At 70.3% G+C, this 56,300-nt stretch carries 52 protein-coding genes and 3 pseudogenes (2 of these 55 cut by a window edge); 21 read left to right on the top strand and 34 right to left on the bottom strand.

Features of this window, described 5'->3' with window-relative positions:
• Positions 1-209, bottom strand: the 5' portion of a protein-coding gene (locus tag ACRWNP_RS16595; protein WP_431962003.1) for an alpha/beta fold hydrolase. It extends 589 nt beyond the left edge of the window; the window shows 209 of its 798 coding nt (coding positions 1-209); its start codon is at positions 207-209; the stop codon falls past the left edge of the window.
• Positions 210-301: 92 nt separating this feature from the next.
• Positions 302-871 (bottom strand): CGNR zinc finger domain-containing protein, encoded by a 570-nt coding sequence (locus ACRWNP_RS16590; RefSeq protein ID WP_431962002.1) that lies wholly within the window; start codon positions 869-871, stop codon positions 302-304.
• 146 nt (positions 872-1,017) lie between these two features.
• Between ACRWNP_RS16590 and ACRWNP_RS16585 the strand changes: the two genes are divergently transcribed.
• From ACRWNP_RS16585 to ACRWNP_RS16570, 4 genes are all read left to right on the top strand, one after another.
• Positions 1,018-1,482 (top strand): VOC family protein, encoded by a 465-nt coding sequence (locus tag ACRWNP_RS16585; protein ID WP_431962001.1) that lies wholly within the window; start codon positions 1,018-1,020, stop codon positions 1,480-1,482.
• A gap of 362 nt (positions 1,483-1,844) precedes the next feature.
• Positions 1,845-2,765: a pyridoxamine 5'-phosphate oxidase family protein gene (locus ACRWNP_RS16580; RefSeq protein ID WP_431962000.1), complete on the top strand. Its 921-nt coding sequence runs from the start codon at positions 1,845-1,847 to the stop codon at positions 2,763-2,765.
• The gene (locus ACRWNP_RS16575) at positions 2,762-2,968 is read left to right on the top strand and encodes a ferredoxin (RefSeq protein WP_431961999.1); all 207 of its coding nucleotides are present in this window, start codon (positions 2,762-2,764) and stop codon (positions 2,966-2,968) included. The genes ACRWNP_RS16580 and ACRWNP_RS16575 overlap by 4 nt, the downstream gene beginning before the upstream one ends.
• Positions 2,965-4,185: an NAD(P)/FAD-dependent oxidoreductase gene (locus ACRWNP_RS16570; protein WP_431961998.1), complete on the top strand. Its 1,221-nt coding sequence runs from the start codon at positions 2,965-2,967 to the stop codon at positions 4,183-4,185. Before ACRWNP_RS16575 ends, ACRWNP_RS16570 begins: the two co-directional genes overlap by 4 nt.
• 209 nt (positions 4,186-4,394) lie before the next feature.
• Here ACRWNP_RS16570 and ACRWNP_RS16565 read toward each other — a convergent pair whose 3' ends face one another.
• From ACRWNP_RS16565 to ACRWNP_RS16555, 3 genes and pseudogenes are all read right to left on the bottom strand, one after another.
• On the bottom strand, positions 4,395-4,967 hold the full coding sequence (locus tag ACRWNP_RS16565; protein ID WP_431961997.1) for an ISAs1 family transposase: 573 nt from the start codon (positions 4,965-4,967) through the stop codon (positions 4,395-4,397).
• 256 nt (positions 4,968-5,223) lie between these two features.
• Positions 5,224-5,547, bottom strand: a pseudogene (locus ACRWNP_RS16560) (transposase family protein); the annotation flags it as partial.
• A 135-nt stretch (positions 5,548-5,682) separates the two neighbouring features.
• Complete coding sequence (locus ACRWNP_RS16555; RefSeq protein WP_431961996.1) at positions 5,683-8,334, bottom strand: hypothetical protein; 2,652 nt, start codon at positions 8,332-8,334, stop codon at positions 5,683-5,685.
• A gap of 399 nt (positions 8,335-8,733) precedes the next feature.
• On the opposite strand from ACRWNP_RS16555, the gene ACRWNP_RS16550 reads away from it, so the two are divergent.
• Positions 8,734-9,168 (top strand): transposase family protein, encoded by a 435-nt coding sequence (locus tag ACRWNP_RS16550; protein WP_431961995.1) that lies wholly within the window; start codon positions 8,734-8,736, stop codon positions 9,166-9,168.
• A 382-nt stretch (positions 9,169-9,550) separates the two neighbouring features.
• On the opposite strand, the gene ACRWNP_RS16545 is transcribed toward ACRWNP_RS16550, so the two are convergent.
• Positions 9,551-10,162, bottom strand: a complete 612-nt coding sequence (locus ACRWNP_RS16545) for a TetR/AcrR family transcriptional regulator (protein ID WP_431961994.1) — start codon at positions 10,160-10,162, stop codon at positions 9,551-9,553.
• 143 nt (positions 10,163-10,305) lie between these two features.
• Between ACRWNP_RS16545 and ACRWNP_RS16540 the strand changes: the two genes are divergently transcribed.
• Together ACRWNP_RS16540 and ACRWNP_RS16535 are read left to right on the top strand one after the other, a co-directional pair.
• Positions 10,306-11,040 carry an SDR family NAD(P)-dependent oxidoreductase gene (locus ACRWNP_RS16540; RefSeq protein ID WP_431961993.1) on the top strand — a complete coding sequence of 245 codons (735 nt, stop codon included), beginning with the start codon at positions 10,306-10,308 and terminating at the stop codon, positions 11,038-11,040.
• A gap of 33 nt (positions 11,041-11,073) precedes the next feature.
• Positions 11,074-11,697: an NADPH-dependent F420 reductase gene (locus ACRWNP_RS16535; protein ID WP_431961992.1), complete on the top strand. Its 624-nt coding sequence runs from the start codon at positions 11,074-11,076 to the stop codon at positions 11,695-11,697.
• Positions 11,698-11,744: 47 nt separating this feature from the next.
• Here the strand turns inward: ACRWNP_RS16535 and ACRWNP_RS16530 are convergent.
• The 6 genes and pseudogenes from ACRWNP_RS16530 to ACRWNP_RS16505 all read right to left on the bottom strand — a co-directional run.
• Positions 11,745-12,002: pseudogene (locus ACRWNP_RS16530) on the bottom strand (Tn3 family transposase); the annotation flags it as partial.
• 200 nt (positions 12,003-12,202) lie between these two features.
• Entirely contained in the window at positions 12,203-13,078 is an 876-nt protein-coding gene (locus ACRWNP_RS16525) for an ABC transporter permease (RefSeq protein ID WP_431961991.1), read from the bottom strand.
• Positions 13,075-14,007 (bottom strand): ABC transporter ATP-binding protein, encoded by a 933-nt coding sequence (locus ACRWNP_RS16520; RefSeq protein WP_431961990.1) that lies wholly within the window; start codon positions 14,005-14,007, stop codon positions 13,075-13,077. Before ACRWNP_RS16520 ends, ACRWNP_RS16525 begins: the two co-directional genes overlap by 4 nt.
• Complete coding sequence (locus ACRWNP_RS16515) at positions 14,004-14,348, bottom strand: transcriptional regulator (protein ID WP_431961989.1); 345 nt, start codon at positions 14,346-14,348, stop codon at positions 14,004-14,006. The genes ACRWNP_RS16520 and ACRWNP_RS16515 overlap by 4 nt, the downstream gene beginning before the upstream one ends.
• Positions 14,345-14,845: a hypothetical protein gene (locus tag ACRWNP_RS16510; protein ID WP_431962016.1), complete on the bottom strand. Its 501-nt coding sequence runs from the start codon at positions 14,843-14,845 to the stop codon at positions 14,345-14,347. Before ACRWNP_RS16510 ends, ACRWNP_RS16515 begins: the two co-directional genes overlap by 4 nt.
• 509 nt (positions 14,846-15,354) lie before the next feature.
• Positions 15,355-15,621, bottom strand: coding sequence for a hypothetical protein (locus tag ACRWNP_RS16505; RefSeq protein ID WP_431961988.1), 267 nt, complete (start codon positions 15,619-15,621; stop codon positions 15,355-15,357).
• 207 nt (positions 15,622-15,828) lie between these two features.
• Here ACRWNP_RS16505 and ACRWNP_RS16500 point away from each other — a divergent pair, with 207 nt between their 5' ends.
• From ACRWNP_RS16500 to thpD, 12 genes are all read left to right on the top strand, one after another.
• Positions 15,829-16,278 carry an LppU/SCO3897 family protein gene (locus ACRWNP_RS16500; protein WP_431961987.1) on the top strand — a complete coding sequence of 150 codons (450 nt, stop codon included), beginning with the start codon at positions 15,829-15,831 and terminating at the stop codon, positions 16,276-16,278.
• 653 nt (positions 16,279-16,931) lie between these two features.
• Entirely contained in the window at positions 16,932-17,573 is a 642-nt protein-coding gene (locus ACRWNP_RS16495; RefSeq protein ID WP_431961986.1) for a hypothetical protein, read from the top strand.
• Positions 17,574-18,029: 456 nt separating this feature from the next.
• The gene (gene gnd / locus ACRWNP_RS16490) at positions 18,030-19,061 is read left to right on the top strand and encodes a phosphogluconate dehydrogenase (NAD(+)-dependent, decarboxylating) (RefSeq protein WP_431961985.1); all 1,032 of its coding nucleotides are present in this window, start codon (positions 18,030-18,032) and stop codon (positions 19,059-19,061) included.
• 7 nt (positions 19,062-19,068) lie between these two features.
• Positions 19,069-20,526: a glucose-6-phosphate dehydrogenase gene (gene zwf / locus ACRWNP_RS16485; RefSeq protein ID WP_431961984.1), complete on the top strand. Its 1,458-nt coding sequence runs from the start codon at positions 19,069-19,071 to the stop codon at positions 20,524-20,526.
• Positions 20,527-20,994: 468 nt separating this feature from the next.
• Positions 20,995-21,891: an ectoine/hydroxyectoine ABC transporter substrate-binding protein EhuB gene (ehuB, locus tag ACRWNP_RS16480; protein ID WP_431961983.1), complete on the top strand. Its 897-nt coding sequence runs from the start codon at positions 20,995-20,997 to the stop codon at positions 21,889-21,891.
• Between the two features lie 12 nt (positions 21,892-21,903).
• Positions 21,904-22,638 carry an ectoine/hydroxyectoine ABC transporter permease subunit EhuC gene (gene ehuC / locus ACRWNP_RS16475; protein WP_431961982.1) on the top strand — a complete coding sequence of 245 codons (735 nt, stop codon included), beginning with the start codon at positions 21,904-21,906 and terminating at the stop codon, positions 22,636-22,638.
• On the top strand, positions 22,638-23,276 hold the full coding sequence (gene ehuD, locus ACRWNP_RS16470) for an ectoine/hydroxyectoine ABC transporter permease subunit EhuD (RefSeq protein ID WP_431961981.1): 639 nt from the start codon (positions 22,638-22,640) through the stop codon (positions 23,274-23,276). The genes ehuC and ehuD overlap by 1 nt, the downstream gene beginning before the upstream one ends.
• A 10-nt stretch (positions 23,277-23,286) precedes the next feature.
• Positions 23,287-24,084, top strand: coding sequence for an ectoine/hydroxyectoine ABC transporter ATP-binding protein EhuA (ehuA, locus tag ACRWNP_RS16465; protein WP_431962015.1), 798 nt, complete (start codon positions 23,287-23,289; stop codon positions 24,082-24,084).
• Between the two features lie 17 nt (positions 24,085-24,101).
• On the top strand, positions 24,102-24,620 hold the full coding sequence (gene ectA, locus ACRWNP_RS16460; protein ID WP_431961980.1) for a diaminobutyrate acetyltransferase: 519 nt from the start codon (positions 24,102-24,104) through the stop codon (positions 24,618-24,620).
• Positions 24,621-24,623: 3 nt separating this feature from the next.
• Positions 24,624-25,889 carry a diaminobutyrate--2-oxoglutarate transaminase gene (gene ectB / locus ACRWNP_RS16455; protein WP_431961979.1) on the top strand — a complete coding sequence of 422 codons (1,266 nt, stop codon included), beginning with the start codon at positions 24,624-24,626 and terminating at the stop codon, positions 25,887-25,889.
• Positions 25,890-25,912: 23 nt separating this feature from the next.
• Positions 25,913-26,317 (top strand): ectoine synthase, encoded by a 405-nt coding sequence (locus ACRWNP_RS16450; protein WP_431961978.1) that lies wholly within the window; start codon positions 25,913-25,915, stop codon positions 26,315-26,317.
• Positions 26,318-26,336: 19 nt separating this feature from the next.
• A complete protein-coding gene (thpD, locus tag ACRWNP_RS16445) occupies positions 26,337-27,215 on the top strand; it encodes an ectoine hydroxylase (RefSeq protein ID WP_431961977.1) in 879 nt (292 codons plus the stop codon).
• A 126-nt stretch (positions 27,216-27,341) separates the two neighbouring features.
• On the opposite strand, the gene ACRWNP_RS16440 is transcribed toward thpD, so the two are convergent.
• Both ACRWNP_RS16440 and ACRWNP_RS16435 read right to left on the bottom strand, forming a co-directional pair.
• Positions 27,342-28,715, bottom strand: a complete 1,374-nt coding sequence (locus tag ACRWNP_RS16440; RefSeq protein WP_431961976.1) for a DUF1996 domain-containing protein — start codon at positions 28,713-28,715, stop codon at positions 27,342-27,344.
• A 28-nt stretch (positions 28,716-28,743) separates the two neighbouring features.
• Complete coding sequence (locus ACRWNP_RS16435) at positions 28,744-29,397, bottom strand: DUF4142 domain-containing protein (RefSeq protein ID WP_431961975.1); 654 nt, start codon at positions 29,395-29,397, stop codon at positions 28,744-28,746.
• Positions 29,398-29,699: 302 nt separating this feature from the next.
• Here ACRWNP_RS16435 and ACRWNP_RS16430 point away from each other — a divergent pair, with 302 nt between their 5' ends.
• The gene (locus ACRWNP_RS16430) at positions 29,700-30,194 is read left to right on the top strand and encodes a nitroreductase family deazaflavin-dependent oxidoreductase (RefSeq protein ID WP_431961974.1); all 495 of its coding nucleotides are present in this window, start codon (positions 29,700-29,702) and stop codon (positions 30,192-30,194) included.
• A gap of 366 nt (positions 30,195-30,560) precedes the next feature.
• Here ACRWNP_RS16430 and ACRWNP_RS16425 read toward each other — a convergent pair whose 3' ends face one another.
• The 19 genes and pseudogenes from ACRWNP_RS16425 to ACRWNP_RS16335 form a co-directional block, all read right to left on the bottom strand.
• Positions 30,561-31,052 carry a MarR family winged helix-turn-helix transcriptional regulator gene (locus ACRWNP_RS16425; RefSeq protein WP_431961973.1) on the bottom strand — a complete coding sequence of 164 codons (492 nt, stop codon included), beginning with the start codon at positions 31,050-31,052 and terminating at the stop codon, positions 30,561-30,563.
• A 251-nt stretch (positions 31,053-31,303) separates the two neighbouring features.
• Positions 31,304-32,563, bottom strand: coding sequence for a TIGR02679 family protein (locus tag ACRWNP_RS16420; protein WP_431961972.1), 1,260 nt, complete (start codon positions 32,561-32,563; stop codon positions 31,304-31,306).
• Positions 32,553-36,641: a TIGR02680 family protein gene (locus tag ACRWNP_RS16415; protein ID WP_431961971.1), complete on the bottom strand. Its 4,089-nt coding sequence runs from the start codon at positions 36,639-36,641 to the stop codon at positions 32,553-32,555. The genes ACRWNP_RS16420 and ACRWNP_RS16415 overlap by 11 nt, the downstream gene beginning before the upstream one ends.
• Positions 36,638-38,101 carry a TIGR02678 family protein gene (locus ACRWNP_RS16410; RefSeq protein ID WP_431961970.1) on the bottom strand — a complete coding sequence of 488 codons (1,464 nt, stop codon included), beginning with the start codon at positions 38,099-38,101 and terminating at the stop codon, positions 36,638-36,640. Before ACRWNP_RS16410 ends, ACRWNP_RS16415 begins: the two co-directional genes overlap by 4 nt.
• A gap of 82 nt (positions 38,102-38,183) precedes the next feature.
• Complete coding sequence (locus ACRWNP_RS16405; protein WP_431961969.1) at positions 38,184-39,713, bottom strand: TIGR02677 family protein; 1,530 nt, start codon at positions 39,711-39,713, stop codon at positions 38,184-38,186.
• A gap of 213 nt (positions 39,714-39,926) precedes the next feature.
• Complete coding sequence (locus ACRWNP_RS16400) at positions 39,927-40,331, bottom strand: type II toxin-antitoxin system VapC family toxin (RefSeq protein ID WP_431961968.1); 405 nt, start codon at positions 40,329-40,331, stop codon at positions 39,927-39,929.
• Positions 40,324-40,602 carry a type II toxin-antitoxin system Phd/YefM family antitoxin gene (locus tag ACRWNP_RS16395; protein WP_431961967.1) on the bottom strand — a complete coding sequence of 93 codons (279 nt, stop codon included), beginning with the start codon at positions 40,600-40,602 and terminating at the stop codon, positions 40,324-40,326. Before ACRWNP_RS16395 ends, ACRWNP_RS16400 begins: the two co-directional genes overlap by 8 nt.
• A 271-nt stretch (positions 40,603-40,873) precedes the next feature.
• A pseudogene (locus tag ACRWNP_RS16390) lies at positions 40,874-41,103 on the bottom strand (phosphorothioated DNA-binding restriction endonuclease); the annotation flags it as partial.
• A gap of 961 nt (positions 41,104-42,064) precedes the next feature.
• Positions 42,065-42,664, bottom strand: a complete 600-nt coding sequence (locus tag ACRWNP_RS16385) for a molybdopterin-dependent oxidoreductase (protein ID WP_431961966.1) — start codon at positions 42,662-42,664, stop codon at positions 42,065-42,067.
• A gap of 252 nt (positions 42,665-42,916) precedes the next feature.
• Positions 42,917-43,336 (bottom strand): hypothetical protein, encoded by a 420-nt coding sequence (locus ACRWNP_RS16380; protein WP_431961965.1) that lies wholly within the window; start codon positions 43,334-43,336, stop codon positions 42,917-42,919.
• A 126-nt stretch (positions 43,337-43,462) separates the two neighbouring features.
• Positions 43,463-44,380 (bottom strand): NADP-dependent oxidoreductase, encoded by a 918-nt coding sequence (locus ACRWNP_RS16375; protein WP_431962014.1) that lies wholly within the window; start codon positions 44,378-44,380, stop codon positions 43,463-43,465.
• A 454-nt stretch (positions 44,381-44,834) separates the two neighbouring features.
• Positions 44,835-45,419 (bottom strand): sigma-70 family RNA polymerase sigma factor, encoded by a 585-nt coding sequence (locus tag ACRWNP_RS16370; protein ID WP_431961964.1) that lies wholly within the window; start codon positions 45,417-45,419, stop codon positions 44,835-44,837.
• A 508-nt stretch (positions 45,420-45,927) separates the two neighbouring features.
• Entirely contained in the window at positions 45,928-46,389 is a 462-nt protein-coding gene (locus ACRWNP_RS16365; protein WP_431961963.1) for a DUF5709 domain-containing protein, read from the bottom strand.
• A 284-nt stretch (positions 46,390-46,673) separates the two neighbouring features.
• Positions 46,674-47,447, bottom strand: a complete 774-nt coding sequence (locus tag ACRWNP_RS16360) for an SDR family NAD(P)-dependent oxidoreductase (RefSeq protein WP_431961962.1) — start codon at positions 47,445-47,447, stop codon at positions 46,674-46,676.
• A gap of 534 nt (positions 47,448-47,981) precedes the next feature.
• Positions 47,982-49,946, bottom strand: a complete 1,965-nt coding sequence (locus tag ACRWNP_RS16355) for a SpoIIE family protein phosphatase (protein ID WP_431961961.1) — start codon at positions 49,944-49,946, stop codon at positions 47,982-47,984.
• Positions 49,947-50,089: 143 nt separating this feature from the next.
• The gene (locus ACRWNP_RS16350) at positions 50,090-50,686 is read right to left on the bottom strand and encodes an MFS transporter (RefSeq protein ID WP_431961960.1); all 597 of its coding nucleotides are present in this window, start codon (positions 50,684-50,686) and stop codon (positions 50,090-50,092) included.
• 684 nt (positions 50,687-51,370) lie between these two features.
• Positions 51,371-51,844: a GNAT family N-acetyltransferase gene (locus ACRWNP_RS16345; RefSeq protein ID WP_431961959.1), complete on the bottom strand. Its 474-nt coding sequence runs from the start codon at positions 51,842-51,844 to the stop codon at positions 51,371-51,373.
• A gap of 364 nt (positions 51,845-52,208) precedes the next feature.
• The gene (locus tag ACRWNP_RS16340) at positions 52,209-52,514 is read right to left on the bottom strand and encodes a DUF427 domain-containing protein (protein ID WP_431961958.1); all 306 of its coding nucleotides are present in this window, start codon (positions 52,512-52,514) and stop codon (positions 52,209-52,211) included.
• A 390-nt stretch (positions 52,515-52,904) separates the two neighbouring features.
• A complete protein-coding gene (locus ACRWNP_RS16335) occupies positions 52,905-53,273 on the bottom strand; it encodes a GNAT family N-acetyltransferase (protein ID WP_431961957.1) in 369 nt (122 codons plus the stop codon).
• A 188-nt stretch (positions 53,274-53,461) separates the two neighbouring features.
• On the opposite strand from ACRWNP_RS16335, the gene ACRWNP_RS16330 reads away from it, so the two are divergent.
• On the top strand, positions 53,462-53,812 hold the full coding sequence (locus ACRWNP_RS16330) for a GNAT family N-acetyltransferase (protein WP_431961956.1): 351 nt from the start codon (positions 53,462-53,464) through the stop codon (positions 53,810-53,812).
• A gap of 110 nt (positions 53,813-53,922) precedes the next feature.
• Here the strand turns inward: ACRWNP_RS16330 and ACRWNP_RS16325 are convergent, their stop codons facing one another.
• Positions 53,923-56,300, bottom strand: the 3' portion of a protein-coding gene (locus ACRWNP_RS16325; protein ID WP_431961955.1) for a trypsin-like peptidase domain-containing protein. The gene runs 1,909 nt beyond the window's last position; the window shows 2,378 of its 4,287 coding nt (coding positions 1,910-4,287); the start codon falls outside the window, past its right edge; it ends in the stop codon at positions 53,923-53,925.

Here is a 56,300-nt window from a genome sequence, read left to right as displayed (position 1 = left end):
TCCCGGTATTCCCGGAAAGACACGTCGACGCCCGTGGAGCGACCGTGTCCGGGCAGGTCCAGCGCGATCACGCGGTGGGTTCTCGAGAAGTGACGGCGCTGGTGAAGCCAATTACTGGCGTTCCCTCCCAGACCGTGCAGGAAAAGGATGGGCGGACCTGTCCCCTCATCGGTGCAGTGCAGCCTTTGCTTTCCCCAGTCGAACATCATCGCGGTGTCCTCCCTTGCCGCTCATCGCATCGCCGGCGGTCGAGTGCCTCGCGGGCCGCACTGCACCCATGCCCGGCCATGAGGCGCGGAGCTCAGGCGTTCTTCTTGTGTCGCGTGTAGTGGCGGCGGGCCTTGGTGCGGTTGCCGCAGACGGCCATGGAGCACCAGCGGCGGCCGCCGCTCTTGGAGATGTCGTAGAAATGCAGCACGCACTCGGGGTTGGCGCACTTGCGGATGCGGCCGGGGTTCTCCTCCAGTAGTCGCAGGTAGGCATCGGCCGCCTTCCAGGCCGGGAGCCAGCTGGGGGAGTCGGTGTCGACGACGGTCTCGGGACCTTCGGGGCCCAGCCGGCGCTGGAGCCTGCCGTGCCGGAGGGTCTCGTTCAGCCCATTGACGGCCTGCCGGCGATCGGCCTTCTCGTCGAGGAGTGCGGCAAGTGCCGTGCGGGTGGTCAGGAGCGCGTCGAGGGTCTCCTGGGTGTGCGGTGCGGTGTCGGCGAGACCCGCGGAGGAGAGCCAGATCCCCACTCCATCGGGGTATTCCAGCAGGTCGTGCGCACCACTCTCGTCGATCCAGCGGCTGTTGAGCAGGTCCAGCGGCAGTGGCTCACCGATGAGGGGGCGGGGGTCCGCGCCGATGGCGCGGGCGGGGTCACGGTTCATCAAGATGCCCTTTCGCGTCGTGTGGCCAGGATAACCGTTGATCCACATTTTACCGGTTGACCCCGACCAAGGTAACCGCTAACGTTCGTTTCAACGGTTAGATCGGACTGGTCTTGTCCGACTCCGTACAACGGAAGGCGTCCCTCATGCCCCTGTCCCTCGCCGGCGCACCCCTGCAGACCGGCCACGTCGGCCTGAACGTGAACAACCTCGACACGTCGCTGCCGTTCTACAACCGCGTCTTCGGCTTCGAAGTCATCGCCGAAGGCAAGGACGAGGCCCAGCGCTGGGCTTTCCTCGGCCGCGACGGCCGCCTCGTCCTGACCCTGTGGCAGCAGAGCAGTGCCTCGTTCGCCACCGGAACCGCGGGCCTGCACCACCTGTCCTTCCAGGTGGAATCCATCGACGACATCAAGACCGCCGAGGCGGTCCTGCGGGAGCTCGGCGTCGATCTCATCCACGATGGCGTCGTCTCCCATGGCGAAGGCGCGGCATCCGGCGGCATCTTCTTCACCGACCCCGACGGCATCCGCCTGGAGATCTACGCACCCACCGGTGCGGAGAACGCCCCCGCCCCCGCGGGGGCCGCTCCGACCTGCGGGTTCTTCTAAGCCTGTATCGGGTTTCTGCCGGGCCGGCAGCGTCTTCCGCTTCCACCGCGAGTTGTCGTCGGTCGCCAGTGCTCCGCGGTCACTCCCTGCCGCGCCCTGCTTTTGAAACCGCGTGACGCCGCCCCGTTGATCCAGCCGGAATGACGACATGGGCCTCCGCGCTCGGTACATGACCTTGGCTGGGGGCGGCTTCTGGTGCGGCGCGTCACATGGCCGCCCGCCGGCCATGGCACAGGCAATGTCACCAGACGTCATGAGTGAGCCCGTGAAGGTCGCGGGCATCCGGACATTCCGGCTCCTGGGCTGCCGCTCCATGCGGCAGCCCAGGAGCCGCCATCCACCGACCCGGAAAGGAGCCGGACATGGGCGCCTACCATCACGGCGAACGCATCGCGCAGGAACGAGCCGGCCTGCTGGACAATGCCGACTTCTCCTCCGCGGCCATCGGGGCGGCGATCCCCGGCATCGCCCGCGAGTTCCTCGCCGAACAACCCGTGATCGTCATCGGCGGCACCGACGCCAACGGTGACGTCTGGGCCTCACAACTCACCGGCGAACCCGGATTCATCTCCGCCGGCGGCCCAACGTCCCTGGACATCGCCGCCATGCCGGCACCCGGCGACCCGCTCCACGAAGCACTCAGCCACCCCACCCACCTCGGCATGCTCGCCATGGAGCCCACCACCCGGCGACGCATGCGCATGAACGGCACCGCCCAACCCACGGCCGGTGGCCTCCACATCACCCTCGACCAGGTCTATGCCAACTGCCCCAAATACATCCAAAAGCGGGAACCCACGAAGCGACCCGCCATGCCCGCCGCCCCTCGCCACAGTCGCGAACTCAGCACCGAACAAACCACCTTCCTCACCGGAGCCGACACCTTCTTCATCGCCACCACCGACCAGGACGGCAATGCCGACGCCTCCCACCGCGGCGGCAACCCCGGCTTTCTCCAACCCCTCAGCCCCACACGACTTCGATGGCCCGACTACGTCGGCAACGCCATGTTCAACACCCTCGGCAACATCCAGGTCAACCCCCACGCCGGCCTTCTCGTCCCGGACTGGGCCACTGGCACCCTCCTCCAGCTCACCGGCACTGCCACCGTCGACTGGGATCCCCACCACGCCGAAGCCATCCCCGGCGCCCAACGCATCGTCGAATTCACCATCCACCACATCGTCCAGACCGACCACGCCTCCCCTCTGACCTGGAGCACCCCCCAGTACTCCCGCTTCAACCCACCCCCGCCCCGGCCCATCGAAGGAGCCACCGCATGAGCGCCACCGTCAACGTCACCGTCGACATGAACCTTTGCGAAAGCCACGGCCAATGCGTCTTCGCCGCCCCCGAGGTCTTCTCCTTCGACGACGACGACTATCTCGTCTACAACGCCGAGCCCGACTCCGCCCTCTACGACAAGGTCGTCAAGGCCGCTGCCTCCTGCCCCGTCCGCGCCATCACCGTCGAAAAATCGCCGTGACCACCACGCCCCACAACATCGTCATCGTCGGCGCCTCCCTCGCCGGACTCCGCGTCGGCCAAGCCCTGCGCGCCGGCGGTCACCAAGGCCCTCTCACTCTCATCGGCGCCGAACCCCACCCGCCCTACGATCGGCCCCCACTCTCCAAGGAATTCCTCTTCGGGCACGCCGGGCCCGAAGCCCTCACCCTGGAAAGCACCAAGCCACTCGGCCTCACCGAACGCTACGGACAGTGCGCCGTCCACCTCGACACCACCACCCACGAAATCCACCTCGACGACGGCTCCGTCATCCCCTATGACGGACTCGTCATCACCACCGGAGCAGGCGCCCGCACCTGGCCCGACTCCGTTCCCACCACCGGCGTCCACACCATCCGCACCCTCCGTGACGCACAAAACCTCAGAAACGACCTCGCCGCCGACCAGCGACACATCCTCATCGCCGGCTCTGGATTCATCGGCTGCGAGGTCGCCTCCGTGGCAACTCAACTCGGCCACCGCGTCACCCTCGTCGGCTCCCAACCCCTTCCCCTGCACAACACCGTCGGCGCCAAAGCCGCCAGTTTCCTGACCCAGCTCCACCACGACTCCGGCGTCACCGTCATCACCAACGCCTCCGTCACCAGCCTCCACGGCACCCACCGCCTCACCGGTGCCACCATCGCCGACAACACCGGCACCAGTCAGCACATCACCGCGGACACCGCGCTCCTCGCCCTCGGCGCCCGCCCGCACACCGACTGGCTCACCACCTCCGGCCTCCAACTCCACAACGGTGGCCTGACCACCGACGAATACACACGGACCCTCAGCACCGACGGCACCCCTCTACCCCACATCGTCGCGGCCGGCGACGTCACCCGTTTTCCCCACCCACACGCTCCCACCCGCATCAGCCTCGGTCACTGGAGCAACGCCGTCGAGCAAGCCCAGATCGCAGCCCACAACCTCCTCAACCCTCACCACCCCACCCCCTACCACCCCGTCGCCTCCTTCTGGTCCACCCAGTACGCCGTCCGTTTCCGCGCCGTGGGCCTACCCCACTACGCCGATCACACCGAAGTCCGCGAATTCGACCCCACCCACCGCCGCCTCGATGTCGCTTACTACCGCAACGGCCACCTCATCGGCGCCCTCACCGCCAACCGCGCCGCCCGCATCACCGCCTACCGCACTCAACTCGCCGAGCACCTCGCGACCCAGACCCACCCCTGACCCGCCCGGCCGACAGGGCACCTGCGCCCAGGCGGCAGCGATGAGATCCACATCGCGCCGCCTTTGACGCTTCACATCACCGCGCCGCCCTCACTTGCCGGTCGCCGGGCTCGTTTCAATGCCGGTTCCCGCCGTCAGCCGGCTGAGAAATAGTCAGCCTCATCGACGCAGGGCGATTGCAAAGTCCGATGATCTTGGGTTGACGCTGGTCAGCTGAGTCCGAGGAGGGTCAGCGGTCGCTCGAAAGGTCGGAGGTCCATCTCCCGTAGTCCGGCCGCGATGTTGGTGTGGCCGGCGGCACGGAGCTGGTTGATGGCGAAGCTACGGAGGGCGGCCATGTTCTCCGGGCCGTGTCCGGTACGGATCTTGGAAGCGTCCTCGCGGTAGGCGGTGTCGCGTACGAAGTGGAGCCGGTTTTCGATCACCCACTGTGATCTGACGATCTTCGCGATCCGTTCCGGGGAGGCTTGCCTGCTGCTCAGATCGGTGATGACGTAGACGGTCTCGCGGCTGCGTTTGCCGGTCGTGACGCTGGTGCGGTGCCGCACGATCTTCGCGACCTGGACGGCGTGCGGAAAGTCCACGCCGAGTTCGGTGACGGTCAGCGCTTGCACCACCCGGGTCTCCAGGCGTCCGTGTCCTGTGGTCCGGTCGTAGAACTTCGCGGTCGCCTGCTGCCAGGGCAGGGTGCGCAACTGCTCGTACAAGCCCTTCTGGTTCTTCTTCACGGTGAACGCGTAGTGGGGCCTTCTTGCCCTCCACCAAGAATCGGGCGTGGTCACGCTGGGTGTGCAAGGCGTCTGCAGTCACCGTGACGCCGGTCAGGTCGAAGGGCTCCAACAGGGCGGCGAAGCAGGTGATTTCGTTTGTCTTGTCCGGCACTCGCAGCTGGGTGACGGCCTGCCCGCCGCCGGTCATCGCGGCTGGCAGGTGGGCGGCCGGGGTGGTGCCATGACGCGAGCCGCGGGCGCTCTTGCCGTCCACAGCCACCGTCTCGCTCCCGTCCGGCTCGCATCCCAGCAGGTCGGCCAGACCGCCGGGGCAGGTGTGCAGAATGACCCGGCGGATCGTCGCTCCACTCGGTGCCACCCGCACACCGAGCGCGGTGGCGGTGCGCGCCCCGAGCCGGATCAGGACGTAGTGCGGCGCGTTCTTGGCCCACTGCCCGATGGCCGCGAAGGACTGTGCTCCGGCGGTCACCGCCGAGCAGGCCACCAGCAGCACCGCCACGAACGGGTGACGCCTCCCGCGCCGCGAGCGCGGATCAGCCAGCGTCTGCAGCCGCAGCGCCAGCGGACCGATCGACCGATGCTGACGGCTGGGCCACCTGGTCAGGCAGACGGTGGCAGACTGGCGGCACATCGAAGCTCCGTTGGGCGAAGGCGACTTGGGAAGGTCACCTCCACAACGGAGCTTCGTTGCGTTGCGTCGCGCGCCCAGCAGACATCGTCACACCGTCGTGACCTGCACACTCACAAGATCACTCAGAATTTGAAATCACCCTGATGGCGGAGGGCCTGGTATCCGCTTCTGTGATGTTTCGAAAGAGCGCTGCGCTCTCTTTCGACTCTTTCGGTTAGGGGATTCGAACCACTCGCCGAGCCTTTGCCATGTGGCGGCGTAAGCATGACAGATTTTGGCCGCCTCTTTCGGTGGCAGCTCGGAAACTCCTGAGGCATCGGCGTCGAGCAGCTTGTCGAGCCATTGCTGGCTCTTACTGACCACCGACGCGCGCCCGTTTAGATCCGTGTGCAGCTTATCCAGGAGATCGGGGAGATTCTTTGGGGCATCCTTGGATTTTGGCTTGCCTTCCAAGTCTTCTGGGGACGGAATACCTGGAGGGACATTCCCCATTCCAGTGACTGCTACAGGGGATGCCTTTCTGACCTCTCGTATCAGAGCAACCCTGGTCGGCCAGTCGCGAGCGCTTACCGCTGCGACCTTCTCCACCGAATCCCAGACGCTTTTCTCCTTACGGAACCACTCAATCATGGAGTGAATATCGGCACAGGAGTTTCCGCTTCGTCGATGCCAGGCTTGCTCCATAGCGCGGGCTTCTGCTGCTAGGAATTGTTCGTCATAGGTGGCCATCTGGTGCTGAACGACACCGGGAGGAGTTTTGGAGAGCGCTCTGGCGTGCGGGTACATATGGCCCACAAAATCCCTGAAGGCATCCGTCTTCCTGAGATCTGCCAAATCGGGATCAATGGCAATCAGCCACATGTTCTTCTCGGTCTCGACGGTAGTGTAGGAACTGTCGGAAGCACGCAGCGCCTTCTTCAGTTCGTCAATTGCATGTTCGGCTAGGAGTGGATCACGTGTCTTCTTATACGTTTTCTGTCGTGTCTCATCGTTTTTCGGATCCCATATTTTTCGACTATCTCGCATTGCGGCCCCGTACACGCAGGCCGCGTTGTAATGATCCTGCCACTGCCTGCTTTCCGTTCGCAGCGGCCAATCCATGCGCAGCGGCCAGTGCGAAAAGTAGAGGTACTTCTTGACCCGTTCCCTTAGGGCATCGACGGACAAAGGTGACGGCAGTCCGGTAAACGGCCGATGCGTTGTTCCCCGCCAGCCGAATCCTGGGAGAGCGATAGGGTTTTCCCCAGGCTCCGCCTTTGAATACTCATCCCACGCCCGGGACAATTCCAGAGGGACCAGCAGGTCACGGCAGATTCGCAGATTGGTCCATGTGCGAGTCCTGGAATTCGCGCCACCTGGGACGATGAAAGCGAGCTTACAGTCTGCGGCAAGTCTGACCATCTCCTGTTCAGATGCCCGCTGGAAGAACAAACGGACTCGCCTGCAAGAATCGCTGCTAAGAATAGCTTCGACACACTTTCGCGCATCCTCCCTTTTCTTTGGATCCGCACCTTCGAAGCTCCGCAGCCTCTCGGCTTTGACCATTTCCAGGTAGCCGATGGGCCAGTATCGATTCGCCAATATTGGAATCAGTCGCCGGCGGATACCTTCGCGTACCCTCGCGCGCGAATCATCTCCATTACGCTTGCACCACTGCGTCGCCAGGTCCCGATCATCGTTCCGGTCATCCGCAGGGCGTCCGTGCCAAGGTCGACAACGCGGGCGCCGGTTTTCGCCCTCGTCTCGGTCATCGAAGAGTCGAAGCAACATCGCGTGGGCGTATCGCACTTCAATCGCGTCTGGACGTCGCCGCAGATGCAACAAATATCGGGGGCGGCGGAGATGTCCGAATGACTGCCAGAGTCGCCGCGTGTAGTCGTCTTCCCGCTGTCCGTCAGATATAAGCGATCCTTGGATCATGTCAAGGGCATCGATGTACAGGCCGCATTCCTGCTGCACTTTCGACAATTCGAATCGTATATAGGGGTTGAGCGGGTCAAGTTGCAGCGCCTTGTAGTACCAGTGCATTGCCTCATCATTTTGGTGAACTTTGTGGAGCTGATTTGCTCTCTGGACTGCCTCAAACAGCTCAGGGGGAATATCACGCCCTACCCAGTCACGCCAGGGAAGGCGCTTGCCTGCTCGGGTGACGGGCAGGAGCGACGCGACAACCCAGTACGCGGCGCTGCTGACAGCCTCTTCCCAATTTGATCCCCACACCGTTGTCATTCGGCAGCCGCCGAGCGCGTACGAGGTAACGGTCACGGTTAGGCCGTAGCGCGGTTCTTGGTCGCGAGCCCGTAGCTCTCCCCTGACCCGGTATGCGAGCTTCGGCCTCAAGCGCGCCAGGAACCGCATCATGCTTGCCCCGAGACGCTTTGGGTCGGGGTCCATGTCCCCGACCAGGTCGAGAACGCTTTCCTCAGGTGGCTCGGGGACACCAGGCGGCGGGTACAGGCTTGTCTCCGAAAGCTGTTGGCGAAACTGCGCGGTCAGACCGGCGACTGGCGGAGTAGTAGCGGACGTCCCGGTGGCATCCTGAAGCGGCTGTACTTCGACTGGCCCAGGCTTGTACGCACTGCGAGCGAGCAGCGCACGCCGCCAAGCCGCGAATATCCACAGGAGCAGCGCGAGTGCCGCAAAACGGGCACTCGCCGGTACGTTTTCGCCCCCGTTACTTCCAGTCACCAGCCCTGCGATACCGCCAAAGAGTTCATTCAGCCACGCCCACGAGTGCCATTCAGCCGAACTGCTGCCCTTCCACATATGACCGGCCCAATAAGCCATGGCGAGGAGTCCAGCCAGCAGGACGCCAAAGTACAGCCACCGGCGCCCTGGGTATCGGAGCGGGAGGGATGAGGGAGCCACTCGGGCCCGCTTCGGATGCGTCATCATGGATTTCCCCATGCATCTCGGATCCGTATACTTCCCAGCCTGAAGCAGGATCCCGCAGCATGCATCTCGGCGCAATGCCAGCGGAGATGGCTGCAGCAAAGACGATCCGCGCACGGCAACTCAGTTCCGGTCTGGGCGGCGGGGCCGGGAGCCCAGGGTGATTTCAAAGTCTGAGTGATCTTGTGAGTGTGCAGGTCACGACGGTGTGACGATGTCTGCTGGGCGCGCGACGCAACGAAGCTCCGTTGTGGAGGTGACCTTCCCAAGTCGCCTTCGCCCAAAGGAGCTTCGATGTGCCGCCAGTCTGCCACCGTCTGCCTGACCAAGTCGCCCAGCCGTCAGCATCGGTCGATCGGTCCGCTGGCGCTGCGGCTGCAGACGCTGGCTGATCCGCGCTCGCGGCGCGGGAGGCGTCACCCGTTCGTGGCGGTGCTGCTGGTCCATCGCATCGTGGCCACCTGCGTCCGCCTCGGCATTCCCGCCCTGGCCGACCTGGCCTACCTCGGCGCCGGCGGCACCTTCGCGACGCCCACCCGACGCCCGCCCCGCAACGAGCTCACCGCCCGGCAAAGATCGATGAACCGCTCGCACGCCCGGCTCCGTTATCCCGTCGAACGCGGCATGGCCACCCTCAAGCGCTGGCGCATCTTCCGTCACGCCCGCTGCAGCCCCAACCGCCTGTCGTCAGCAGCCAAAGCCATCCTCACCCTGGAGTGGCAACGCTGAAATGGCTCAGTGGCTTTACCCCGGCGGCCCGTGCGTTCGAGGACCGGCACGTTCGGCTCACTCGGTCCAGAAGTCAACGCCGTGCTGCCCCGCGAGGAGAGCGCCGCGGTGGAGTGGACAAGAGGGGTGGCAAGTCTCCGGCTCGTTGAGGTTGTGAAGATGCGGGTGGCCCGCCAGCGTCGCTGGGCCGGGATGACGGCCTCGAGTTCCTGAAGTTTCGGGGTCGCCGTCTCCCCGCCGCTTCTGCTGCGGCCTGCAGCAGGCGGGCGGGCAGCGTAAAAGCCGGCCAGATCCGGGCGAGGTGCCGGGCGGCTGGTGTCGCGTACCAGCGGGTGCAACCGCCCGATCGGCAGCGCGTCCAGCCCGGCCGCGGAGTGCCGGGTCAACTCGACACTTCCTCCGGTCGCCGGTCATCGCTGGCTGTGGCGGGGATGGCGTTGTCGATGAGGACGGCGGCGATGGCGGCGGCGGTGGGGAAGGCGTCGGCGTTGAGGACCCGGGTGCGGGCCGCGGCGCCGTCGATGAGCAGCGCGAGCTGCTCGCCGAGCTGTTCGGGGTCGGGGGCGCCGGCTTCGCGGGCGGTGTCGGCGAGCCGCGCGGCGACGGCTTTCTTGTAGTCGCGTGCGTACTGGGACGCGGGGTGCTGGGGGTCGTTCAGTTCGACGGCGGCACCGATGTAGGGGCACAGGGGGGTGGTGGGGGGGATGTCGAAGGCGGCGAGGAGCCGTTCGCGGGGCGTGAGGTCGGTGCGGTCGAACACGCCGGACAGAACGGAGGGGTCGAACCGGCGCAAATACTCGGCGACGAGTTCGTCCTTGCTGGTGAAGTGCTGGTAGGCCGTGCGCTTGGACACCTCGGCCGCCGCGCATAGCTGGTCCATGCCGGTGCGGTTGATGCCCTGCTCGCGGAACAGCTGCTGGGACGCGCTGAGGATGCGCTCGCGGGCGCCCCGGCCGCGGCGGCGGCCCGTGGGGCCCTTCTCCAACTCCGTCATAGACCCATGCTACCCGACATGGGTAACGGACGGTGTACATAGTTGCACCCCGGCCGCCCGCCCCGTACGGTACGTACACAGGGCGGTGTACATAACGCCGCCGTCCCAGGTGCGCACGGCACCACCGACTCAAGGGAATGACTATGGGAAAGCTCGACGGCAAGGTAGCGGTCATCACTGGCGGCACCACCGGCATGGCGCTGGCCGGCGCGAAGCTGTTCGTCGACGAGGGAGCGCACGTCTTCATCACCGGCCGCCGCCAGGAGGCCCTGGACGAGGCCGTGAAGCAGATCGGCCGCAACGTCACCGGCGTCCAGGGCGACGCCGCCGACCTGGACGACCTGGACCGCCTGTACGACACCGTCAAGCGGGAGAAGGGCAGTCTTGACGTGCTGTGGGCCAGCGCCGGAGGGGGCGAGCCCGCCCCGCTCGGCGAGATCACCGAGGCCCAGTTCGACACCTGGTTCGGGCTCAACGCCCGCGGCACCCTGTTCACGGTCCAGAAGGCCCTTCCGCTCTTCAACGACGGCGGCTCCATCCTCATGACCGGCTCCAACGCCTCCCTCGGCGCCTTCCCCGGCTGGAGCGTCTACGCCGGCAGCAAGGCCGTCCAGCAGGCCTGGGCCCGCATCTGGCTCAACGAGCTCAAGGACCGCCGCATCCGCGTCAACGTCCTGACCCCCGGCCAGGTCGCCACCGCCAAGCAGGAAGAACTCTTCGACGAGGCCACCAAGCGCCAGTTCGAGTCCCTCATCCCCCGCGGCCAGATGGGCCGCCCCGAAGAGATCGCCACCGCCGCCCTCTTCCTCGCCTCCGACGACTCCAGCTACGTCAACGGCATGGAGCTCGTCGCCGACGGCGGCACCACCGCCCTCTGAACCGGACAACATACGACCAGGGCAGGACATCTCATGAGCAGCATCAGCATCATCGGCACCGGGAACATGGCCCGCACCATCGGTGCGCGGGCGATAGCGGGCGGCAACACCGTCGAGGTCATGGGCCGTGATCAGTCCAAGGCCGCTGACCTGGCCAAGGCTCTCGGCGGCGGCACCACGACGGGAGAATGGGGCACCGCCCCGGCCGGGGACATCGTCATCGTGGCCCTGTTGTACGACGGTGTCGTGCCGGCCGTCGCCCAGTACGGAGACGCTCTCGCGGGCAAGGTCATCGTCGACATCAGCAACCCCTTCAATTCCGCGTTCGACGGGCTGGCCCACCGCGAGGAGACCTCGATCGCGCAGGAAGTCGCCAAGGTCGCCCCGGCCGGCGCCAGCGTGGTGAAGGCGTTCAACACCGTCTTCCGCCATGTCCTGGAGAAGGGGCGGCCCGACGTCTTCATCGCCGGCGACAATGCGCGGGCCAAGGCAAGTGTGGAGGCGTTCATCGAGAGCCTCGGGATGCGCCCGCTGGACGTCGGCGGCCTGAAAATGGCGCACTGGCTGGAAGGAGCGGGCGTGGTCACGGTGGGCCTCGCCAACCACGGGGTGGGGAACTTGGACTTCGCCCTCAGCATCACCGAACTTGCCGTCTGAGCAGCCGGTTGACGGATGCCCGCGCCGGTCTGTGCGGTGAGCGTCCCGGCCCACTGCGGATCGCCGGGGACCGCCTGGAGAAGCTGAGTGTTGATCAGGATCAGCCTGGATCGCAGGAGATGGAGAGCGAGCATGGAGACCTCGGCGTGCTCGCGTTCGGCGCCGGTGAGGACGCTCTCGCGGCCGTAGGAGATCTCGTCGTTGGTGGAGTTCCAGCTCTCGACGACCTGTAGTCCGCCGTTGATCTCGCGCCGGAGATGCTCATCAGCGAGATAGTCGCAGGCGGAGATCGGTCCTGACCGCCGCCCGAGTTCTCGGCTTCAGGAGTTCGAGGCCGTGACCGGGGCGTGTACCGGTGGTTCTGGAAATCGGTGAGGCCTCTCCGCAGCGTTGGAGGGGCCTCACTGGTCATGCGGTCAGATCCGTACCGGCTTCGTGCGTCGGGTCGTGGAGGTTCGATCTCAGGGTTTGCCGGCGCCGGCGGAACCGCTGCCTGCGACGCCGCCTACGCGGGCAGCGCGCCGCTCTGTGCCGTCTTGCGGCGGCGCGCGGACAGGCGGGAGCCGGACTCGCGGCGGGCGGCGCGGCGCAGGAGGGGCACCGCGAGGAGGAACCCGAGGACGGCCCAGGCGGTCAGGACCAGGGCGACCGTGGGCAGTTCCCAGGAGCCGGCCACCTCGGCGGTCCGTGCGGCGTCCGGCAGCAGCACCGAACGCAGGCCCTGTGCCATCCACTTGAGCGGGAAGACGGAGGCCACCTGCTGGACCGGCACGGGCAGCGAGGTGATCGGGAACATCACTCCGGAGGTGATCAGCAGCCCCATGGTGGGCAGCATGGTCCACGCCAACGCCTCGCGCGGGTTGGGCAGCACGGCGCCTATGGCCGCGCCCAGCGGTACGACGGCGAGCAGCCCGAGCGGGGTGACCCATAGCAGCGTCAGCCAGCCCCCCGGCCCGCGCGGCAGTGGCCCGTCCACCAGCAGCGCCCCGGCGACCAGGAGCAGGGCCAGGGTGCCGAGCGCCATGACGACCACCAGCAGGCACTTGGCGACGAGGAAGGCCGGTATCCCGCCGGGCGTGGCGCGCAGCCGCAGCAGGGCGCCCTCCTCCCGCTCGGTCACGAGGATCTGCGGGAGGTAGATCAGCCCGACCTGGAATAGCAGATAGGCGGCGAAGCCCGCCAGCACCAGATGAGTCATCGGGGTATGGGTACCCGGCACATCGTCGTCGATGTAGGCGGCGACGAGCAGCGCGACGACCACGTTGGTCAGATGGCCGGACACCTCCCTGCCGTTGCGCAGGAGGTGTCGCAGCTCGATTCCGCCGCGCCGGAGCCCGGCACGCCAGATGTTCGTCCTGTTCGTCTTGTGTGCCACCCTCATGCGGCCCGTGCCTCCTCGTCCGCGTCCCTGTCCGTGCCGTCGGCCCCATCCGTGCCATCGGCCTCCCGGTGCACCATGTGCAGATAGGTGTCCTCCAGCGTCGGGCGGCGGATTTCCAGGTCGGCGATCGGTCCGGCGGCGTGCCGGTGGAGTTCCCAGACCAGCCGTGAGGGGTCCTCGGTGCGTTCGCGGCGGGGCGTCCCATCGTCGGCCGTCCAGCGGACCTCGGCCTGGGCGGCGGCTCGCCGGGCCAGTTCCGCGGGTGGGCCACAGGCCCTGATCCGGCCGCCGACCAGCATGGCGATCCGGTCGGCGAGCCGCTCGGCCTCCGCAAGGTCATGGGTGGTGAGCAGGACGGTGACGCCCTCGTCGCGGGCCAGCCGTTCGACCAGGACGTGGAACTCGTGCCGCGCCTGGGGGTCGAAGCCGGTGGTCGGCTCGTCCAGGAAGAGGAGTTCGGGGCGGCCGACGATGCCGAGCGCGACGTCGAGGCGCCGGCGCTGGCCGCCGGACAGTCGGTCCACCTGCCGGCCGGCCTGGTCGGTGAGGCCGACCAGGGCCAGCAGTTCGGCCGGGGCGCGCGGGTCGGGGTAGTAGGTCGCGAAGTGCGTCAGCAACTCGGCGACCCGCCAGCGGCGGTGGTCGCGCCAGGACTGAAGGACCAGGCCGATCCGGGCTCGCCACGCGTCGCCGCCCCGCTCGGGATCCGTGGCGAGGACGCTCACCTCCCCGCCGGAGCGCTGCCGGAAGCCCTCCAGGATCTCGACGGTGGTGGTCTTACCCGCGCCGTTGGGCCCGAGCAGCGCGAAGACCTCGCCGCGGTGGATGTCCAGGTCGACGCCGCGCAGGACGTCGACATCGCCGTACGCCATGGTCAGATCGCGTACGTGGATCACGGGCTGGACGCCGGTGCGCCCGAACGTCGTCATCGGCCCGCCTCCGCGGGGTACTGCTGTTGTGCCGCCCCGGTCGCGGGTCCGGCGCTGTCAACGATGGCCCGGAGTGCCGCCACATGTCCCTCGAAGGCGGTGCGCCCGCGGTCCGTCAGCCGTACCTTCGTACGGCGGTTGCGGCCGCCGCCCTCCTTCTGGATCTCCAGGTATCCGGCCCCCTCCAAGGTGTGCAGCTGCTTGGAGAGCGCGGAGTCGCTGAGCGAGAGGCTGTCGCGGACGAACGCGAAGTCCGCCGACTCGGTGGCGGCCAGCAGCGCGACCACTGACAGCCGGGTGGCGGGGTGGATCAGCTCGTCGAAGCCGGCGGGGGTGCTCATCGGCCCGTCGCCTCGCCGACCGCCGGTTCGCCGCCGCTCCGCACCGAGTCAGCCGCCCAGCGGTTGGCGGGACCGAGGGAGAGCAGGTACACGGCCACCGCGGCCGTGGCCTGGATGGGGCCGGAGTAGATCGGCGCCAGCGGCTCGGTCAGGTGGTCCGACAGCACGATCGTCCCACCGACCAGCACCGCCGCCGCACCGAACGCGGCCCACGTACGCCCGGGGCAGCGAGTGTGATGCAGTCGCATCCGGCTCCTGCGGCTGCTCATCACGACCAGCACGCTCAACAGGCCGGCGTAGGCGGCCATGAACAGTCCGACGCCCCACTGGGGCAGGTCCATGCCCACGCCGGCAAGGAACACCCACATGAGCGCGGCCGTGCCGTAGGCCATGCCGCGCCCGCCGGACACGGAGCGCTCGAACTCGTCGTACACCCGCTCCTGCGGCACTCGGATGCGCTGGAGATCCTTCCATGCCTGTTCGGCATCCACCGGCATGCTCACGGCCATCACCCTCCTGTCCCCGATAACTTTCCTATCAGGAAAGTTACTCTTGGCTTTCCTGGTAGGCAAGACGGAGGGAACTTCGTCTTCACGCCTCCCCGCCTGGAGCAGGCCGCGGTGGACATCGGCGCGGGAGGAGCAGGCGGGACCGCGCTTCAGGACGGCCAGCCGGGCACCACCAGCTCGGTGGACAACGGTCTCGGCAGCGTCGCGCGCGCATTCGGCGGCAGCGGCGCGCGGTTCGCCTCCACCGGTGGCTCGGGCGGCAACGCCTCCTGTCCCGGGCAGGGCACGGTCCGAGAAGGCGCCGCCGGCGGGGCCCGGCGGGACCACCGCTCCGCCGGGCCAGGGAGGTCGTCCCGCGGTGGACGGCGTCATCCAGCCGGCACCGTCGAATGCGGGCATCGGCGGCACAGGCGGCAGCACCTCCAGCCCCAACACCGGCGAGGCCGGCGGTCCCGGATACGTCGTCATCTGGTGGTAGCCCACGGGCCCCCGCAGACCTATGTGCGCCACCGGAGTCCCGTCGCCACGCAGGGCCCCGACCGTCCGCGGTCGGGGCCCTGCCCTCGCCGTGCGATGGTGAGAACGACCGGCTTTCCGCCGTTGACGACCAGGTTGGAGACCTTCGTCGTGCCGGCCTGCTCGTCACCCCGGGTCCCCGGTTCGCCGAAGGCGCGGATGACGGTGCGCCGGACGCTGCCGCCTTCGTCGTCGACGGCCGTGGCCGACGCGGCCCCGGCCCGCAAGATCTGGGACGGCCCACGCACCGCCTCCGCTGTGAAGCTGTGTTCCGGCCTCGCGATCGGGGTCGGCCTGAAGGGTCTTGCGGCCACCAACACGGTGCCGCAGGGCGGCGCACGCCCTGTGTCACGTCAAGGCCACAGATTCCGGTGACCGGCCTGCTCGGGCACGTCCCGGTGGTAACTTCCACCGATCACTTGACCCTGCCTTTACGAGATCCAGGGGGAATCACGATGGCCACTCCGCCGCCACCGCCCGGCACCAACCCGTACTCCCAGCAGCCGCCCGCCCCGTACGGTCCGCAGGGCGGCAACCCGTACAGCGTGCCCGGCCCTCCGGTGCCCGCACCCGCGCGCCGCGTGAGCGTCAAGGCCATCGTCAGGGGGATCGCCGGCCTCGTCGTGATCGGCTTCGTGGTCTACGGCGGCTACACCGTCTGGTTCGGGGGCGCCGCGACCGCGGACGCGGGCGACTGCCTGCACGCCGGGAACGCGGCGGCCACGGGCGTGATCTCCGTCGGGGACCCGGAGTTCGAGATCGTGGACTGCGGTGACACGAAAGCCCAGTTCAAAGTCGTCAGCAGGCAGTCCGGGACGGACGGCACCTGCGACGACCCGTACCGGACGTACAGCCAGGGCGGCGCCGGCCGGGACTTCACGCTCTGCCTCGAACCGGTGAAGTGAGCCCTCACCCTCGCCCCTGAGGCCCGCCCCGGCCACGGTGCGGTCCCGGACGTCGGCGCCGACGTCGTCAGCGGCGACGGCGCCGCCGGCGGCTCCGCGCCTGCGTACACCGCGGCCCGCGAGGGTCCGCGAGGGCCACTTCGTCCGCACCCCGGGGCGACGTGCCCTTCGGCGCCGCCAAGACCGGCGACACCAGCCCGCTCAAGGCCGCCCTGGCCGGCGGCGCCCCGATCGTCAGCACCGACCTCCCCGTCCCGGGCCTCGCCGCCCGCTCGGCAGCGCCTACGCCGCCCAGCCCCCGGCGGCGGGCCTGCCCGCTGCGACCCGTTGATCGCGCCGAAGTCCCGCCGCTCCGTCAAGGGCTGACCGACGGCGTTGCGACGCGAGAGGGCCGGCCGCCTGGCGTCCGGCCCCTTGCGGTACCGACGGCCGGGCGTGAGTGGGCGCAGCGGTGGGCGGGGGTGCGACGCAGCAGCGCGAGCAGGGAGAACGTCACAGGGCGCGGCGTACGCGTATGCGCAATCGCAATCGTTTTGTGCGCCGTCTGTGCAACCCGCCTGCGGCGCGGCGGAGTAGTGATGGGTGAGCGGATTACCGGCGGTGGGGCACGGCGGGGTGCGCATGAGGTTCATCAACCGAGGAGGAGCGTCGAGTTGTCCGGATTCAGAGGTGTCGCAAGGGCGGCCGCACTGCTGGGCGGAATCCTGTTGCTGACAGGGTGCACGGGATCCTCCGGGTCCGACTCCGCCGCCCGTTCGGCCACTTCACCCTCGACGGACGCCTCCGCCACGCCCGGCCCGTCGGCGAGTGACTCCCCCTCGGCGCTGCCGTCCCACTCCGTCACGTCGCCCTCCGCCACGGCCCCGACGCCCTCGACCCGCTCCACCGCCCCCGCCACCTCACCCAGCACGCGGCAGGCCCCCGCCCGTCTGCCCGGCTGCGGCAATCTGACCGTCAGCGGCGAGGTCAAGGCCGCGGTGACGCGGGCGTACCGGAACCGTTCCCCGCGCCTGGTACACATCGAGCCGGCGCCGCAGCGGTTCTTCTACGGTCAGTGCGGTACCGTCCGCTACGCCGCCGCCCAGTTCCAGCCCACGAGGGGCGCGACCGAGGGCGAGCTGGTGAGCTTGCAGGACGAGGGCAGCGCGATGAAGTACTTCCGCGCCGCCTCCGGGAGCGACTGGGTCTACATCGCCACCGACGGCTTCCCCGCGGGCGAGGGCGGTTGCCGCGACATCCCGCAGATCCCCCGGGCCCTGGCCACGGCCTGGCGGAATTGCGCCGTCGCACGCTGACGGCACGCCGCCGGGCAGGGCGGCGGCGAGGACTCCGCCCTGCCCGGCGTCAGGGCGACCCCTGGACGGCCACGCGCACCGGGGCGGAACCTCCGGGCGGATCGCGCCGCCGGGTCCGTCAGGTCGCGGGCCGCAGGACTGGCCTGTCACCAGGACGGCGCAGCGCGGCAGCGGCGTTCCGGACCAGGCGCGGCCCCCGGCGTGGAGGGGGATCGCTGGTCAGGGCCGCCCGTGCGGTCGCGCCCTGCCCAGCGGGCAGCCTTCCGCTCGTCGCGCCGAATGTCCCGTTTGGATAGATTCCCAGGGAACCGCCCTGAGGTGTGGACACCCGCGACGCCTCCCGGCGCAGGGAACCGAGTGCGCGCCAGGGCAAGCGGCGGCCGCCACGGCCGCCCGTCCGTACGGGACAACAGGACCTTCGGCCCGTGGAGGCCGCCGAGGAACGGGGAACCGACGATGGCCACCGACTCACCCGTGCAGCTCGGCATGATCGGGCTCGGCCGCATGGGCGCGAATCTCGTGCGCCGGCTGATGCGCGACGGCCATCCATGCGTCGTCCACGACCTCAACCGCGACGCGATGCTGGAACTGGAGAAGGAGGGGGCGACGGCAGCCGCCTCCCTCCAGGACTTCGTGGAGAAGCTGGCGCCGCCCCGGAACGTATGGCTGATGGTCCCGGCGGGGGTCGTGCAGTCGACGCTCGACGAGCTCGTCGCGCTGCTGGAACCCGACGACACCGTCATCGACGGCGGCAATTCCTACTACCGCGACGACATGGCCCGCGCCCGGCAGCTCGCCGAGCGGCGAATCCACTACGTCGACTGCGGCACGTCCGGCGGCGTCTGGGGGCTCGACCGCGGCTACTGCCTCATGATCGGCGGCGAGGACGAGCCGGTGGCGCGACTGGACCCGGTCTTCCGCACCATCGCGCCGGGCCGTGGGAACGCCGAGCCCACGCCCGGCAGGACCAGGACCGACGGGACGGCCCCGGAGGGCTATCTGCACTGCGGGCCGAGCGGCGCCGGCCACTTCGTGAAGATGGTCCACAACGGGGTGGAGTACGGGATGATGGCCGCCATCGCCGAGGGCCTCAGCATCATCCGGCACGCGGACGCGGGGCTGGGCCGCAGGGACGTCGACGCCGAGACCGCACCGCTGCGCGAGCCTGAGGCGTACCAGTACGAGATCGACGTGGCCGAGGTCGCCGAGGTGTGGCGGCGCGGCTCCGTCATCGGCTCCTGGCTGGTCGACCTCGTCGCCGACGCGCTCGCCCGTTCACCGCGGCTGGACCAGTTCACCGGCCGGGTCTCGGACTCCGGGGAGGGCCGCTGGACGGTCCAGGCGGCCATCGACGAGAGCGTGCCCGCCCCCGTCATCAGCGCCTCGCTGGCCGAACGGTACGCCTCGCGCGGGCTCGGCGAGTTCGGCGACAAGGTGCTGTCCGCGATGCGCGGCGAGTTCGGCGGCCACGCCGAGAAGACCGGGTGACGGCGCCATGTCCGGCCGTTCCCCCTCGCCGAGTCACGGTCCGGTCCCCGAGGACCACGTGGTGGTGCTCTTCGGCGCGACCGGCGACCTCGCCCGGCGCAAGTTGCTGCCCGGCCTGTTCCACCTCGCCAAGGCGGGGCTGCTGCCGGACCGCTACCGGATCGTCGGCTCGGCGCCGGCCCAGAGCGCGCTGAGCGACGAGGACTTCCGCAAGCACGCGCGGGACGCGGTCGCCGAATTCGGCCGGTCCAGGCCCGAGGGCCGCGCGTGGCAGGAGTTCGAGGCCGCCCTGTCGTTCGGCGCGTGCGATCCCGGCGCCGCAGAGCCGCTGGTCGCGGCCGTACGGGAGGCCGAGCAGGCCGTCGGCGGGAAGCCGCGGCGCCTGTTCCATCTGGCGGTGCCGCCGAGCGCCTTCACCTCCGTGGTGGAGACGCTCGGGGCGTCCGGCCTCGCCGAGGGCGGCCGGGTGATCGTGGAGAAGCCCTTCGGCACCGACCTCGCCTCGGCCCGGGCGCTCAACGCGTCGGTCCACGCCGTCTTCGACGAGTCCCGGGTCTTCCGCATCGACCACTTCCTCGGCAAGGAGTCGGTCGACAACATCCTCGCCCTGCGTTTCGCCAACGGCCTCTTCGAGCCGGTCTGGAACCGCGACCACATCAGCCATGTGCAGATCGACGTGCCGGAGAGCATCGGCATCGAGGGGCGAGCCCAGTTCTTCGAGGGCACCGGGACCTTCCGGGACATGATCGTCACCCATCTCTTCCAGCTCCTGGGGTTCGTCGCCATGGAGCCGCCCACGGCACTGCAGGCACAGTCCCTGCGGGACGAGAAGGAGAAGGTCTTCGAGTCGCTGCAGCCCGTCGACCCGGCCCATGTCGTCCGCGGGCAGTACGAGGGGTACCGGTCCGAGCCGGGCGTGGACCCGAAGTCGGACACCGAGACGTTCGTCGCCCTGCGCGTCGGCATCGACAACTGGCGCTGGGCCGGCGTGCCCTTCTACCTGCGCTCGGGCAAGTCCCTGGCCGAGGCGCGGCATGTGGTGACCCTGGGCTTCCGGGAACCGGCCCTGCGCATGTTCCCGCTGGCCGCACGGGGCCACTCCGGTGCCCGGAGCAACGCGCTGGTGATCGACTTCGACGACCCGGGCCGCATCACCGCCTCCTTCCTGGTGAAGGAGCCCGGCCCCGCCATGCGCCTGAGCACGGCGGAGATGGTCTTCGGCTACGCCGACTCCTTCAACACGATGCACGCGCTCGAGGGCTACGAACGCCTCCTCCTGGACGCGATGCTGGGCGACCAGTCGCTGTTCACCCGGTCCGACGGCATCGAGCGCCTGTGGGAGGCGTCCACCCCGCTGCTCGACGATCCGCCGCCGGTCCAGCCGTACGCACCCGGCTCCTGGGGCCCGGAAAGCGTCCACCGGCTGATCGCACCGCATCACTGGAGCCTTCCCGGCCACGCGTGAGAGGCAGGCAGGCGAGCCGGCCTCCTCTGTCCGCGCCGCGGCGGGTCACCGGCGGGCGCCCTGGAGACCGTGACGCCTTCCGTCCGGACCGCACTGCTCGACGGGGGCCGTGTCCGGGCCGGGGGCCCGACTCCCCGCCGGCTCGTGCGGGGTCGCCCGTTCCAGGAGGCCGGACATCGCAGGCGCCTCGGCGGCGCAGATGCCGCCCACCGTCCGGTACCGGAGTACTTCTCCCCTCGGCGGTCCGCCACGTTCCGGCAGGTCCGTCATGTACGCGACCGTCGCCGCGACTTCGCCATGGGGCTGCGATTCGGTAACGGCATGCTCTGCAAGTTGGTTCGACTGTGCAAAGTTTGCATAGTCTAAAGCCATCAGGAGGTCGGCCGCCGGATCCCTGTACGCCCTCGCGCCTGCCCGGGATCCGGTGCGCCACACCTCACATCGCGCGATTCCGGGGAGTTCATCTTCGTGTCACCCAGCCATAGCCTGTCCCGCAGGACGTTCCTGACCAGCGCTGCCGCTGTCGGTGGATTCGCGGCCGTACCCGGCCTGCTGTCGGGGTGCAGCTCGACGGACAGCTCGGACGACCTGCTGGCCACGATCCGCAAGCAGGGGTACGTACGCATCGGCTTCGCCAATGAGGCGCCGTACGGGTTCAAGGACGGCGGGCAGTTGGCCGGCGAAGCCCCCACCCTGCACAAGCAGATCTTCAAGGCCCTCGGCGTCCCGCAACTCAGAGCCAGCATCGTCGAGTTCGGAGCGCTGATCCCGAGCCTCAACGCCAACCGGTTCGACGTGGTGAGCGCGGGGATGGCGATCACTTCGGAGCGATGCGAGAACGCCATCTTCTCCGAGCCGGAGTTCATCTCGCCCACGGCGCTGATGGTCCGCAAGGGCAACCCCAAGAAGCTCGCGGACCTGGGCACCTGCTCGTCGGCCGGAGTCAGGGTAGGGGTGCTGACCGCCGCGGTGGAGAAGAGCTATGCCCAGGCCGCGGGCGTGAGCAATGACAAGATCATCTCGATCCAGGGCCAGCAGGACGGGCTGGACGCCCTGGTCGCGGGCCGGATCGACGCCTTCGCGTTGACCGGCATCTCGCTCAACTGGCTCGCCAAGGCCAACGCGGGCGCGCCCGTCGAAGTGCTCTCGCCCTTCGTGCCCATGGTCAAGGGAGAGAAGCAGTACAGCCCCGGCGGCGCGGTGTTCCGGTCGAAGGACACCGCTCTGCGCGATGCCTTCAACGTCGAACTGAAGAAGATCACCTCTGACCCCGACCGGTATGTCGGCCTCGTCGGCAAGTACGGCTTCGGCAAGTCCGAGATCCCACCCGCCGACCTGACGACCGCTGCGCTCTGCAAGAGCTGACGGCGGCTGGTCATGGAAGACTTCTTCACCGAGTTCTTCCGCTCATGGCCCGGTGTCCTGGAGAGCCTTGCGGTCACCGTGGAGGTCACCGTACTCGGGGCCCTGCTCGCGCTGGTGCTCTCCTTCCTGCTGGGCTTCGCCGCGGGTGCGCCGTGGCGACCGGTCCGGGGCGCGTGCCGCACCGTCGTGGAGTTCTTCCGCGGCACTTCGCTCTTCGTGCAACTCTTCTGGCTCTTCTACGCCCTCCCCATCATCGGCTACCAGCTCGTACCTCTGGCCTGCGCCGTGGTGGCGCTCGGTCTCAACTTCGGCGCGTACGGCTCCGAGGTCGTACGGGGAGCGCTGGCAGCCGTTCCCCGGGAGCAGCGGGAGGCCGCGATCGCGCTCAACATGACGGCGGGCCAGCGGATGCGTCTGGTGGTGCTGCCGCAGGCGTGGCCGCAGATGATCCCGCCCTTCAACAACCTGCTGATCCAGGTGCTGAAGTCCACCCCGCTGGTCTCCCTGATCACGGTTGCCGACATCACATTCCGGATCCAGCAGTTGCGCTCCGCCACGGGTGAGACCAAGAACGCCTACCTGGTCCTGCTCGTCCTGTACTTCGTGCTCGCGTACGTCCTCACCCTCGCCATGAACGCCCTGGAGAGGGCGGGGAAGGCCCGCCTGGGCCAGGGGAGCGCACGCACGACCCGCCTGCGTGGCACGGGCACCCCGCTGAACGCGGCTGCGCCGAAGGGAACCGTGTGATGTGGAACTGGGACAACGCGGCCGACTCGCTGCCGATCCTGCTGCGCGGATTCCAGCTCACCCTCGCCGTCACCGTGCTGGGCTCCCTCGTGGCCATCGTGCTGGGACTGGTCGTCGCGATGGCGTACCGCGGGCGGACATGGATTCGCCTGCCGGTTCGGGCCGCGGTCGAGTTCGTGCGGTCGACACCGGTGATGATCCAGCTGTTCGCCGCCTGGGTACTCCTTCCGCACCTACCCGTGATGACGATCGGCGTCGCCGTACTCGGAGTCCACTACGCCGCCTTCACCTCCGAGGTGTACCGGGCCGGCATCGACGCCGTGCCCAAGGGGCAGTGGGAGGCCTGCGTGGCGCTGTCACTTCCGCGTCGCCGGATCTGGCGGGCCGTCATCCTGCCGCAGGCGGTGCGCAACGTGGTTCCGGCACTGGGCAACTACGTGATCTCGATGTTCAAGGAGACGCCCTTCCTCAGCGTGATCGGCGTCGCCGAAATGGTCCACCAGGCCGACGAGTTCGGATCCGAGCACTTCGCCTATCTCGAAACGCTGACGCTCACCGCCGCGATCTTCCTCATCGCGAGCTATCCGACCTCGGTCGCCATGCGCAAACTGGAGGAGCGCCTTGCCAAGCCCTACTGAATCCGTACCGCTGGAGACGTCCTCCACCGAACCCGTCGGCAACGGCATCGACCGGATCACCTTCGACGGCGTGGTGAAGCGGTTCGGTGATCACACCGTTCTGGACCAGCTGGACTTCGGGGTCCGGCGCGGTGAACGCGTGACCTTGATCGGGCCGAGTGGATCGGGCAAGACGACCATCCTGCGGTTGCTGATGACGCTGGAACGCGTCAGCGAGGGAGTCATCTACCTGGACGGGCAACCGTACTCGCACATGCCCGGACCACGCGGAGAACTGGTGCCGGCCAGCGAGAGCCACTTGCGGCAGCTCCGCAGGCGGATCGGAATGGTCTTCCAGCAGTTCAACCTGTTCCCCAACATGAGCGTGCTCGCGAACCTCACGGAGGCGCCCGTACACGTGCTGGGCATGGACCGGGACGAGGCCGTCGAACTCGCAAGGGAACTCCTCGCCCTCGTCGGACTGAGCGACAAGGCCGACGCGCACCCGACAACGCTGTCCGGCGGACAGCAGCAGCGTGTGGCCATCGCCCGCGCCCTGGCCATGCAGCCAGAGGTGCTGCTCCTCGACGAGGTGACCTCATCGCTGGACCCCGAACTGGTCGCGGGCGTCCTCGACGTGCTGCGGGACATCGCCCAGACCGGCATCACCATGCTCTGCGTGACCCACGAGATGGGTTTCGCCCGGGACATCTCGCACCGGGTCATGATGTTCGACGGCGGACGCGTCATCGAATCCGGACCCCCGGAACAACTGTTCAACGATCCGCGGCAGCAACGCACGCGCGAGTTCATAAGGGCGGTTCTGTGATGGATACGGGCTCTGCCGTGGCAGTAACCCCCTACGCCGGAGTGACCTTCAAGCGGCCCAAGATCCAGGACGGTGCCGGGATGTGGCGGCTGGCCCGGCGAAGCGGGACGCTCGATCTGAACTCGTCCTACAGCTACCTGTTGTGGTGCCGCGATTTCACCGAGACGTCCCTGGTCGCCAAGGGTCCGGACGGCGAGCTCTGCGGATTCGTCACCGGCTACATACGACCGGAACTCCCCAACACCCTCGTGGTCTGGCAGATCGCCGTGGATACCGAGCTGCGCGGCCGCGGCGTGGCAGCAGCCATGCTGGACACGCTCGTATCACGTACCGGCTCCGCCGGGGCGTCGCATCTGGAGGCGACCATCACTCCGGGGAACACCGCTTCCGCGCGGCTCTTCGTTTCCTTCGCCGGGCGGCACGAAGCCCCGGTCACACGCGAGGTCCTCTTCGACACCGTTGTCTTCCCCGATGCACACGATACGGAGTTGCTCTACCGCATCGGGCCGTTCACCCCCACTCTCGCCAGGAGGTAACCGGTGGCTCTTCCCACCGCACCGACCACATCCGTCTTCGAAGCCGTGGAATCCGAAGTACGCAGCTACTGCCGTGACTGGCCCACCATCTTCGACCTGGCGCAAGGCAGCCGCATCCGCGACGAGGAAGGCCGTTGGTACCTGGACTTCTTCTCGGGTGCCGGGGCGCTGAACTACGGCCACAACAACGCAGGACTCAAGGACGCCCTGCTGGAGTACCTCGGACGCGACGGCATCACCCACGCCCTCGACATGAGCACGGTCGCGAAACGCGAATTCCTGGAAACCTTCCGCGATCTGGTCCTGCAACCGCGCTCCATGGACCACAAGGTGATGTTCCCGGGGCCCACCGGGACCAACGCCGTCGAGGCCGCGCTGAAGGTCGCACGCAAGGTCAAGGGACGAGAGGCCGTCATCTCGTTCACCAACGCCTTCCACGGCATGTCGTTGGGCTCGCTGGCCGTCACGGGCAACGCCTTCAAGCGGGCCGGCGCGGGCATCCCGCTGGTGCACGGAACCCCGATGCCGTACGACAACTACTTCGACGGCTCGGTCCCCGACTTCCTGTGGTTCGAACGGCTCCTCGCGGACCGCGGGTCCGGTCTCAATGAACCGGCTGCCGTGATCGTGGAGACGGTCCAGGGGGAAGGAGGGGTGAACGTGGCACGACCGGAGTGGCTTCGGGCCCTAGCCGACCTGTGCCGGCGCCACGACATGCTGCTGATCGTGGACGACATCCAGATGGGCTGCGGCCGCACCGGCACCTTCTTCTCCTTCGAAGAAGCAGGCGTCGTCCCCGACATCGTGACGCTCTCCAAGTCGATCAGCGGGTACGGCCTGCCCATGTCCCTGGTACTGCTACGGCCGGAACTCGACGTGTGGGAACCAGGCGAGCACAACGGAACCTTCCGGGGCAACAATCCCGCTTTCGTCACGGCTGCGGCCGCCCTGCGGTCCTACTGGTCCGACGACGTGCTGGCACGGCAGACACGGGCCCACGGCGAGGTCGCGCGGGCGGCGCTCGGGGCGATCTGCTCACGGCACGAGGGCGCGGTGCACCGCGGACGGGGCCTCGTGTGGGGGCTGGAGTTCCCCGACCGGTCCAGAGCCGCAAAGGTGTGCGCCCGCGCCTTCGAGCTCGGCCTGCTGGTGGAGACCTCCGGTCCGGAGAGCGAGGTCGTCAAGCTCCTGCCCGCGCTGACCATCTCCCGCGAGGAGCTCGCCCAGGGCCTCGGCCTGCTCGCGCAGGCCGTCGACGAAACCTGCTGACGGCAACACAGGAGGCAACGACAATGATCGTCCGGACCTTGCACGAACTCGAGGGAACCGACCGGGACGTCTCCGCCGAGAGCGGCACCTGGCGCAGCAGGCGCATCGTCCTCGCCGGAGACGGTGCCGGCTTCTCACTGCACGAGACGGTGATGTACGCGGGTACCGAGACCACCATGCAGTACGCGAACCACATCGAGGCCGTGCTGTGCATCGACGGCACGGGCGAGGTGACCGACCACGAGACAGGCCTGACACACCGCCTCTCACCCGGCACCCTGTACCTGCTCGACGGTCACGAGCGGCACACCGTGCGGCCTGCCACCGACCTGCGGTTCGTCTGCGTGTTCAACCCCCCGGTCACCGGGCGGGAGGTACACGACGCGACCGGTGCCTACCCGCTGATCACCGAGACCGAAGAGGTGTGAGCCGAGCATGACCGTCCCCATGACGAACACGGATGTCTACCCCACCCGAGGCGTGGCGGAAGTCATCACGTCCCGCCTCGACCCGGTCGTCTGGTCGGAACGCCCCGGCCCCTTCGCGACCGACGAGTTGCGCGGCTACGAACGCAACGGCTTCCTCACCGTGGGTGCCCAGATCACCGCGCAGGAGCTCGGCGTCTACCGCGCCGAGCTCGAACGCCTCCGCACGGACCCGACCGTCCGGGCCGATCCGCGCGCCATCGTCGAGCCCGCCTCTGACGAGATCCGTTCGATCTTCGAGGTCCACAAGATCAGTGAGACCTTCGCGCAACTCGTCCGGGACCCCCGGCTGGCCGAGCGGGCGCGCCAGCTCCTGGGCTCCGACGTCTACGTCCACCAGAGCCGGATCAACCTCAAGCCGGGCTTCGGAGCGGCCGGCTTCTACTGGCACTCGGACTTCGAGACCTGGCACGCCGAGGACGGACTGCCGAGGATGCGCACCGTGTCGGTCTCCGTCGCCCTCACCGACAACCTCGCCTGCAACGGCGGACTGATGATCATGCCGGGGTCGCATCACCAGTTCCTGGGCTGCGCCGGCGCCACGCCGCCCGATAACTTCCGGCGCTCGCTCCAGATGCAGGTGGCCGGCACTCCCTCCCACGAGGCCCTGACCGGCATGGCGAGGCGGCGCGGCATCGAACTGCTCACCGGTCCTGCCGGATCGGCGGTCTGGTTCGACTGTAACTGCATGCACGGCAGCGGCGACAACATCACCCCCTATGCGCGCAGCAACGTCTTCATCGTCTACAACAGCGTCGAGAACGCCGCCGTGGAGCCCTTCGCCGCACCCACTCGGCGCCCGGAGTACATCGGCGCGCGCGACTTCGCGCCACTGGGCTGAGCCCACGGCGGGAACCCCGCGCAACGGAAAGGGGTTCGTTCGAGGCGGAAGTCACGGCAGATGCGGCTCGGTGCCGGTGAGGGCGTCGGTGTTCCCCTCTCCGGCACCGGGCGTCTGCGGGTGGTGTCAGCAGCGGCGGCCGCTGTTGATGCAGTACACGGCTCGGCGCATGAGACGGTCCGGCATGACGTTGATGAAGTCGTCGTGATCGGTGATGGGCTTGTGCAGTTGTTCGGGGAAGCCGTCCACGGCGAAGTTCGGTTTCGCCGGGACGTTGTAGACCAGACGCATGACGAGCTGCGGAATGGCCCGGAAGCCCTGGGGGCAGCGGCCGTCCGGTCGGGCGAAGGCGACGTGGCTTCGGTGGTTGGCGCTGTCGGTGTTCTTCCCGTCCCAGCAGTTCTGGAAGGCGTAGCTGCGGACGACCCGGCTGCCGCGCGGACACAGGGGGTACTTGTCGGTGAGCTGGACCCGGTTCTCGTAGCCCGTGCAGCTCCAGTGGGCGTTGGCATTGGCCGTGCCGTTGGTGAAGGCCTTGGCGTCGCCGGTGATGATGCGCAGGAAGCGCGGCATGGCGGTCACCTTCCCGACGGGGCTGCCCCGGAAGCTGATGGTCGCCTGATCCGCGGTGACGATGCGGCCGATGTTGCCTTCGAGGCCGCCGCCGAGCTGGTCGGCGTCCGTCTCGCGGGTGCCGTCCTGGACGCGCAGCACCGGCCAGTAGTACGAGGACTTGTCGCCGTTGGTGCAGCTGGTGCCGGCCGCGGCGAGGCTGTCGTCCGTGGACTGGAAGTCGGTGGAGTCGTTGCCGACGTAGTCGTGGGTGTGGTGGGCGCCGTTGGGCACGCCGGGAGCAACGATGACGTTGTCGGTGTTGCGTCGCTTCTGCGCGTTGACGCCGCAGCGGGACACGAAGGTGCCGGTGGACGCGCCACGACGATTGCGGACGTGCTTGACGTTCGGGGCGACGGTGGTGATGTCCACGAAGTCGTCGGCGGTCGGTCCGCTCGGGAGCGTCGCGGAGGGGGAGGCGCTGGGTCCGGCGGAGCTGGGGATTCCCTTCACCGTGCAGGCGGCGAGCGAGACCAGGCCGCTGGGGCGCGCCGCGACCCGGTCGATGGCGGTCGCGATGCGATCGAGCGTCGCCTTGCGCTTGGCGCTCAGCGGGCCCAGAACGGCGTTGCGCACGAAGTCCTCGTCGGCCTGTCCTCGGCGCTGGGCGGTCCGCAGGCGCCGGTTGGCCTCCTCGATCTGCGCTCCGAGCTGCTCGAGGTTGCGGCGCACTTCGGCGCGTGCCCGGCTGGGGACGTCCGGCAGGTGCCTGCTCACCTTTGGGCAGTCGACGGTGGGCGCGGCACCCTGCCGGTTGCGGTACTCCCCGGCGCTGGCGGAGACGTTGAGGGTCGCGATGACGCCGCCGCCCAGGAGGAGGGCGGTGGCCGCGACGAGCGTGGTGTTCCTTCGCCTGGCGCGTGAGCCATTGCGGGTCATGGGTCGCATGGGGTTACCTTCGGTCGGGCGGTCGGGGTCAGTGGGGTATGGAGGAGGCGACGTCCTCGAGCGTCGCGTCGGTGACGAGGCCGGTGTCCTCCAGGACTTCCATGTGGTCCTGGACGGTGTCGTTGGCCTGCGTTGCCAGGCGCCGGACGAGGGGGTTCTTGGTGGTGGCCCGGACCTCGCCGATGACGATGAAGACCTTGCCGTGGGAGTTGCGCAGCAGGTCGACGAAGAGCTGGTCGAACTGAAGCCCCTGGGCGTTCTCCAGTTGGCGGACCCATGCCTGCTGTTCCGGGGTGGCCTGGTCGGGTATGGGGACGCCGAGGCCCCTGGCGTCCTCGCGTACGAGTTGGTCGAGCTTGCTGTGCCCGTCCAGTAGATGCATCCCGGCGCGTTTGACGGCCTCGCTGGAGGCGTGGGTCTGGGCGAGTCGGCCCGCCGGGATCTCCCACAGCCCGGCCTGACGCACCTTCGTCAGAAAGGTCTTGTCCAGGTCCGTGAGGTTCCCCGTCGTGTTCGACCTGGTGGCGTTCGGAAGGCCGGCCGCGACGGCCTCGCTGGAGAGACCGTCATGACGGGAATCGAGCAGGGAGACCGCGGCGATGACCGCCGCCACGACAAGGACGACGGCCGTGGCCGTAACGCGGCGGGAGGAGTAACGGGCTTGTCGGGCATGGGAGTTCACGGGGTGCCTCCTGGCTATGGGGCGTCAGGGCACCCGGCACGCTACCTTTGCACAATGCAAAGTTCTCTCTTTTGACGATTCCAGCCGCCGCGGGGGGTGCCCGGGCTACACTCCGCCGCCCTCTCTGCGCTCTGTACGGATTCGCGCACCGATGCGTTCAGCGTCGCGTCCGCGAGCGCGGCGAGTACGCGCGCGCCGGGCCGGATTCGCGCGGCTTCCGTCCACGGCGTGCCACGGGGCGCGGAATCGATTAGACTGTGCAATGTTTGCATGGCCTAATCAATTGGCCGGGAGGTGGCGCCATGCCTCACAGGACCAGGACGGTTCAACCCCCGACCGGGCTGCGGCGCACATTGCTGCGGGCGCCGATCCAGCTGTACCGATGGCGTCTGGGCTGGCTGCTCGGCAGCCGGATGCTGCTGCTCACCCACACGGGGCGCGACACCGGACTGCCCCGGCAGGTCGTCCTCGAGGTCACGGGCCGGGACCCGGACACCGGCGCATACCGGCTCGCCGCCGGCTTCGGCGAAGGATCCCAGTGGTACCGCAACATCCGGCGCACTCCGTGGGTGACGATCCAGACAGGGCTCCGAACCACGCCGGCCGTCGCCCGACCGCTCCCCCCGGACGAATCAGGCCGGCTCATGGCCGCGTACGCCTCGCGGCACCCCCGCCTGGCGCGGCGGCTGATGCGCCTGTGCGGCCTGGAGACGGACGGCAGCGCCGACGACTACTACCTGATCGGCCGGGACCACATCCCGTTCGTCGCGGTGACCCCGGCACCTCCTGACGAGTGATCCGGGCGACGATCTTCCACGCAGATAGGCGAGTTTCCATACTTTTGCGCTGGGCAATAAAATGGACATCCACCCACACAGTGGAGGAGATGGCACATGAACGACAGGGGAAGCCACGAGGCGTACTCGTTCGTCTGCCTTGGCTGCGGACGCGGGTGGGAGCAAACGTACGAGATTCGGCACGCCACCGACGTGTCAGGACGGCCCTTGACCGAGTACCACGCGGACGGCGTGCATGTGCCGTCCCCGTTGGCGCATCCCAGGTGTCCCTCATGCACCAGCACGCAGATCCGCATCCTGCGTCCTGGGCGTGTGGACGGGGCCAAGCCCTGAGTCCGGGCGCGGCCGGGTGGGCCGCTCCCCGTATCACCAGCCGACGTGCCGCTGCGTCCCGTCGGTCACGGACGGCTCGCCGCCGGCCTCGGTGAAGGCCTGCAGGGCACGGATCAGATGGCGCCGCTGACCGGGTGGCATCGCGTCGACGATGCCGGCGATCTGGGACCTGCGATGTTCGGTGGCCTCGTGCACGGTTCGCCGGCCGGTGGCGGTGAGGGAGATCACGCTGGTGCGCCGGTCGGTCGGCTGGTGGCCGCGCATCACCATGTGCACGGCTTCCAGGCGGTCGAGCATGCGCATAGCGGTCGACGGCTGCACACCCAGCTCGGCCGCGAGCTGTGACAGGCTCAGCGCGCCGCGGGTGTCGAGGACGACCAGCATCCGGAACTGCGGCAGTGTCAGGGCGTCCTCGACGGCCGCGAGCGAGCGCGCGGACACCGCGACGAGGAGGCGTGAAGCGGTCAGCACAGCACTGACCATCGCCTCGGCGTCGGATTCGGAAGCTGGGGTTCTGGCGGCCATGGGTCATTTGTACAACGTGCCTCCACACACGTGGTGGCACACCCCTGCCTGAGGCGGATGTCCGGTGCGCGGCGCCGGTGCCGCCGGACGGGCCATGTGCCGGATCCCACCCGGGCGAGAGCCCGTGCACCCAAGCAAATGCCGCAGCCGCAACCGCCCGCCGCACGGTCCGCAACCTCGGCCACTGCGCGCGTCGTCGGCGGCATCGGGCAGCTCCGTCCCCGGCCGGTGCCCGCGGACCGGTCGGCGCATCAGGTGCGGGCGAGGTCGGACAGGAGTACGGACAGGAGGCGTTCCTCCATGACCGCCCGGCCGGACCCCGCCAATGCCCGGGCCAGTCCGGGGTCCCAGGGGCTGGGTGCGGGGGGACCGGCAAGGGGCGTGGATTCGCCGTAGCCGAGGGCGGCGGTGTAGTCGGCCTCGGTCATCCGCCAGGGTTCGGCGCCGTGCCGGGCCAGGGCCGCGGCGGTGATGCGCAGGCCCGGCCAGTCGAAGTCGGCGCGCCAGCGCAGGCGTACGCCCGCGCGGGCGGCGTCGCCGAGCAGCCGGTGGCAGGCGGCGGACGGTACGCCCTCGGTGCAGACCAGGGCCGCGCCGCTGCCCTGGAGTTCGGCGGCGGCCGCGCGCAGGACGGCCGGGTTCTCGCAGACGAAGACGGTGCGGGCGGCCGGGACGACGGGGTCGGGGGCGGAGGCCAGCTGGTGGAGGGTGAGCCGGAAGGGGATGCCGGCCTCGGCGGCCTCGCGCAGCCAGCGGCTCACCGGGCCGTCGCCTCTGGCGCCGGTTCCCAGGACGAGCACCTGGCTGGCGAGGTCGTCTGCGACGACTCCGGCGCTCTCCCACAGGACGCGCCGGCCCACCCGGTCGCGCGGCACCTCGCCCGGGGTGCCGCCGCGTTCGGCCAGCGCCCGCAGCACGAGCTGCTCCAGGGGGCCGCCGGCGGCGAGGGACTTGGTGTCGCCGGTGGCCCGTTCGGCGAGCACCGGCAGCGGCACGATCCGCGACGGGTCCTCGGGGAGCCGCTCCAGGACCCGGACGGCGGCGCCGAGCAGCGGCGGTCCGGTGCGGCGCACCAGGCGTGTGAGGGTGCCGTCGGCCGCGATCTGGTCCAGCCAGCGGGTGAACCAGGCGTCGCCGGCCAGCCGGCTCGCGCGGGCGGCGTCCAGGGCCGCGGCGCGGCGGGTGTCCTCGGCGGCGCGTTCGGCGGGCCGGTCGCGCAGCGGGCCGTCCAGCCCGGCCAGGGTCTGCGTCAGCCCGGTGCCGTAGCGGCGCCGCAGGTAGTCGTCCAGGTCGCGCAGCGGCACGGTCAGGCGTGCGACGGTCTCGGGCCGGTAGCGGCCGGTGATGCCGATGACGGTGCGGCGTTCGCTCTCGTCGGGCGCGGTCAGTCCGATCTCGCCGTCCAGCGCTCCGCCGCTACGCTCCAGACGGCGCCGGGCCGCGGCCAGAAGCCTGGCCCAGCCCGCACCGCGCAGTTCCTCGTGGGCGGCCGGAGGGTCCTCAGCCGGCAACAGCGGCCTCCGGTTCCGCGGCCGGAACGCGCCGGGTACCGGGCGAGCCGAGGGCGGCGGTCAGGTCGCCGGTGTCGTCGGCGAGCAGCCGGGCGCCGTCCCAGACCAGCAACAGCGCGGAGACGGTGTGGTCGATCGCCGAGTGGGCGAGGTCGTAGTGGGCGGCGGCGGGGACCTCGGCGTGAGCGGCCCACAGGTCGTACCCGGTCATGAACAGGTCGAGGTCGAACTGGGCGGCCAGCGACATCAGTTCGCCCCGCCCGGTGTCGTCCACCCCCGCGAAGGCCTCGTCCAGGGCGAGCAGCCGAGGGGCGTGCGGGTGGGCGGAGTTGAGCATGGCGTGCGCGGCCGCGAACAGCGGAAGGTGCAGCGAGACGGACTGCTCGCCGCCCGACAGCCGGCTGTGCCGGGCGCGGGTCAGCTTCTCCTCGGTCTTGTCCGGGCGCACCAACTGGAACGCGAACTGCCGCCAGCGCCGGTAGTCCAGTACCTGGGTGAGCAGGTCGCGGTAGGGCAGGTCGCGGTGGCGGGCCCGGGCGTTCTTGATCTGCGCGGCGAAGTGGACGCGCATCCGGGTCAGCCCGTCGGGGCCCAGCCGGGCGGCGTCGGCGTCGAGCAGGGCGCAGACGGCGCGCTGCTCCTCGTCGAGCTGGTCGGCCAGCAGCCAGCTCACGCCGACGGTCGTGCCGGAGGACATGGTGCGGCTGCGCATGTCGGTGTTCATGCGGCGGATCAGGTCGCGGGCGTCGACGGTGCGGTCGTGGATCTGCTGGGCGAGCCGGGTGAGCAGGGCGTCCTCCAGGATGCGCTGCTCGGAGTCGCTGAGGAGTTCGGCCTGGTCGCGGCGGTGGGCGGCGATCTTCTCGGCGAAGGAGCCGACGGGCAACGGGCCCTCCTCGTCGGCGACGCGGACCAGGATCACACCGTCGGAGCCGTCCCATTCCGGCCGGTAGTCCTGGCCCGCGGCGGCGAGCTGCGCCTGGAGCTCGTCCAGGGCCCGGGTGAGGCGGGTGACGGACTGCTTGACGCTGTTCTCGGTCGGGGTGAGGTCGCGGGTGGCGGCCAGGACGGCCTGGTGGACGGCGTCCACGGCGGGCGGCAGGTCGTCGCCGGCCCAGTCGGCCTCCTGCGCGGGCCAGACCAGGCCCGGCGGGCAGCGCAGGATGTCCAGCAGTTCCCGGGCGGCGTACGGGCGCAGGCCACGGGCGGTGTCCTTCTCCTCGGCGGCGGCGACCGACCGGGCGTCGGCGGCGGCGGTCCGGCGGGCCTCGGCCGCGGCGGTGGCGGCGATCGCGGTGTGCTGGGCGGCGCGGGCCGCCTCCGCCTCCCGGGCCAGGCCGTCGATGCCGTCCTCGGTCTCCTGGACCTGGCGCATCACCTCCTGTGCCTCGGCCCCGACGGCCTCGTGGAGGGCGTCGAGCTTGGCCGCCTCCTCGGTGTGCCGGCGGCGCGCGGAGCGTTCGGCGTCGGCGGCGGACTCCTCGTCCTCGGCCGCGGCGGTGAGCCGGTCGGCGGCGGCACGGGCCGCCTCACTCTGCGCGGCGTGCTCACGGCGGCGCGCGGTCACGTCGCGTACCGCCTGTTCGAAGGCCCGGGTGGCGGTCTCGACGGCCTCGGCGCGGTCGGCGGGGATGCCGTGCTCGGCGGCGGCGCGGTGGAGCGCGCGCTGGGCGGCCGAGCAGGCGGCGACGGACTCGTCGTAGGCGTTCTGGGCGGTGTCGGCGGTGTCCCGGGTGGCGCGCAGGGCGGCCGCCGCCCGGTCGAGTTCGCGCAGCGCCCGGAGGACGGCGCCGGTCCGCGGCAGGGCGGCGCGGGCCGCCGCGTACGCCTCCACCGCGTCCTCGGTGCGGGCCCGGGTGCCCGCCAGTTCGCCGAGGGCGGCGGTGAGTTCGGCGATCCGCTCCTCGCAGGCGGCGATCCGGGCGGCGCGGCGGCGCTCGCGGGCGGTGGCCCCGACGTACTCGGCGTGCTCCTTGCTGTGCGCGCCGACCAGGATTCCGGCCGCGTACCGGCCGTCCGGGCTGATCTGCGGGGCCGAGGCGGAGAGGTCGCCGGTGACGGAGACGGAGCGCAGCACGGCGGTGATCCGCTCGGCGGGCAGGGCGGTGCCGTCCTCGGGCCGCAGCAGGTCGGCCAGGCTGGGGCCGTCGACCGGGGCCCCGGCCCGCAGGTAGCCGTCGCCGCATCCGGCGGGCACGTCGGTGTCCTCGGCGGTGACCAGGGCGTCGAGCAGGCCGGAGGCCTCCAGGGCGGCTTCCAGCCCGGCGCGCCGGCGGTCGCTCAGGTCGTCGGCGAAGTCGACGAGTTGCCACAGCGGCACGCCGTGGCCCCGCGTCCGGTCCGCGGTGCGCCCGCGGGCGGGGGGCGGGGCGTCGTCGTGTTCGGCGGCGATCCGGTCGCGCTCGGCCTGGCTCTCGGCGCGCCGGCGCTCCAGGTCGGCGGCCTGGGCGCGCAGCGAGGCGAGGGTGTCGCGCAGTTCCTGCACGGCGGGCGCGGTGGCCTCGGCGAAGACGTCGGCGAGGCCGGCCGCCTCGGGTTCCCCGGTGCGCTCCAGGGCTTCGGCGAGCAGGCCGGCGCCTTCCGGCGGTAGGAGTGCGCCGTGGTCGGTGTGCCATCGGGCGAGAGCGGTGCGGGCCTGTGCGCGGGTGGACTCGGCCGCCGATTCGGCTTCGACTTGCGCGGCCCCGGCCGCCGCGACGGCTTCCTGGGCTCGGTCGAGCGCGGCCCGGGTCAGGTCCCGGGTCTGCTCCGCGGCGCGCGATGCCTGCTGGGCGCCGCGCACGGCCCGTACGCCCTCGTGGCGGGCGGCGGCGAGCGCGGCGGCGCGCCGGCCGATCCGGTCGGGTTCGGCGTCGGCCGGGATCCAGGGGATGCCGGCCGCGTGGGCGTGGTCGGCGACGGCGGCGGCGTCGCGGGAGACGGCGGCGTCGAGTCCGGCGAGAAGGTGCTCGGCCCGCTCGGCCTCGGCGCGGGCGCGGCCGGTGGCGGCGGCGCGGCGTTCGCGTTCGGCCGTCGCCTGCCGGGCGGTCTGCTCGCAGGTGCGGACCAGGCGTTCCAGGTCGGCGAGCTGCTCGACGGCCTGGTAGGCGGCGGAGGACCGCAGTTGCTCCAGACGGGCCCGCCCGGCGGCCAGTGCGGCGTCGGCGGTCTCGGCGCGAGTCCCGGCGGCGGCCTGCTGTTCGCGGGCCGCCGCCAGCTCCTCGCGGGCGGCGTGCAGCGCGGCGGCGCGCTCGGCGGTCTCGGCGCGGCGGGCGGTGAGCCGGTCGGCGGCGGTACGGGCGTGGACCCGCAGGTAGGTGGAGTAGGTGAGCAGGAAGGCCCGGGTGGCGTCGTCGGCGGCGGTCAGGCCCTCCAGGGTGCGCTGCACGGACTCCATGTCGTCGAAGGAACGCGCGGCCTCGGCGATCAGGTCGTCGTCGAGCGGGCGCAGTCCCTCGCTGAGGGTGCCGGACAGTTTGGCCGGGTCGAGGTTCTTGGCGAGCTGGGGGCGGCGCAGGGTGAGGATCAGGGTGAGCAGCTGCTCGTACCGCTCCTGGCCGAGGCCGAACAGGCGGCGGTCGACGGCGGCGCGGTATTCGGTCGCGGAGGCGATCGGCTCGTGCCCGAGTTCGGCGGCCAGCTGCTTCCTGGTCATGGGCCGGTCGTCAACGGTGAGCAGGGAGAAGTCCCGTCCGACGCGGCCGTCGGCGACGAAGTGCCAGCGGGCCGGGGTGTCGCGGTGCCGCTGGGCGTGCAGTCCGATGCCGCAGGTCACGGCGTCGCCGGTGGCGGTGTGCGTGAACTCGATCCACACGTAGCCGAGTGCGCTGTCCTGCCCGCGGAAGAGCAGGTTGGACTTCATGGTGCGGTCCTCGGCGGCGAACGGGTTGAGCCGCTTGGGGTCGATCCGCCCGTCGAGGACGAAGGGGAAGAGGACTTCGAGGGCCTTGGTCTTGCCGGAGCCGTTGGGGCCGCGCAGCACCAGCCACCCGTTCGCGAAGGAGAACTCCTCGTCCCGGTAGTCCCACAGGTTGATGATCCCGGCGCGGGTGGGGACGTAACGGGAACGCGGGGCGGGGGACTGAGCGGGGATGCTCACCGGGTCGGGTCCTTCACGGTGTCGTCGGTGGTCGGAGCGGGCGGCGGCCCGGCCGGTGGGCGCGTGGGGGTCCGGGTCTTCACCTGGGCGGTGACCCCGCGGTAGCGGGCCAGCAGCGGCAGGGCGAGGACGCCGCCGTCGACGCGGGCGATCAGCGACATGGCGGCCAGCAGGCCGAGGGCCTGGTCCAGCAGCCGGTCGGGGTCGCCGCGCAGGTCGGCCGCGAAGCCCGCGCCGTACTCGACGACGATCTCCTTGAGCCTGCCGCGCAGCCAGGAGTCGGTGACGAAGGGGTGGCGGGCCGCCTGGGGCCCCGGGCCGTGCTCGTCCCGCGGCTCCGGCTCCTTCCCGTACGTCGCCGGCCGGTACCCGTACGGCGGTTCCTCCGGCTCGGACCCGGCTTCCGCCAGCCCGCCCAGGACCCCGCGCGCCGGGAGGGCGCCGTCGATGCGCCGGGCCCTGTCCGCCAGGCGTTCGGCGGCGGTGGGCGCGGAGATCAGCTCGGGGGCGTGCCGTCCGGTGCGCTGTGCGGCGGCGCTGATGCGGGCGCCCAGCAGCAGCGCGGCCTGAGCGACCGTGCCGCCCCCGGGGAAGCGGAGGTCCGACAGCCTGCCGGAGGTGTCGAGCAGGGCCACGCCCTCGGCTCTGCGCTCCACCGTGAGCCCGGTCAGGCGCTCCAGGTCCTCGGTCAGGGCCGGTGCGCGCAGCTGGCCCACGAGGCCGGGGTCGGCGTCGTGGTAGTAGGCGACCGGGTTCTCCAGCACCAGGCGTCGGGCGCGGCGGGCCTGGTCGCGGCGCTGGGCGGCGCGCCCCGAGGACAGGCTCAGCGCGCTGCCGGTGCCCAGCAGCGCGGTGACCGAGGTCAGGTGCTGCAGGACGCGGGTGGGGTGGTGGATCGCGGTGAGGATCTCACGGTCGATGTCGTACAGCGCCTCAGCCCGTTCCGGGTCGCCGGCCCAGGCGGTGGCGGAACCGTCGGCGAGGCCGAGCGCGCCGCGCTCGGTGAGCCAGGTGACGGCGTCCACGAAGGCGTCCCGGTCGGACTTGCGGGCGGTGTCCAGGCCGAGCCCGTCGATGCGCGCGGCGTCGGCGGCGACGGTCTCGGCCAGCTCGCCGAGGGCGACCTGTGTGCCGTGGCGGCCCAGGGCGGCGATGGCCAGGGCCAGGAAGGCGTAGCGTCGCCGGTCGAAGGGGCGGCCCGCGCGGGTGAGCGCCGGGCGGGTGGCGTCCAGGCCGTCCTGGACGCGCTGGAGTCGTGCGGTGTCGGCGGTGGTGACCAGCCGGTACCCGAGCGTGTCCATCAGATCGGTGCGCAACTGCTCGGCCCACCGGCGGACCACCGGCAGCGCGGTGGTGTCCGGATGGGCGGCCGTGATCAGCGGATGGCGCAGGACCAGCCGCACGGCCTTCTGGTAGTCGGCGAGTTCGAGGGGGGAGACGCCCTCGGCGACGCGGCTCACGCTCCGGTCCCCCTTCGCACCGCTGGGCGTGCCGTCGGCGCGCATCCGTCCGTCCCGTCCGTCCTCGCCTCGCTTCGCCGGCTCACGCGGTGACCTCCAGGCGCAGCCCGTCCAGGTGGAGCCGCCCGCGTACGGTGTCGACGGTGGTGGAGCCCTCGGCGGGGACGAGGGTGAGACGTACCCCGTGGGCCGATCCGGACCCGGCGGCCCCCGGGACGGTGCGGCTGGCGGGCACCCTGGCGGCCAGCGCCACGTCCAGCAGGCCGAGCAGCGCCCGCGTCTCGGCCTCCCCGAGTGTCCTGCCGTACGCCCCGCCCGACGCCAGGGACGCGGCGGCGTCCCTGCGTTCGGCCTGTTCCTTCAGCTGCCCGGCGCGCAGCCGGGCCCGCTCCGCGTCGTTGCGTTCGATGCGGCCCGGGCCGTGCAGGGCGGGGGTGCGCCCGGACTGCACCAGGGTGCGGGCGAGTTCGACCGGCTCGGCGTCCCACCAGGAGGTGCGGCCGGGGATCTGCTCGGGATCGGCGTACGGCACTCCGGCGTGGCGGGGGGCGCCGAGCCCGAAGACCGCCTGGAACAGCGCGTGCGCGTCCTCGTCGCTCCCGCAGGAGGTGAACCACTGCGCCAGGTGGCGCAGTTGGCTCTCCCGGCTCACCCCGCCCCGGCGGGCCTCGGTGACCCGCCGCAGCAGGGCCAGGACGGAGCGGATGGCGGTGACGGTGGCGTCCTGGAGCCGCTCGGCCTCGCTGTGCTCGCGCTCGGCGAACCAGTGGACGATGCCCTCCCACCGGTGCCGCCAGTCCGCGAGCCGCTCCGCGGGGCTGCGGAAGAGCCGCTCGTCGGCCTCGGCCGCGTACTCGACCATGCGCTCCACCCCGGTGGCCGCGGCCTTCTCGACGGCCTCGGCCAGCAGCGGGGCGTAGCGCCCCAGTTCGGCGGTGAACTCCCGCATGTGCGCCAGCAGGGTGTCCTTGTGCGCGAGGAACACCTCGGGCCGGGTGTCGTTGGTGCGCGCCAGGTCGCCCAGCATGAGGTAGAAGCGCGCGGCGCGCTGCGCCATCTCGTTCAGCACGGAGTCCAGGCGGCCGAGCTTGCGGTAGACCTCCTCGGCGTCCCCGGCGGTGTTGGCCTCGGCCAGCGCGTGCAGATCGGCCAGGACGTCCGGGAAGACCAGCCTGGACAGCTGGGCGTCCTCCAGCCGCGCCCCGAGCACCTCCTCCACGGCCCGGTAGGCCCGGTACCCGGCCTGGGTGAACTGGTAGACGTAGTGACGGTTGCGGTACTCGGCGAGGTTCGCCGCGCGCGTCCCGTCGTGCGAGCGGTCCAGGATCCGCCACTCGGCGAGCGCGTCGAGCAGCGGCTGCACGTCGCCGACGGCCGCCGCGGCGGGGTGCTCGGCGGCGAGCCGCTCCAGCAGCCCGGCCGCCTCCGAGGCATGGAGCAGCACCTGGTAGTTGGCCCGTCCCCGGTCCAGGGCGCGCAGCAGCCACAGGTACTCGCCGCGCTTCTCGGCGGCGGCGAAGTGGAACAGCCGCAGCCGGTCGTCGAGGGTGAAGGCGTCGATACCGAACGCGCCCTCGGACGCGGTCTCGGGGGCGTCGAGCTCGTCATTCACGGGCGGGGCGGTCTTCCTGTCTGTTCGCGCGGGCGGACGGACATCAGTCTGCCGCACCGGGACGGGTGCTGGGGCCGGGGCATCGATCACGCCGGACCGTGACCGAAAGCGATCACCCGGTGACCCGTGCCGGACCGCACGTGTGCTGCGCGGGCCGGTTTCGGGGCCGGAGTACGGGTCTCGCCGCCGGCCGGTGGCTGCAGGGCGAGCGGGTCAGAGCGAGACCACCACGAGAGCGCTCTCCAGCCCCCGGAAGTCATCGCCGTTGCGCGTGTACAGAGGGAGCCCGTGAACCGAGGCGATGGCCGCGATCATGAGGTCCAGCCGCCGGGGGCGCGGGTCGCGCTCCGCCCCCAGGACCAGGGCGACCAGGGTCCCGTAGCGCGCCGCGGCGTCGGCGTCGAAGGGCAACGGCTCGAAGTCGGCGACGGCCGCTCCCAGCATCTCCATGCGCTGAGCCCTGGCTACGGGATCCTTGGCCATGGCGACGCCTTGCTGCAACTCCGCCATCGTGACCGCGGTCAGCTCCGGGTGCACCGGCAAGGCCAGCGGATCGAGCACTGCGAGATCGATGTACGCACATGTGTCGAGCACACCCGCGGGGTGCCGCTCAGCCACGCTCGCGCTCCCAGGGATCGTCGCCGCCCACGCGGTCCGCTCCGCCGAAGAACTCCTCGGCCTCGCGCCTCATCTCGCCATGGTCCACGCGGGGCAGCCGGTGATGCCGCGCAACCAACTCCTCGGCGCTCGGACGACGCCGTCGCCGTATGGGACGGAGCTCTGCGACCTCGACGCCGTTCCGGGTGATGTGGAACGTCTCCCCGCTCGCCACGGCGTCCATGACGGCGGCGGAGTTGTTGCGGAACTCACGTTGCGTGATGGTCTTCACACGTCCAGTGTAGCGAGCCGTGTCTCGCTGTGCTACATCTCGAAGGAGTCACGACGCGCGCAGGGCCGTGGGAACCGGCGGGTACCGGCGTCCGCCCGGCGGGCGGCTGCCGCGACCGCCCACAGGTCACCACGGCCACGCGCGGCCCACCCCGGAAGACCTGCGAGGTGTGCCACCCCATCTGCTCGGCGGGGACCCGCGCGCTGCGAGGCTGCGCGCCGAGAACCGGACGACCGGCCAGGACGGCGACCTGCCCGCGTGCGGACGGGCTCACCCCGGTCCCCGGACTGCCCGTCCGAGGTGAGTCCGCAACTCCCCGACACCGTCGTTGACGAGGTGGTGAAAGGGGTACGCGGGACTCGTGCGGCGAGGTGGACCGTACTCGCCCGGTAATTGGGCCAGTTCGAGCTCGACGTCGGTGTAGCGCAGCGGCTTGTGCGGCGCCCGTTCCCCGTTCTGCGACCACTGCCGCAACTCCCGCACATGTTGCGTCCATTCCACGGGTGGACTCTCACAAGGCGCCCGAAGTGTACGAAGCCCACCTGGAGGTCGGCCGCTCGCGGCACGACCGGCGCCCTGTTGTCCGGGGGCCGGTGATCCGGGGCGGGGCGCGGACGGCCAGGTTCCGGTGGTCCGGGTGGCACCTACCAAGGACTGTGAGGAAAGAACCGGAAACCCCGCCCCACCCGGCCTCACCGGCAAGCGGTCACCCGTAGGGGTGACTTGGCGGCGCGGGGCCGGAAGGTGGGGGTATGGTCGCGGCAAACAACCCCATACAGACGAACGGCCCCGGCAGGGACTAGCGATCCCGGCCGAGGCCTGACCACCCAGGAAGAGAAGACCAGCCCTCACCCGAGCCCATGCCGCAGCCTGCCTCCCGACCCGTCCCCAGGCCCGCACCGGCGACGGCACCGCCGGCTGCCGAGGCGGTCGCCGTGCTCGCCGCCCTGCGGCTCAGGGACCCGCGACTGCTGCTCTCCGAACGGGACGTCACCCGGCTGGCACCGGCCGTGGACGACTGGCTGCGACGCGGGATCGCCCCCGGCAGGATCGCGGCGGCGCTCAGCGCCGACCTCCCCGGGCCGATCCTGCGCAAGCCGGCCGGGCTGATCGCCTACCGCCTGCACCACCTCAAACCGGTCGAGGCGGCACCGCTGCCCGCCCCTCGTGCCCAACGCCCGCACGTCCTCCCCCTGCAGAACTGCGACGTCTGCGACCGCGCCCACAGAGCCGAGCACCCAGGGCTGTGCCGGGACTGCTCCACGACCGCGAGTGCGTTCCGCGACACACGCGACGGCGGTACTCCCCCGCCGGGCGCGCGCTGGACCGTCAGGTCCAGACCCGGGCGTCCGGAGGGGCCGAGGCAGCGGCCCGGCCGTCTTCCACGGCCGGCGTCACGTCCACATGCCGGCCGGGCAGGGGTGGCTCGTTGCCTTCGCGGCCCGTCACCGGAGTCGGTCGCCTAGTCTCCCCGGTACCGCTGCTCTCGCCATGGGTCTCCGTAGTTGTGGTAGCCGGCGCTCTCCCAGAAGCCGGGCACGTCGCTTCGCCGCAGCTGGATCTCGCGCACCCACTTCGCGGACTTCCACAGGTACAGGTGCGGGACCAGCAGCCGAGCGGGGCCGCCGTGTTCGGGGTCCAGGTCCCCGCCCCCGTAGCCGTAGGCGATCCACGCCTTGCCGTCGACCAGGTCGGCGAGGGGGATGTTGGTGGTGTAGCCCCCGTACGAGGTGACGAGAACGTGCTCTGCGGCCGTCTCCACGTCCGCGAGAAGAACGTCCAGGGACACGCCGCGCCATTCGGTGCCGAACTTCGACCACTTCGTCACACAGTGCAGGTCGACGGTCGGGGACTCCGCCGGGAGTGCCATCAGCCCTGCCCAGTCCCACACGTGCTGCTTCCCGGCTTCCGTGGTCACGGACAGCTTCCAGTCCTCCCGACGGATGCGCGGGGTGGGCCCGGCGGACAACACCGGGAAGCGGGTCTCCTCGTACTGCCCGGGGGGCAGCTTCGTGCCGGCCGACGGCCTTCTGCCGTGGAAGCCGCGCGAGATGAACGCCATGCTCGTCTCCGTCCTCATGGGTCCGGGGCGGCCCCCTGTGGGGCCCTTCGAAGGTGAGCGCCCGGACGAGGCGGTTTCTTACCTCCGGCCCGGTACCGGCGACCGTCGAGCCGGAACGCGACGCGCCGGCGGCACGGGGCGGCTCCCCTTGGCTCCGGGGCACCTCCACCGCATCACGCCGACCGCCCACGCGTGTACGCGGAAGGTCGGTAGTCACTCACCCTGTCCGGTCCCGGCGGCATGCCGAGGATGTCAGCCCAGGGCGGGGTAGCCGCCGACAACGAGGTCATCGATCAGGCTCGGGTGCGTGTCCCAGCCGAACCGTTCCCGGGTCAGCGCACTCGACGACGGCATGTCGAGGGCGAACAGGCGGCCGATGAGGCCGAACCGCTCAGGCGGCGCCGACTCGACCGGCACCCCGAGAACGCCGCCGATCGCCTCGGCCAGCGACCTCATGGTGTCGCCCTCGTCGGCCACCGCGTGCAGGACCGTGCCCGGCGCGGCGTCCTCGAGTGCGGTGCGGAACAGCGGGACGGCGTCAAGCCGGTTGACCGCCGGCCATCGCTGGGTGCCGCCGCCGACGTACGCCGACACGCAACGATGCTCCTGGTCGGTGCCGGGCAGTTCCGCGGTGTGGTCGCGCGCGATCTTCTGCAGTTCCTGTCCGTCCAAGGTGATCAACTCCTCTGCCGGCTCGGGTGCCTGGCGGGTGTCGGTTCGGGTCCTTGCGCCGGCCGCCGGCCGCCGGTCGTGGCGTGGATCAGGGCCATGACCGGCCGGCCGGTGGACGTCCCCTGCCTACGGCAGGACGCGGATGACGGTCTTCCCGAGGCGTCGCGTGGTCGGGTTGAGGGCACCGACGGCATCATCGAGGCTCGCGACGTCACCGATGTTGGTCCGCAGCCGTCCGTCCCGCACCCGCTGCACGATCTCACCGAGTTCGGCGCGATCGGCTTCGACGACGAAGTCAATGGCCAGGCCGTCGGCGGGCCGTGCTTCGACCGGGCCGACGACGGACACCAGTGTTCCTCCGGCCCTGATCAGGGCGGCGGACTGCTTTTGGACGTCGCCACCGATGACATCGAAGACCAGGTCGACGCCGCCGACGTCCTTGAGCGTGTCGTTCTCGAGGTCGACGAACTCGTGCGCGCCGAAGTCGAGCGCCTTGTCGCGGTCGGCGGCGCGTCCGGTGCCGATGACGTAAGCGCCGGCTTCACGTGCGAGCTGGGTCACCATCGTCCCGACCGCCCCGGCTGCGCCATGGGCGAGGACGGTCTGACCGGCCTGGAGGCGGCCGTGCGTGAACAGGCCCTGCCACGCGGTCAGACCCGAGATCGGCAGCGACGCGCCTACCGTGAAGTCGACGTCGCCCGGCAGCGGTGCGAGGTTGCGGGCCTCGATCGCCACGTACTCCGCGAGGGTGCCGTCGCGGTGCCAGTCGGCGAGGCCGAACACCCGCTGCCCGACAGAGAGCCCCGTCGTGCCGTAGCCGAGGGCGGTGACCACTCCGGCCAGCTCGTGGCCGGGGATCGACGGTGTCTTGTCACGGCCCGCGCGATCGGCCCAGGTGGACGGCCACTCCATCTCTGTGGGGACGAAGCCCGACGCATGGATCCGGACGATGACGTCGTTGATCGCTGCGCGCGGCTCAGGCCGCTCCGTCAGCGTCATTCCTGCCGTGCCCGCGGACTGGTCGGTGACCACAATGGCTTTCATTGAATTGCTCTTCCTCGAATGTGTGGGGTGGGTTTCGGTTACCGGGTGGGTTTTAAAAGTAGGTGAACACTGGTCCACTTCGCAGCGCGAGACCGGGGTGGTGTACACCCTTTCCGGGCCGGGGTAGCCGGCGGCCGACAGCACCGTTTCAACGATGACGGGCGTGGAGCGCAGGAACCGCAGCAACTGCTGAAGGGTTTCCTCCGGCATGGTCTTGCCGGGTCCGAAATACCTGATGCCGCTCGTTCATGAGCCTATCGGGATTCATCTCGATCCGCCTTCATCTCGGGGCTGGGTAAGACGACCGCGGCGCCCTTCGGAGGAAGGCGTGTTCCCGGCGGCGGCCTCTTCCTCTTCCGCCCCGGGTGGACGACTGCCAGGTCCCCGGGATGTGTGCGACGCCCGATCCGAGCTCCCCGGTCAGCGCTGCCGGGCCGGCGTCGTCGCCGCCGCGTCAGCCCGCAGCGCTGAGATGTCCGCCGGCCATCAGCCGAGCCCGCAGTTTCCTACGGGCGTCGAACATCGTCTTGTAGAGCGCGTTGCGGTTCGTCTCCAGCTCACTGGCGAGCTTTTCCAGGGGGACCCCGTTGACGACGGCGGTGAAGACCTTCCGCTGGCGGGCGGTCAGTGCCGTCTCGACCGCGTCCCGCGCGGCTTCGACCAGCTCTCGCGCCTGCCAGTGGCTGACCGGATCGGTACCGGAGCGGTCGGGCACTTGCGCCCATTCGTCAAAGTCGAACCGGGTGTTCGAGACACGCCGGAAGTGGCGGCTCAGCGCGTTGGACACTTCGAGCACGACAAATCGGAATGCCCATGTGGTGAACCTGGCATCACCTCGGAACTGCTCAATTTTGTTCGTAATTCTCATCAGTGCGTCGGCTGCCGCCTGATGGGCGAGATCGTTCAGCTCGGGCCCGGCAATTCGGTAACGAGGACCCCGGCGGAACACCTCGTCCATGGCGATCCGCACCAGCAGTTCATGAAGCCGCGTGCAGGCCTGCTCGTACCGCGGCCCGCGCCCGCCCTCCAGCGCGTCCACCCAGGCGGCGGACTCGGGGTCGAGTCGCCCTCGGCTCGCGGCGGGCCCTGCTGCCGGGGCGCTGCCGCCGGTTCCGGCCTGCGCGTCCGGAGCGGGGCGGCAGGTCTTCTCAATGTCTGCACAGTGCATGGTTCTGTCCCCAGGTCCTCTTGTGCGGACAAGCCAATCACGTGGCCATCTACCGGCCGTCTACGCGAAGTCGCTGTTTTCTCTCTCGCCGTGTCCGCATCCCCGGGATTTCAGGGACGGGGTTCCGGCGTGTTTTCGCGAGCGCCCCGCGCGCAGCGTGAGGCGTGCTTTCCCGTGCTGTCGAGAGCGGCTGGTGAGCGGGGCGGCCGCGGGGGCCCTGCACGCCGGTGCGAGCGGACACGCTGTGCGCAACTCGGGCGGGTACGGCGGCGGCAGCCGACCGGGCCTGCCGCCGCTCCCCGGGCATGCACGACATCATGGCGCCCACGTTGTCCCCGTCGTTTCCGCGATCTCGCGGTAGGAGACGCGCGGCGGTCGCTCAGGAGTCCTCTCGGGTGTCGGGCACCACGTGGACGGCGGCCTCTTCGGCGGAGGCGGCGCCGTTGTCGATGCCCACGTCCCGCGCCCAGTAGTCGTCGCCGTCGTATCCCTCGGCGAGAACGTCCGTGTCCCAGGCGAGGAGGCGTCCCGCGCGTTCGTCGCCGACCTGGTCGTCGATGAGCTCTCCGTCCGTGCCGATCGTGTCGCCCAGCCCGTCGCCCTCGTCCGATGCGCTGACTTCCGGCACCTCGCGCCTGAGCCGATGCGCGAGGTCCTCGTGGGAGGCGCCCTCCCGCGCGGTGACGCCCCAGTCGTTGACGGCGAGGGGCCTGTCGGCGGGTGAGTAGCCCCGGTCCAGGACGTCCTCTCCCAGTTCGTCCTCGTCGTACTCCTCCTGCGAGCGCAAGGGGTTGGAGTCGGCCAGGTCCTCGTAGGACGGGAAATTGTCCGGTGAAGTCATTACGGCCTCCATGCCGTCGGAGCCCCGTGACGGCTCAGTGCCGGCGCCTCGGTGACGGCGCGGCGGGAGAAGACCATTCAAGCGGCCCGGTATCGACGCGGCGTCTATCCGGCATGGTCACCCGGGCGGCGAGGTCGGGGCTCGGAGCTGCCTGGGATCGGTCGCGGCGAGAGTCGCCGCCATTCGAGCGGCGGTCTCGTCGGCAGCCTTGAGCGAGGTCTTTTGGCTGCCCCGCCCGGGGTGGGTGTCAGGTGGCCGCCCCGGGCGGGGCATGAGGGATACGTCTAGCTGCGGCCTGCCATGACTCCGCCGTCGACGTTGAGGATGGCGCCTGTGGTCCAGCTCGAGGCCGGCGAAAGGAGGAAGACGATCGCGGAGGCCACGTCCTGCGGGGTGCCGACCCGGCCCAGCGGGTGCAGTCCGCTCAGCTGATCCATCGCGTCGTCCAACTGGTCCGCGGGAAAGACCTTCTCGAACAGGGGTGTCCTGGTGACAGCGGGAGCCACGGCGTTCACACGGATGCCCTCGCCGGCGAGCTCGATGGCCAGGTTGTGCGTAAGGGCGTGCAGGCCGGCCTTGGCCATCGAATAGGCCGATGACGGTGTCACGGCGAGGGCCTGGTGCGCCCACATGCTGCCCACGTTCACGATGGCGCCGCCCTGACCGCCGGCGACCATGCCCCGGACGACGGTCTGCGTCAGGAAGAAGGTCGCCCTGTTGAGGTCGTGGTAGGAGTCGTAGTCCGCGACCTCGTAGTCGAGGAAGGGCTTGGGCAGGAAGAACCCCGCCGAGTTGACGAGGAGGGTGGCGTCGGGGTGGTCCTCTGCCAGTTGCTTCTGCGCCTCGACGACCTGGTCCCGGTCTGCCAGGTCGGCCTCGATCGGCCATGCGTTGCCGGAGCGCGACAGGCTTGCGACGGCGTCGTCGAGTTTCCGGCCCGGGCGGCCGACGATCACCGCGCTGCCGCCCGCCGCGATCACGTCCTCGGCGACCTTGAGGCCCATGCCGCTGGCGCCACCGATCACAACGAGCTTCTTGCTTTCGAAGTCCGTGGCCATGCGAATCACTCTCCACTGAGCAGCGAACACTTCTTGCCTGCAATCAACCCTGCCACGGCGGGATCTACAGCAGCTCTACAAGGCCCCTACGGCGCCTATCGCAGCGGCCCGGCGGTCAGGCGAACGGGAGCTGCGTCGATCCGTTCTGCCCGCCGCCTCTGGTCCTCCGCGTGCTGTCGCGCGGAGATGGCCCGCGCACAGGAGCCGCGGTAAAGCCGCTGTACGGTCCGCTGCCCGGCTGCGGCCTCCCGAGACCGCGCCGGCCTCTGTCGACAGCCGGGCCGGGCCCCGACGGCCCGCGGTCGCGGGGCGCGGCTGCGGCACGGCCGCGTGCCGTCGGCGAAGCCGGCCTCGACACCATCCTCGGTGCCTCGGCTGCGGAGGATCCCCGGCTTGACATCGCGCTCCCGCGGGGAGGGACGGGCACCTGCCGGGGGTGTGCACGCCGCGTAGATCTCGAGGGCGCGACGCACCCGGCGTGCTGCCCTTGAGGGACAGGGGGCTGTTTGCCGCCCCGGGGACGCGCCTCGCGTCTCATGTGCGCCGGACGACCAGCACGGCCACGTCGTCGAGGTGGTCCACCGCGGCCACCGCGTCGAGTATGCGGTCTGCGGTCGCCTCGGCGCCGAGCCGCTCCTTGAGGGCTCGGCCGGCCAGCGCTCCCACGCGCTCCAGTCCCCCCTCCAGGGTCAGGCCCGGCCCTTCGACGACACCGTCGGTGACCATGACCAGCGCGGTGCCCTCTTCCAGACCGAAGGTCTCCTCGGGGTACTCGGTGCCGGGCACGATTCCCAGGACCGGCCCGCCGGGAAGTGTGCGGACGGTGTGGCTGCCGTCGTCGCGTGCGTGGAGCAGCGGCACGTGGCCCGCGCTGGCGCCGGTGACCTGTCCGTCCTGCGGATCGACGTGCAGCATGGTGCAGCTCGCGAAGCGCGGCGCGTCCATCGCGACGAGCAACTCGTTGGTGCGCGTCAGCACCGTCCCCGGCCCGGGTTCGTGGGCGGCGATCGCGCGCATGGACGAGCGCACCTGGCCCATGAAGACCGCGGCATCCACGTCGTGCCCTTGAACGTCGCCGATCTCCAGCGCGACCGCGCCGTCGGGCAGGAAGAACGCGTCGTACCAGTCGCCGCCGATGTCCAGCCCGTCCCGGCTGGGCTGGTAGCGGGCGGTGATCTCCAGGCCTGGGAGGTGCTCCGGCAGCGTCGGGAGCATGCTCTGCTGGAGCGTCGTCGACAACTCGACGTGGGCTTGCTGCAACCTGATGCGCCTCAGCGCCTGGCCTGCCAGATCCGCCAGAGCCGTCATGAAGGCGAGCTTCTCCGCGGACGGGGGGTGCTCACTGTCGTACGTCACCACCCAGGCTCCGAGCGGCCGGTCATCCGCCGGGCTGAGGGGGGTGATCGACAGGCTGGTGCCGGAGTCGGGGCCCGCCAGGGGCAGACGGTCGACATGCGGCCAACGGCGCGTCAGTTCCTCGTGGTTGCGGAAGAACTGGGCCTGACCGGTTCGGATCACGCACGGCAAGGGCCGGTCCTCGTCCAGCGACAGGCCGTGCAGAGCGTCCGCCTCCCACGTGGGGATCCCGGCATCCGAGGAGACCCGCAGGCGCCCGTCGTCGACGAGGGCGAGGAGCGCGCCGGAACCTCCGACGACGGAGGCGAGCCGGGCCAGGACGACCTGCTGCAGTTCCTGCTCGGTGGCGGCGGTGAACAGGGCGGAGGAGAACGCGGTGATCCCGTCGGCGCGTTCCCGCTCCACGCTCACCTGGGCCAGCATCTCCTGGCGGTGCGCCTCGGAGTGGGTGTCGTCGCGGACCACCCCGAAGACCCGTTCGGGGCCGCCGTATCCCAACTGGATCCGACGGGCCTGGCCTGCGAGAACACGCCAGCCAAGGCGCTCGGCGAGGAACCGCGACCTGATCCACGGGGACTGTGCGGCGGACGAGCGCACAAGCCGCCGCACGTCCTTGCGGTCATCGGGGTGCACTCGCCTGATCACCGTGGACAGGGACACGGACTCCTGCGGGAAGAGCGCGGCCAGGGCGGGTGCGCCACCCAGCCACTCCATCTGGCGCTCACCGGTGGAACACATGAACAGGCCGAGGCCGGCAGCCTTCGCCGCAAGCTGGAACGGGATCAGCAGCCCACCGAGGTCGTGCCTGGCGTCCAGCGAATGCACCCACACAAGCCGCTCGCCGCTCGAGGGATCCGTCACCGGCCGCGCCTCGACGAGGCAGACCACCGATGCGGTGCTCGTGCCCGGAAATTCCAGCACACGCATCGCGAGCCTGTTCGCCGTGGCCCCGTGTGCCAGCAGGCTCCCGGCCGGGACGCGCTGATCCTCGGAGAGGAGATCACCGAAGCCACGGCCCACGCACTGTTCCTTCGGCCTGCCCAGTGCCATGGCCATCGCCGCGTTGAGGGAGCGGATGACGCCGTCCAGAGTCAGGAGAGCCGACGGTGTGGCCCCCTGGAAGAGTTCGTCCGAGACGTCCATGTCCCGGTCCCTGACCATCATCGTCGAGCGATATGACCTCGTCCCTCAACCACAGTATCGGGCCTACGCCGGCCCAGCCGGTCCGTCGCGCCGATGCGCGCGGTGACCGACGTTGCCGTCGGCAGGCGCGGGCGGTGACCTGCTCAGGGCCGGGCGAGGTCTTGATGACGGTGAGGTTCGCCGCGATGACCGGCCGTGTCGGGTGTTTCGGGTCGTGCCGGTGTGGGGTTGCGTGCGGCGAGGACGGTGAAGAGGGTGGCCGCGACGGCGAGTCCGCCGTATCCGAGTGCGATCCGCGGCAGCGGGAGGGCGTTCGAGAGCTGGCCGGATACGAGGCTGGGGAAGGCGGCGCCGCTGTAGCAGATGAGGTAGATCGCGCTGAAGATCGGTGCCTGGTCGGCCAGGGTGCTGTCGTGCAGCAGGCCGCGGGTGGCGGCACTGATGGCGATGCCTTGACCGACGCCGGCGACGATGGTCGCGGCGATGAACAACGGCAGTGTGCCGATGGTGATCGCTGTCATGATGCCGGTCCATCCGGCCAGGAAGATGATCATGCCGATGCGTTGGGCCGCCGCGGATGTGAATCGGCCGCCGATGGGAGCGCCGAGAACGCTGAGGGCCATGTAGGCGGCGAACACCAGTCCGAGGATGAGCGGGCTGTGGGTGTGGAGTTGGTCTTCGACCAGCGCGGGCACGAAGGCCTGGTAGAAAGCGCCGGTCGCCCAGGTGGCCAGGAACACCGCGGCCGTTGAACAGGGGGATCGGTGCGGCCGACGCGGCAAACGCGGCCACCAGGGAGATCACCGCGGATGAGAATGCCAGCCGGAGCTTCCTGCCCCGGCGCGCCAGATTGATCACTGGTGCCGCGTCTTGCACGAGCCGTGCCTTTCTCTTGTTTCTGGTTTCCGGGGGACCCGGGCTGTGTCTCGGCCCGATGGACCGACGCCGGGCTGAGCGAGGTCGGCGCACCCGAGTTCCGGTGCGAGGTGCCCGACGGGGCACGTATCCGACGTTGATCCGCGCGGAGGGCAGGACCGGTCGATGAGGGCAGGACCAGCCGCTGTCCTCGAGCCCTCACGGACGAATGCCGGTGATCATCTTTCGGGTGATCCGCTCGGGCGGGTCGAAGGCGGCGACGGCGTCGTCGGGGGTCGAGACGTCGCTGATGAGTGTCCGCAGCCGTCCGTCCCGGACCCGCCGGGCGATCTCCCCCGTGGGGCGCGATCGGGCACGGCGACGAAGTCGATCACCAGGCCGTCCGCGGGCCGGGCCTCGGGCCGCCCGGCGATGGTCACCGGCGTTCCCCCGATCACGCCCGCGGGCCGCTTCCCGATGTCCCCGCCGATGACGTCGAACACCAGGTCGGCTTCGCCGGCGTCTTTCAGGGCGTCGTTCACAGGCATGCGCGTCTGAACGCCGGAGGGCTACGCCAGGTCGCGCTCGATCCCGGTGAGTTCACCGCCGTGCCCGCCTTCCGCGGGTGGGCGCCTGGGGTAGGCGCCGGCGCCGGGATGAACGCTGTCGATGAGGTCGGCGTACTCGGGATTGCGGTCGATGAACTCACCCACCACCGGGCAGATGATGGTGATTTTCTTCCCGCTCTCGCGGATTTCGTCCAGCACGCGCGAGATGAGCTCCGTGGCCACCCGGTTCTTGCGGTAGGCGGGGTCGACCCAGGTCGTCAGCAGCACGACGCGGCCGCCCACGAACCGGTACGAGAGCTCGCCGATCCCCTCGTCACCGAGGGCGGCGATCCAGCGACCGTGCTCCGCGTCGTCGAGCACATCGAGCTCCCACTTCGACTCCACCTCGCCAGGACTTTCCTCACCCAAAGCAGCGATGAGCGCAGCGTTGTTCTCCGCACGGGCGGACGCCTCGGCACCGGGATCGAACATCATGGTCACACTTCCTGTCGACGGAGCTCATGGGCGGGAACCGGACCCATCAGGTGTGGCCCTCGGCTGCTCCCGGCGCTTGGGCTCGATGAGGTGGGCGCTTTCCGGAGGGCTCTCCTCGGCGGGGAACCGACCGCGTGCTGTGGGTGGCCGACCGGAGGAACATCACGGCGGTGTCCGGCCCGGACCGACAGGCCGACCGTGCGGAAAAGGCCCCCACCGCAAACGTCGCGCGGCCCCGTCGCGGTCACCGCGCGAGCCGGTCCCGACAGGTGGTCCTGGCCGATGACGGGCATAGGTCCGGGCCACGGGCCGGTTGCACGTTCGGCCTTCATTCTTCGCTGCCGGCAGTGATCGGTGTGCCCTGTCAGTTCTCGACCCTGACCTGACGTGCGTCGAAGGCGACATAGCCGCTGAAGTCCCGACCGACACGGGCCGCCGCCGACTCCTTGATCGCCGGGTAGGACCAGGCCCCGTCCCTGAGCACCGTCTCGCCGACCACTACGTCGTGATACTGCGCCTTCCCCTTCCAGGGGCAGGTGTAGGGGGTGCCGCTGTCGCTGAGCGCGCCTGCCGCAACCGAGTCCGGCGGGAAGTAGACACTTCCCTCGATACTGATGACCGCCTCGCTCGCGGCCTCGGCCACGACGGTCTCCCCAACCACTGCCTTCATCGGTCTTTCCTTTCATCGATCCCTTTGCCGAGGCCGTATCCGCCCTGATGCCCGGCCGCGTGAGCCCGGAGGAACGCATTGCCTGTGCGGTGGCTCTCCACCTCGCGATCAACGGTTCGGACCGCCGGCTTCGGTCGGGCGTCCAGCCGGTGCGGTCACAGCCGCTCGCGGATCCGGCCAGAGGTCGGCGTCGGGTGGGCTCGGCTTCTTACCCGTGTCTCGACACTACGGGCGATCGGGGACGTGGGCTCATCGGCGCCGGCCGGCCGCGCCGCATCACTCTGCTCAGCGGCCGGGGTCGTCGCATTGCGCCACCCGGAGCTCGCGGCAGCACGCCGTGAGGCCGCGACCGGACTCCTCGGAGAAAACCCCTGACCGCGGCCGGCGGTCTCAGCCACCGGCCGCCGCCCGCGCCGACTCGGCCGCAGCACGATCGGTGCAGCCCGGGTGGCGGGCGTCGACCAGATCGGCGTAGGCCGTGGTTCGCGCGAGGTAGTCGACCACAAAGGGGCAGATCACGGTGATCGTGCCCTCGCGAGCGCGGATCTCGTCGAACACCCGCCGCACCAGCGCGCTCCCCACACCCTGATGCTGACGACCTGACGCGACCTCAGTGTGCCGCAGGGCGTACCGGTTGGGCTTCAGGTGCGTGTAGTAGAGCCAGCCGGCCAGGTCGTCGTCACGGCAGAGCTCGAAGCGGCCCTGATCGACGTTGTCGATCAGCCGCTCGTTTGCCGGCACCCGCTCTTCGCTGCTCATCGCCTTACCCCTCCCACATCTCGTCCCGCCGACCCTCCGAGAACAGCCTCGGACCCTACAGTCCAGTGCGACGCTTCGTCATCTGCAGATATTCCAGTAATCTTGAAGCACATTGGACTATATAGTCCCTTCATGTGCGGTGAGGACCACTCGGGGCCCACCAGCCGAAGAGAACGGCGGGAAGAGACATGGAGCCATCACCGGCTGCCGTCGAGGTGCACAAGGACGAGGCCACCCGCCTCTACGAGGCACTGCTCGACGGCCAGGTCGTCGGCAGCCTGGCCTACGAGACCGCGGGCGGACGTGTCACCCTCACCCACTCGTACGTGGACCCGGACCAACGGCATCGGGGCATCGCGTCGGCCCTGGCGCGCCACGCCCTGGAAGACCTGACGGAAAGTCCGTCGAAGGTGGGCATCTACTGCGGTTTTGTCGCCGACTACGTCCAGGACCACCCTGAGTGGAACGACTCCGTCGACATCAGCCGCTCGGCCTTCATCGCCACTCGCACCGCGCGAGACACCACCAGCGGGCACTGACACCACGGACGATCCGCACGTCGCCATCGAGCCCGAGCACATCGTGACGTGTCGCCCCGTGGATGGGCTCGTCGCCGCCTCGCCCCCCTGTCCGCCACGCTCGTTCCGGCTCAGCCGCAGACGTCATCGGTTCTGCTGCCCGGCGGGGCCAGAGCCTTCTCCGCCGACGACAGGCCGCGCCCCGCCACGGCGCAGAGCTTCTCCAGCCAGCGCTCCGGGTCGAGTTCGAGGACGTACCCGTCCGAGCCGTCGACCATGCCCATGGAGGCGCCGTTCTCGGTCAGATCGGCGGTCGCGCCGTACCCCGGTGTGAAGCCGTAGCGCTCGGTGCCGCTGCGGACATCCCAGGTGGTGTACTCGTTCAGCGTGCTCTGGGTGCTCAGGGTGGACCCCGAGGCGAAGGCGCCGAGCCATTGGACGCCGCGGTACGTCAGCGGCTCCAGCCACTTGTCCTCGCCCTGCTTGTCCGTGTCCCACACCCGTACTGCGCCGTCGTAGGTCAGCACCGCGAGGTATCGCCCCGTCGGGTCGAAGGCCAGCTGCTTGACGACGCCGACCTTCTGGGCGTTGATGGACGCCGCCTCCCGGCCGTCCTCGAAATCCCAGATCACGATGTCGTACTTCCCCGAGTGTGTGCGGACGGCCGCCTGCGCGTGCCCCGGGCGGGCCACCGCCCAGGTGCCGGCGGCCGCGATGGACACCTCGACCGGCTCCTGGGTCCTGGGCCGGTAGGGCGTGCCCACCGCCCGGCCGCGCGCCAGGTCCCAGCGCACCACGTACGACAGCGCGGAGATCACCACATGGTCCCGGTCGTCGAAGGTCGTGGTGATCCACGCCGGTGTACGGCCGGAGCGCGGGTCGGGGCGCGTGGGGTCGATGCCGGGCGGTCGTGGCAGATCGATCGGGTCCCGTTCCCGCAGGGTGTTCCCGCGCACCTCCCAGACCAGGACGGTGTGGCTGTCGGCGGCCGGTGTGAGGACCCGTGTGCCGTCGGGGCTGAACGTGGCGTACAGGGCGGCCAGCGGACGGGACGGCCGCACCGCGGCCAGCTGGCGGTGCGTCCGCAGGTCCCACAGGCGCAGCGCGTTGCCGTCGGCGTCGACGCTGACGACGCGGTCGTGGTCGGCGTCCACGGTCCTGATCCGGGCGGTGAGCATGGCGCTGTCGAACCCGGACGGTGCCGGGACATCCGCCACCATCACCGTCGCCCCGACACCGACCGCGGCACGGAGCTTGCCCGGTGGTCCGGTGAGCGCCACGGCGGGCGGCTGGGAGTCACCGGTGAACGACTCGTCCTGCTGGGCGGGCGCGGGCAGGTCGAGGGTGGCGGGGCGCCCCTCGGCCAGGTCGAGCACCAGGAACCGGAACCTGCCGAGCGCGGTACCGAAGCGCTGCACCGGGTTGAGGAGGAAACGGCCCGAGCGGTCCAGGCGCGGCACGTACAGCGGGCAGACCAGGCCCAGTTGCCGGGTGCTGTACTGCCGACGCACCTTCGGCGTGCCGGTCAGGTCCCAGGACTGCAGGATCCCGTCCTGGGTGCACCGCACGAGCGTCCGGCCGTCGCCGCTGACCGTGACGGGACCGGTCAGGTCCGTTCCCCACGGCGACGGATCCCGCAGGCCGTCGGCGAGGTTCCAGCGCACCAGGCGGCCCTGGGCTCCTTCGGCCGCGCCTTCCTGGGTGATCCGGCCGATCACCGTCCCCTCCGGGCCGAACCACGCCTGGGCCGTCTGCCAGCCCTTCGGCGGGCGCAGCTCCCTGCCCACGCGCCTGCCGGTCTCCGACTCCCAGACCAGGACCCCTTCGCCGGGCTGCGCGGCGAGCACCCTGCGTCCGGTGCCGTCGAAGCGGAGGTCGGTGGCGGCCCGGGCGTTGGCCCGTACGGCGTCGCCGTCCCGCAGGACGACCGTGCGCCAGCGGCCGTCCGCGTCCGGCCCGATCCCCAGGGACACCTTCCCGCTGACGGAGGCCCGGGCGGAGATCCGTCCGTCGGGCGAGAGCGCGACGATCCTCGAGCCCGTCGGCAGGCCCTTCCGGTCCACCTTGTCCGTGCCGAGCGTGAGGCCGACGGCGTCGCCGTTGGTCATGCCCACATTGAGGCGCCGGCCGTCCTTGCTCATGGCGACATCACGGACCGGGGCGTGGTCGTCCCACACCACGCGCTCCACGTGCCGGAGCCGCAGGTACTGCCTGATCAAGGCGGTGCGCGCCGCCGGCTCCTGGGCCGTGCGGTACGCCGCCCCCGAGAACAGGGCCGACGTCACCACCGAGACGTCGTCGAGCTGCTCGGCCTGCGTCGCCAGTTGCTGCGACGCGGCCCGCCGCAGCTGGCCGCCGAGCTCCGCGTTGCGCCACAGAAAGAGCCCGGAGGCGACCAGGGCGAGCACCGTCAGGACGGCGAGCCCTCCGATGAACCACCGCTTCTGCCGTACCCGGCGCCTCGCCAGCTCCTCCTGGGCCGCGCGTCTGCCGACGGAGCAGTCGATGA

Source organism: Actinacidiphila sp. bgisy160 (assembly GCF_965342435.1).
Taxonomy (GTDB): domain Bacteria; phylum Actinomycetota; class Actinomycetes; order Streptomycetales; family Streptomycetaceae; genus Actinacidiphila.
The sequence above is the reverse complement of the archived record's forward strand: the minus strand, read 5'-3'. Positions and strand labels throughout refer to the sequence as shown.

Bases quoted from the DNA above. Each gene is read 5' to 3' on its own strand.
- ACRWNP_RS16590 (WP_431962002.1), bottom strand. From the start codon at position 871: ATGAACCGTGACCCCGCCCGCGCCATCGGCGCGGACCCCCGCCCCCTC.
- ACRWNP_RS16585 (WP_431962001.1), top strand. From the start codon at position 1,018: ATGCCCCTGTCCCTCGCCGGCGCACCCCTGCAGACCGGCCACGTCGGC.
- ACRWNP_RS16580 (WP_431962000.1), top strand. From the start codon at position 1,845: ATGGGCGCCTACCATCACGGCGAACGCATCGCGCAGGAACGAGCCGGC.
- ACRWNP_RS16575 (WP_431961999.1), top strand. From the start codon at position 2,762: ATGAGCGCCACCGTCAACGTCACCGTCGACATGAACCTTTGCGAAAGC.
- ACRWNP_RS16555 (WP_431961996.1), bottom strand. From the start codon at position 8,334: ATGGCTTATTGGGCCGGTCATATGTGGAAGGGCAGCAGTTCGGCTGAA.
- ACRWNP_RS16550 (WP_431961995.1), top strand. From the start codon at position 8,734: ATGTGCCGCCAGTCTGCCACCGTCTGCCTGACCAAGTCGCCCAGCCGT.
- ACRWNP_RS16545 (WP_431961994.1), bottom strand. From the start codon at position 10,162: ATGACGGAGTTGGAGAAGGGCCCCACGGGCCGCCGCCGCGGCCGGGGC.
- ACRWNP_RS16540 (WP_431961993.1), top strand. From the start codon at position 10,306: ATGGGAAAGCTCGACGGCAAGGTAGCGGTCATCACTGGCGGCACCACC.
- ACRWNP_RS16535 (WP_431961992.1), top strand. From the start codon at position 11,074: ATGAGCAGCATCAGCATCATCGGCACCGGGAACATGGCCCGCACCATC.
- ACRWNP_RS16525 (WP_431961991.1), bottom strand. From the start codon at position 13,078: ATGAGGGTGGCACACAAGACGAACAGGACGAACATCTGGCGTGCCGGG.
- ACRWNP_RS16520 (WP_431961990.1), bottom strand. From the start codon at position 14,007: ATGACGACGTTCGGGCGCACCGGCGTCCAGCCCGTGATCCACGTACGC.
- ACRWNP_RS16515 (WP_431961989.1), bottom strand. From the start codon at position 14,348: ATGAGCACCCCCGCCGGCTTCGACGAGCTGATCCACCCCGCCACCCGG.
- ACRWNP_RS16510 (WP_431962016.1), bottom strand. From the start codon at position 14,845: ATGCCGGTGGATGCCGAACAGGCATGGAAGGATCTCCAGCGCATCCGA.
- ACRWNP_RS16500 (WP_431961987.1), top strand. From the start codon at position 15,829: ATGGCCACTCCGCCGCCACCGCCCGGCACCAACCCGTACTCCCAGCAG.
- gnd (WP_431961985.1), top strand. From the start codon at position 18,030: ATGGCCACCGACTCACCCGTGCAGCTCGGCATGATCGGGCTCGGCCGC.
- zwf (WP_431961984.1), top strand. From the start codon at position 19,069: ATGTCCGGCCGTTCCCCCTCGCCGAGTCACGGTCCGGTCCCCGAGGAC.
- ehuC (WP_431961982.1), top strand. From the start codon at position 21,904: ATGGAAGACTTCTTCACCGAGTTCTTCCGCTCATGGCCCGGTGTCCTG.
- ehuD (WP_431961981.1), top strand. From the start codon at position 22,638: ATGTGGAACTGGGACAACGCGGCCGACTCGCTGCCGATCCTGCTGCGC.
- ACRWNP_RS16450 (WP_431961978.1), top strand. From the start codon at position 25,913: ATGATCGTCCGGACCTTGCACGAACTCGAGGGAACCGACCGGGACGTC.
- thpD (WP_431961977.1), top strand. From the start codon at position 26,337: ATGACGAACACGGATGTCTACCCCACCCGAGGCGTGGCGGAAGTCATC.
- ACRWNP_RS16440 (WP_431961976.1), bottom strand. From the start codon at position 28,715: ATGCGACCCATGACCCGCAATGGCTCACGCGCCAGGCGAAGGAACACC.
- ACRWNP_RS16430 (WP_431961974.1), top strand. From the start codon at position 29,700: ATGCCTCACAGGACCAGGACGGTTCAACCCCCGACCGGGCTGCGGCGC.
- ACRWNP_RS16425 (WP_431961973.1), bottom strand. From the start codon at position 31,052: ATGGCCGCCAGAACCCCAGCTTCCGAATCCGACGCCGAGGCGATGGTC.
- ACRWNP_RS16385 (WP_431961966.1), bottom strand. From the start codon at position 42,664: ATGGCGTTCATCTCGCGCGGCTTCCACGGCAGAAGGCCGTCGGCCGGC.
- ACRWNP_RS16375 (WP_431962014.1), bottom strand. From the start codon at position 44,380: ATGAAAGCCATTGTGGTCACCGACCAGTCCGCGGGCACGGCAGGAATG.
- ACRWNP_RS16365 (WP_431961963.1), bottom strand. From the start codon at position 46,389: ATGACTTCACCGGACAATTTCCCGTCCTACGAGGACCTGGCCGACTCC.
- ACRWNP_RS16360 (WP_431961962.1), bottom strand. From the start codon at position 47,447: ATGGCCACGGACTTCGAAAGCAAGAAGCTCGTTGTGATCGGTGGCGCC.
- ACRWNP_RS16355 (WP_431961961.1), bottom strand. From the start codon at position 49,946: ATGGACGTCTCGGACGAACTCTTCCAGGGGGCCACACCGTCGGCTCTC.
- ACRWNP_RS16345 (WP_431961959.1), bottom strand. From the start codon at position 51,844: ATGATGTTCGATCCCGGTGCCGAGGCGTCCGCCCGTGCGGAGAACAAC.
- ACRWNP_RS16340 (WP_431961958.1), bottom strand. From the start codon at position 52,514: ATGAAGGCAGTGGTTGGGGAGACCGTCGTGGCCGAGGCCGCGAGCGAG.
- ACRWNP_RS16335 (WP_431961957.1), bottom strand. From the start codon at position 53,273: ATGAGCAGCGAAGAGCGGGTGCCGGCAAACGAGCGGCTGATCGACAAC.
- ACRWNP_RS16330 (WP_431961956.1), top strand. From the start codon at position 53,462: ATGGAGCCATCACCGGCTGCCGTCGAGGTGCACAAGGACGAGGCCACC.